Here is a 52,056-nt window from a genome sequence, read left to right on the forward strand (position 1 = left end):
ACGCCATGATGTTGAGTAAGAAAAACAGCGAGGCGCTGGAAAACTTCAGTGAAAAACTGGAAGTAGAAGGTCGTAGCCTCTGGCAGGACGCGCGCCGTCGCTTTATGCATAACCGTGCGGCGGTCGCCAGCCTGGTTGTGCTGGTGATCATCGCGCTGTTTGTCACCCTGGCGCCGATGCTGTCGCAATTTACCTATTTCGATACGGACTGGGGCATGATGTCCAGCGCGCCTGATATGGAGTCCGGCCACTATTTCGGTACCGATTCATCCGGCCGTGATTTGCTGGTGCGCGTGGCGATTGGTGGCCGTATTTCTCTGATGGTCGGTATCGCCGCCGCCCTGGTGGCGGTGATCGTGGGGACGCTTTACGGCGCGCTTTCCGGCTACCTTGGCGGCAAAGTAGACTCGGTGATGATGCGTCTCCTGGAAATCCTGAACTCCTTCCCGTTTATGTTCTTCGTGATTTTGCTGGTGACCTTCTTCGGCCAGAACATCCTGTTGATCTTCGTGGCCATCGGGATGGTTTCCTGGCTGGATATGGCGCGTATCGTGCGTGGCCAGACGCTGAGCCTCAAACGCAAAGAGTTTATCGAAGCGGCGCAGGTAGGGGGGGTATCAACCAGTAATATCGTGGTTCGTCATATCGTGCCTAACGTGCTGGGCGTGGTGGTGGTCTATGCTTCACTGCTGGTGCCAAGCATGATTCTGTTTGAATCCTTCCTCAGCTTCCTGGGGCTGGGCACGCAGGAGCCACTGAGCAGCTGGGGCGCGCTGCTGAGCGACGGCGCAAACTCGATGGAAGTTTCACCGTGGCTGCTGCTTTATCCGGCGGGTTTCCTGGTCGTTACCCTGTTTTGTTTTAACTTTATCGGCGATGGCCTGCGTGATGCCCTCGACCCGAAAGACCGTTAAGGAGCGCCGTCATGACAATTATTGAAACGGCCACCGCGCCACAGGCGCAGCAGCAGAGCAATCTACTGCTGGATGTGAAAGACCTCCGCGTGACCTTTAAAACCCCGGACGGCGATGTTACTGCGGTCAACGATCTCAACTTTAACCTGAGCAAAGGGGAAACGCTGGGGATCGTGGGTGAATCCGGCTCTGGAAAATCCCAGACGGCTTTTGCGTTAATGGGCCTGCTGGCCGCTAACGGCGTTATTGGCGGTTCGGCGAAATTCAACGGTCGCGAAATTCTTAACCTGCCGGAGCTCGAGCTGAACAAGCTTCGCGCCGAACAGATCTCAATGATTTTCCAGGATCCGATGACCTCCCTGAACCCGTATATGCGCGTCGGTGAGCAGCTGATGGAAGTCCTGATGCTGCACAAAGGTCTGGGCAAAGCGGAAGCTTTTGAGGAATCCGTTAAAATGCTGGATGCGGTAAAAATGCCGGAAGCGCGCAAGCGCATGCGCATGTTCCCGCACGAGTTCTCTGGCGGTATGCGTCAGCGCGTGATGATTGCCATGGCGCTGCTGTGCCGGCCAAAACTGCTGATTGCCGATGAACCGACTACCGCGCTGGACGTCACCGTGCAGGCGCAAATCATGACCCTGCTGAACGAGCTTAAGCGTGAGTTCAACACGGCGATTATCATGATCACCCACGATCTAGGCGTGGTTGCCGGTATCTGTGACAAAGTGCTGGTGATGTACGCCGGGCGCACCATGGAATACGGCAAAGCGCGCGACGTGTTCTATCAGCCAGCCCATCCGTACTCGATTGGCCTGCTGAACGCGGTACCGCGTCTTGATGCGGAAGGGGAGTCCCTGCTCACCATTCCGGGCAACCCGCCAAACCTGCTGCGACTGCCGAAAGGCTGTCCGTTCCAGCCGCGCTGCCCGCACGCGATGGAAATCTGTAACAGCGCGCCGCCGCTGGAAGAATTTGCCCCAGGCCGTCTGCGCGCCTGCTTTAAGCCGCAGGAGGAGCTGGTATGAACGCAGTAGATGAAAAACGCAACGTGCTGCTCGAAATCGCCGACCTCAAGGTGCATTTCGACATCAAAGACGGCAAGCAGTGGTTCTGGCAGCCGCCGAAGACCCTGAAAGCGGTAGATGGCGTCACCTTGCGTCTGTATGAGGGGGAAACCCTGGGCGTGGTGGGCGAATCCGGCTGCGGTAAATCCACCTTTGCGCGTGCAATTATCGGTCTGGTGAAAGCCACCGGCGGCAAAGTGGCCTGGCTGGGTAAAGATCTGCTGGGCATGAAACCTGACGAGTGGCGCGACGTGCGCAGCGATATCCAGATGATTTTCCAGGATCCGCTGGCGTCATTAAACCCGCGTATGACCATCGGTGAGATTATCGCCGAACCGCTGCGCACCTATCATCCAAAGATGCCGCGTCAGGAAGTCCGCGATCGCGTGAAGGCGATGATGCTCAAAGTCGGGCTGTTGCCTAACCTCATTAACCGTTACCCGCATGAATTTTCAGGCGGCCAGTGTCAGCGTATTGGCATTGCGCGTGCGCTTATCCTTGAGCCGAAACTGATTATCTGTGATGAACCGGTCTCTGCGCTGGACGTGTCGATTCAGGCGCAGGTGGTTAACCTGCTTCAGAAACTACAGCGCGAAATGGGGCTGTCGCTGATCTTCATTGCACACGACCTGGCGGTGGTAAAACACATCTCCGACCGCGTGCTGGTGATGTATCTGGGCCATGCCGTGGAACTGGGAACCTATGACGAGGTGTACCATAACCCGCTGCACCCTTATACCAAAGCGCTGATGTCGGCGGTGCCGATCCCCGATCCGGATCTGGAAAAGAATAAAACGATTCAGCTTCTGGAAGGGGAATTGCCGTCGCCGATCAATCCGCCGTCGGGCTGCGTGTTCCGCACGCGATGCCCGATGGCCGGGCCGGAATGCGCGAAAACGCGACCGGTGCTGGAGGGCAGTTTCCGACATGCGGTTTCCTGCCTGAAAGTAGACCCGCTATAATCGCAAGGGCTGACATGATGTCAGCCCTTATTTTTTTGCGAGGTTACCGTGTCGCGTTTATTCACTTCAGCCCGTCGGCGGCTCTATCATCTTTTATTCGATCCTGAAACGGTATCGGGACGCCGTTTTGAAGGTCTGTGTGCGCTGTTTGCGCTATTGAGCGTAGTGGTCATCTTTATTGAATCGGGTGTGGGGACGCAATATCACCTGACATTTGAGGAATGGCATGCGTTTGTCTGGCTGGAACTTATTATTACCCTGGTCTTTACCGCAGAGTATATTCTGCGTGTTGTTTGCTGGCCCAACCCGGCAAAGTACGTCTTTAGCTTCTGGGGTTTTATTGATTTAGCGACGATCCTGCCGCTCTATGTGATGTGGCTGTGGCCGGAGATCAGCCTCAACTATGTTTTCGCCTGGCGAGCGATGCGCGTTATTCGGGTCTTGCGTATTCTGAAGTTACTGCGCTTTATGCCGTCGCTGCGCGTATTCTGGAGCGCGATCGTCAGCGCACGCCATCAGCTTATTCTGTTCTATTCGTTCATTGCCATCGTGATGATTGTTTTTGGCGCGCTGATGTATTTGATCGAAGGGCCGAAATATGGCTTCACGACGCTCAACGCGTCCGTCTACTGGGCGATAGTGACCGTTACGACCGTGGGGTATGGCGATATCACGCCCCATACGCCGCTGGGACGTATTGTGGCATCCGTGCTGATTCTGATTGGGTATTCGGTAATTGCCATTCCGACGGGGCTTATTACCACGCATATGAGCAGCGCGTTTCAGAACCACAAACAGCGGCGCAAATGTCCGAACTGCCACCAGGCCGATCATGAACACAGCGCGCGGTTTTGCAACCGCTGCGGAAGCGCGTTACCGGATTAAATAAAAAAGGCTGCTATCGCAGCCTTTTTTATTATTCGCGCCAGAGTATGTGGCACAGCTTGTGGTCTTTCTCACGACACAGCAGGACGCGCGCAAAAATGTCGTTAATTTCACCGCCGTCTTCATCAGCCAGCCCAATAACCACTTCGGCAAAGAAGTCAGGGTTCAGGTCGAAATCTACATGTTCGGCCCAGTCCTCTGAAGGGTCGAACAATTCGGCACCGCCGCGCTCTTCGAACTGCAGATTAAAGAGGATCACGTCTGCGGGATCGAGGTTATCAACCGCCAGTTCGAGAAAAATGTCATAGGCCTGCTCGAGCGTTTCGTCTTCGGTCAGGCGATTGTTCAGATCCATTTCCATGATGACTACCTGTTTAACATCGTTGGGCACGTTTTACAGCAACGGACTAAAGAAGTAAAACAGTCGTTCAGCTATTCGCTGCCATAACGGACGTTTTACCCACAGCCTGGCATCCAGCAGCCGCGAGCGGGAGATATAGTCATCCTGAACCGCCGCCAGGTCACCGCCAAAGCCGGCGTCATCAATCACCAGGGTGATTTCAAAGTTTAGCCACAGGCTGCGCATATCAAGGTTAACCGTGCCCACCAGGCTTAATTCGCCGTCGACCAGCACGCTCTTGGTGTGCAGGAGCCCGCCTTCAAACTGGTAAATTTTCACCCCGGCGGCAAGCAGTTCGCTAAAGAAGGCACGGCTGGCCCAGCCCACCAGAAGGGAGTCATTTTTGCGTGGCAGAATGATACTGACATCGACGCCGCGCTGCGCTGCGGTACAAATCGCGTGCAGCAGATCATCGCTGGGGACAAAGTAGGGCGTCGTCATGATCAGATATTCACGCGCAGAGTAGGTTGCCGTCAGCAGCGCCTGGTGAATCAAGTCCTCCGGGAAGCCCGGTCCGGAGGCGATAGTATGAATTGTATGACCGCTGGCCTCTTCAAACGGCATAATATTGCCATCCGGCGGTGGCGGCAGGATACGCTTGCCGGTCTCTATCTCCCAGTCGCAGGAGTAAACGATGCCCATCGAGGTGGCAATCGGCCCCTCCATTCGCGCCATCAGATCCACCCATTGCCCGACGCCGGAGTCCTGTTTAAAGAAGCGCGGGTCAACCATGTTCATACTGCCGGTGTAGGCAATATAGTTATCGATCATGACCATTTTACGGTGCTGGCGAAGGTCCATCCGGCGCAGAAACACGCGCAGGAGATTCACCTTCAGTGCCTCAACCACCTCGATACCGGCGTTACGCATCATGCCCGCCCAGGGGCTACGGAAAAATGCCACGCTGCCCGCGGAGTCCAGCATCAGACGGCAGTGGATCCCCCTGCGTGCGGCCGCCATCAGGGATTCAGCGACCTGGTCAGCCATGCCGCCGGGCTGCCAGATATAAAACACCATCTCAATATTATGGCGAGCCAGCTGAATATCGCGGATTAACGCCTGCATCACATCATCGGACGACGTCAGAAGCTGGAGCTGATTGCCCTTAACGCCGCCAATCCCCTGGCGGCGCTCGCAGAGCTTAAACAGCGAGGAGGCGACGCTGCTGTTCTCCTCGGCAAAGATATGCTTGCAGGCTTTGAGATCGTTAAGCCACTTCGCGGTGGAAGGCCACATTGCGCGCGCCCGCTCGGCACGGCGTTTACCAAGGTGAAGCTCACCGAAAGAGAGATAGGCAATAATTCCCACCAGTGGGAGGATATAAATGATCAGAAGCCAGGCCATGGCAGAGGGTACGGCTCTGCGCTTCATCAGGATGCGTAACGTCACACCCGCGATTAACAGCCAGTATCCCAGAATGACCAGCCAACTCACCACGGTGTAGAAGGTTGTCATAGATAAAAAAATCCTTTTGAAAGCGTATTGTTATGAGTGTACGCATCAGGATTCATCTGGCAAATAAAAACGCCAGGTAAAAGCGCTGGTTTGCTGTCGGGTTGGGTTTATAATGGCGGCTCTGTTTGAGAAAGAGTTGTAGACATGAAGCGCAGTAGAACAGAAGTAGGGCGCTGGCGTATGTTGCGACAGGTGAGTCGTCGCAAGGCTCGTTGGCTGGAAGCACAATCCCGCCGCAATATGCGTATCCACGCCATCAGAAAATGTGGATTGACCCGGCACCGCAATGCGTTGCTGTTCGCAGTCCAGGATATCTGAAACCCATGAGGGCACCGCAAGGTGCCCGCTGATTATATTGTGTCTTATTTTGCGAATATCGTTATTGCGGCGATATTCCGGTTATTTTTAGCAAAAGGAGGGAGAGGTGTTTGCGGAGTTTGGTGTACTGAATTTCTGGACGTATGTTGTTGGCGCATTTTTTATCGTGCTGGTTCCCGGGCCAAACACCCTGTTTGTGCTGAAAACGGGGATTGGTCACGGTGTTAAAAAAGGGTATCTTGCCGCGACCGGCGTGTTTATCGGTGATGCGGTATTGATGTTCCTGGCCTGGGCGGGTGTTGCGGCATTGATCCAGACGACCCCCGTACTCTTTAATATCGTGCGCTATCTCGGGGCTTTCTATCTGCTGTGGTTGGGCGGAAAAATGCTCTGGTCGGTGATCACACGTCAGAATAATGCTCAAGAGAGCGGAACCGAGCCTGCCAGCACGATCATGAAACGCTCCCTCGTCCTGAGCCTGACCAATCCAAAAGCGATTCTGTTCTACGTTTCGTTCTTTGTGCAGTTTATCGACGTGAATGCGCAAAATACCGGGACCTCTTTCCTGATCCTCGCTACCACGCTTGAGCTGATTAGCTTTATGTACATGAGCTTCCTGATCTTCTCTGGGGCGTTTGTTACGCGTTATCTGAAAACCAAAAAGAAACTGGCAAAGCTGGGGAACGGGCTGATAGGGCTGCTGTTTGTCGGGTTTGCGGCGCGGTTAGCGTCACTGCATTGATGTGAAGAAAGGCTCCTGCGGGAGCCTTTTTACCTCAGAACACTTTCTTATACGGTCGCACCGTCACTTTTGCATACACACCCGCCGCAACGTATGGGTCTGCGTCAGCCCAGGCCTGCGCCGCTTCAAGAGACTCAAACTCAGCAATAACCGTGGATCCAGAAAAACCGGCGGCTCCCGGGTCATTGCTGTCAACAGCAGGCATTGGACCCGCGGTCAGCAAACGGCCTTCGTCCTGGAGCAGCTGCAGGCGAGCCAGATGGGCAGTGCGAACAGAGAGACGTTTTTCGAGGGAATCAGCGACATCTTCAGAGTAAATCACGTAAAGCACGGTGAAGCTCCTTAAGCGTTATAAAGTGTCAGTTACGTTATGTGAAAGGGCAATTGACTGCAATGTAAAGATAAAAACAACGTTAATACCCCGATCTGGATGTCCTTTTTTTGACCACTCCTGCGCTTAAATTGCGCCAGAACAAAGTGTCTTATTGAATATGATTGCTATTTGCATTTAAAATCAGGGTCCGGTTTTTTAACGTTGATGATTATGACTTCGATGACCCTTGATTTACCTCGCCGCTTTCCCTGGCCGACGCTGTTGTCCGTCGTGATTCACGGTGCCGTCGTGGCGGGTTTGCTCTACACCTCGGTTCATCAGGTTATTGAAATGCCCGCACCCGCCCAGCCGATCTCGGTAACCATGGTCTCGCCAGCGGATCTCGAACCGCCGCAGGTTGCGCCACCACCGCCACAGTCGGTTGCTGAGCCTGAACCGGAACCCGAGCCTGTACCGGAGCCACCGAAGGAGGCACCGGTGGTGATCCACAAACCTGAACCGAAGCCAAAACCTAAGCCGAAACCGAAGCCGGTGAAGAAAGTTGAGGAGCGTCCGAAACGTGAAGAACGCCCGGTTGAACCGCGCGCGTCCCAGCCGGTCGAGAATGCAGCGCCTTCGCGTCCGGTCATGAATAACAGCGCACCGGCGGCGAAGCCGACGGTTGCCGCACCAGCGGGCCCACGTGCGTTGAGCCGTAATCAGCCTCAGTATCCGGCGCGAGCTCAGGCCTTGCGTATTGAAGGTCGCGTACGGGTGAAATTTGACGTCACTGCGGATGGCCGCGTGGATAACGTTGAAATCCTGTCTGCGCAACCTTCAAATATGTTTGAGCGCGAAGTGAAGTCGGCGATGCGCAGATGGCGCTACGAACCCGGTAAACCGGGAAGCGGACTGATCGTGAACATTGTTTTCCGCCTGAATGGCGGGGCGCAGATGGAATAAGAAAAGCCTCCGAAAGGAGGCTTTTTTTTGCCTGCCAATCAGGCTGGCGGAAGCTGACGAGGTTTACCGTCGCTATCGACAGCGACATAAATAAACAGCGCTTCAGTTGCTTTATAGCGCTGTCCAATCGGTTCAGAAGAGACTTTCTTCACCCAGACTTCAATGTTGATGGAGATGGATGTATTGCCGCGCTTTACGCAGCGGGCGTAACAGCAAACCACATCACCTACTGCAACCGGGCGCAGGAAGGTCATTCCATCCACCCGCACGGTCACCACGCGTCCGTGAGCAATCTCTTTTGCCAGAATTGCGCCGCCCATATCCATCTGCGACATCAGCCAGCCGCCAAAAATATCGCCATTGGCATTGGTGTCAGCGGGCATTGCCAGTGTGCGTAAAACCAGTTCGCCCTGAGGGGCGTTATTTGTTGTCATTGTTTTAACTCATAACGGAAGACTTCAGGCGGGATGCTACTATGATTTCACAGCGGAGAGAATAGACCAGAACGCCTGTCGAACACGTTCTGGTCAGTCAGCAATCAGTGCTTGTCGTCCTGCGGCATGTGGCGATAGATATAAATGCCGCTTAGCAGGGTGAATATCAGCGTCAGGGCCGTCAGGCCGAAGACCTTGAAGTTGACCCAGATATTCTGTGGCAGCCAGAAAGCGATATAGATATTGGCAAGACCGCAAAGGATAAAGAACACCGCCCAGGCGATATTCAGGCGCGACCAGACCTCCTGAGGCAGCGTCAGCTCTTTGCCGAGCATGCGCTGGATCAGCGGCTTTTTCATCACCCACTGGCTGATGAGCAGCGCACCCGCAAACAGCGCGTAGATCACCGTCACTTTCCACTTGATAAATTCATCATTGTGGAAGAAGAGGGTTAGCCCACCGAATACGGCGACCAGGACGAACGTTACCAGCGCCATTTTCTCAACTTTACGGTAGCGCACCCAGCTGTAGATCAGCACAACCGCTGTCGCAATAATCAGCGCTGTGGTGGCAGCATAAATGTCATACAGTTTGTAAAACGCGAAAAAGACCACCAGCGGTAAAAAATCAAGAAACTGCTTCATTCTGTGATTCCATCTTCTTTGTTGAGCCGGGCCCTGTCATGCACCCGGCATCAGGGTTACTGACGAATTAACATATACAGGCGGAACAGATAGACAAGCAGCACCGCTGAAATCAGGTTGCTCAGTGTATTCGCGACCACCGCGCCGACGTTCGGGGTTAATACCGCAAAATTCGGAGCAAACAGGAGCAGGAGCGTTTTTGCCAGCAGCCAGCCCATCACGGCAGGAGCAACCAGACGCATGTTCGCCCATGCCAGCCTGATGCTGCTGCGCATCGCGGTAAAAATTCCCATTTTATCCTGCACGACCATTACTGGGGCAAAAGCGAGCACAATAGCCAGTAACACGCCCGGCACCACAACCAGCATAATTCCCATCTGCACCAGCATGGTGGTTAAAAAGATCAGAATAAACAGCTTAGGTAAGACCGGCGCGCTGGCGCCAATTGCCCGCAAGGCGCTGACCCGGTGGCCCGCCGACACCAGTTGGATCATCAGCAAAACGCCGCCCGCCAGAATGGCGTTACCAATCAGGCCAGAAAACGTGGATGCGGCAGACGCCCGGAGCAGAATTTGTTGCTGCTCTGGCGTCATGTTTTGCACCAGTTCAAATAGCCCCACGCTTCCTGCAAGATGGTCGCCCTGGCTCAGGCTGGCAATCTGTTCTTCACTCGGTGAGAACGCATGACCCAGCACCACAGTGATAAAGGCGCAAAGCAACGCGATCAGTAAAAAGGTAATGAACTGATTGCGGAAAAAATTTCCCGTGTCACGGTAGACAGACTTCGCCGTGATAGACATGCACTCTCCTTGCGTATTGCAGGTGTTAATTAGCCGGCAATTGTACACCGGATGAACCTGCTGTGGCAGCATCAAGGCTTGTATGGAAAAGCATATCTTTGTAAAGCGGCGGTAATCCAAAGCGCGTGCGGGCGCGATTACAGGCTTCGTTGACCTGCCCATCTTCCCCCGACATGGCAAATTCCCGGCACGGGCTGGGGCGATCCTCATAGATCGCGCACCGGGTCGAAACCCCGGGCTCCCCTTGTAAGGCCGCGCAGCGGGCCTGCTTTTGATTGGTGCCGCTCATGCAGCGCAGAAAGGGGGTTAACGGCTCAGTAAGATGAACCGGAACGGTACCGCCGCCATCGCTGGCTTCAGCCCAGTAGAAAGAGACTCGAAAATACGCACAACAGGCTCCGCACGTCATGCACGGGTTAACTTCACTCATAGCACACCTGCAAAAAAGAACGCATCAAATCAACTTGTGAGAGCGATAAATTATCCAGCCGACAGAGGAAGAGCAAGAGGGGGAAAAGAGAAAATTTTGTAACTGTGAAATGCCAAAAATTGACATAGAAACAACTTATTGCTTTTCAAAGCGACACAAAAAATTAACCCAGATCAATGAATGTTAACTTACTGGTTTTAATGTGATCTGTGGCAGATCACTTATTACTCTTTTGTGAGTATATTCTCATCCGCGATTAAAACCACAACGATGGAGCGGATATGAAAAAATTAGCGTTGGCAGCCCTTGTATTAAGCAGTCTCTCTGGCGGCGCGTATGCGCATGAAGCAGGCGAATTCTTTATTCGTGCCGGTTCGGCTACGGTTCGCCCAACTGAAGGATCGGATAACGTGCTGGGGATGGGCGGTTTTAACGTCAGTAACAACACCCAGTTAGGTTTAACATTCACCTGGATGGCGACGGATAACGTTGGGGTTGAGCTTCTGGCGGCAACACCGTTCCGTCACCGTGTCGGTCTTGGTGCGACCGGTGATATCGCCACGGTTCACCATTTACCGCCAACGCTGATGGCGCAATGGTACTTTGGCGATGCCAGCAGCAAGGTGCGTCCATATATTGGCGCGGGTGTGAACTACACCACCTTCTTCGATGAGAAATTCAACGATACCGGTAAAGAGGCAGGACTCTCCGATCTCAGTCTGAAAGACTCGTGGGGTATGGCTGGGCAGGTTGGTCTGGATTATCTGATTAACCGCGACTGGCTGATCAACGCCTCGGTCTGGTATATGGATATTGATACGGACGTACGCTTCAAGGCGGGCGGCGAGCAGCAAAGCATCAATACGCGTCTGGATCCGTGGGTGTTCATGTTCTCTGCGGGTTATCGTTTCTAATTCTGTATGTTTAATGCGCCCCCGAGGGGGCGCATTTCGTCTATTACTTCTGAATCAAATAGCGAATGGTTGGCCCGTCCTGCTGGATATCCAGCACCGTATAACCGTGGTTTTTTGCATCCAGCGGAATGTTGTTGATGGATTGCGGACAATCGCTCACCACCTCCAGAATTTCACCTTTTTCCAGCTGCGGCAGTGCCTCAAGCGTGGCAACCGCCGGATACGGGCAGGGTTCACCGATCATATCCAGACGATAGTCGGGGACGATCTCTTTCATGCAGCGTTCTCCTGCGTTTCAGTTTTGACGACGGCACGGCGGAAGAAGCGTTTCTCCTGCGCGACAACCAGTAAAAAAGCGACCAGCAGCAGGGCATAAGTCACCAGCAGGCCGCCGAGAGGGCCGAAAGCGCTCAGCAGGTTAACCTTGTCCCAGTTTGTGGCAAGCACCGGGGACACGTCGTCCCAGAAGTATGCGAGAAGTGTGGATCCAAGGACATTCCCAAGCCCGACCCACCAGTAGTGCACCTGTCCTTCAACCGCACGGTACATCCAGCCGGTTTCACACCCGCCCGCCAGCACAATCCCGAAGCCAAACAGCAGACCGCCAATCACCGCGTTCGGGCCAGCCCACATGATCTTCGGTTCAACACCGAGCTGAACATAGCTGAAAATGCCGATAGCGCTCACCGCCATGCCGGCAATGATTGCCTTCGCCATCATCGTCCTTCCGGTGATCCACATATCGCGAAACGCAGAGGTAAAGCAGATCTGCGCGCGTTCGATCAGCAGGCCAAAGCCGACGCCGAACAACATCGCCAGGCCAAGCTTCGGCTGATTCATCGCCGTGCAAATGGCCCATGCGATCATAGCAAAAAAGACCAGCATACCCAGGCGGAAACGGCGCTTTGCCTGCTCCGGTTTTTGGGTTAGCGGGGACGCCGCGCTGACTTTTGTCATTTTCACCGGAATGCGGAACAGCGGCAGAAGGGTGAATTTTGCTCCGAAGTAAGAGCCAATCGCCGTGGCCACGGCAAAAAACCAGGCATGAAGGGAGAACTGCGGAATCCCCGTAAAGAACGCGGCCAGATTACAGCCCATCGCCAGGCGGGCGCCAAACCCGGCAATCATACCCCCGACTACCGCCTGCATGATGCGAACGCGGCTTTTGGGCATGCGCAGCTTAACGTTGTTTGCCCACAGCGCCGCAGCGAAACAGCCGCCGAACATGCCGATAATCATCATTCCGTCGATGCGGGTAAGCGGGGTGCCGTCCAGGTGAATAAGTTTGAAGTAACCCCACTCTTCAGTGTGTACGCCTGCGAGCTGCAGCAGTTGCCCACCCCAGCGGGTGAATTCACCGGTGACGGCCCAGAAGGTGCCGGTAATGCCGAAATAATAAGTAGAGAGAATGCCTGCCGCGATGACGGCCGGAACAGGTGACCAGAACTTAACCAGGTAAGTCTGTTTGAAGGATTGCCATGACATGAATAAGCCTCTGAACTCAGAAGGTGTAAGTGAATTAAGCGGACTGGAATATATATCTTTTTCTAAATATCTAAAAGTTCTCAACAGAGATTTTCCAATTACTTACACCTTTTATGACCTCCGTCATCGAAACTTGCAACTCACTGTAAACCGTATATTCTCAACATTTACTTTCAAGCTTGCTCCAGAAGATAACCGTTGGATGGCGTGGTGTAACAAAGTGAGTCTAACGCCTGAGAGGGGGGCTTAAATCTCAGGGGGTAGAAACACCTGCCATGGTATATCATAAAAATAAAACCAATGAATCATATAACAATGACTTTAATTTCCGGCGCCTGCGCGCCGGAGATGATTATTTCTCGTATACTTTCTTTATGCTACTAATGCTCATTTTCTTTATGAAAGGTCTTTCAATAAGGTGGTAAGTAATGGAAGATAGAAGGCATATTGCCGCGTAGCATAAGACTAAGATCACAAAAGTATGAACATTTAACTCTGGTTCATTGTTTGTTTTGAAGTGAAGGATTAAAGGGAATAAAATCAACCCTTGCGTCAAATATAAACTGTAGCTTATTGCACCGAGGCGAATGGCTGCTTTGGTAATTAAAAATCCAAAAAGATTCGCGCCTGAAACTACTGAAAAGAATATCGCGCAGAGGAATAGTTTCTCGGAAGGACCGTAAAGTGTTGGTTGCGCTAACAGGGTTATAAGAATCGTGCAAATCAAAGCGGCATTGGCCAGTTTTTTTGTTATGACTATTCTGTCTTTGATTTCCCGGCATAACATTCCGGTGAAAAAATAAGACCACAAAGATGAATCGTTCGTAAAGCCTGGAAGAAAATATACGGAGAAGGCAAAAAGAAAAATGGTTAATTCAAAGGACCATTTTTTGAACATATATAACAACGGAAGAGAGAAATAGAAAATCCATTCCCAGCGCAGTGTCCACGTCACCCCAGCCAGAGCCATAAAAGGATACTGGAAAGTAGTGACCGGCGGTTTGTCATTCCAGAGTCCCAAATCAAACCAGGAAAGCGCGTTGTTTATTACACTAAGAGAAAATTCATTTCGTTCGGTTAATAAGAAAAGTAAAGATAGAGCCGCTATGGAGCAAAATACGGATAGCGGTGCAATTCTGTAAAGGCGTTTTTTATATAATTCAATCCAATCCACTTCATTTGCTTTTCTGATTTTCCCCCAAAACAAAAAAGCTGTAATCATAAAAAATAAAGCAACCCCGTATCGCCCAAAATAGAGCAACAAGTCTGATGTCGGAGCCCAATTGCCTTTTTTAATAAATGTGTAAGCACAATCCATATGATGAAATATGACAAATGAGGCAAGGACGTATCTCATACCATCTATACTGTTTGACCTTGTCGGTTCAGTATCTTCATCTATAAATTTGAATAGCGGTAGGCTAAAAATCACAATTGCCAAGGCTAAGCATGTGAAAACTAAGTAAATCGAAAAGTATAAATCCATCTTCAAACCTTACGGATATTTGTATAGATATAATTGGAAGGCTTTACCTGACCTCGATGCCATTCTAGCATTGCTTCTTATTATCGTCGAGATGATGTATCACATTTAATTCCTTGAAAATTGGTTGATTTCTATACCCCGCGGCACCGCATGACGCTATGTCGTCAGCTTTTTTCTCGCTAATCTGTTGATAAGTGCAATTCAGTATTTATGTTCCGTTTATTTCATTGGAGTGGAACGCTGTAAAACAAAAGGACGTGTAAAAAAGAGGGCAACCGTCTGGCAGGGTTGCCAGACGGTGGAGGGATTATGCTTTACGCGTCGCTGCTTTCATTGCGGTCACGAACGCTTTCAATTCGCTCAGCATCTGCTCGGGCTTGTCCACGTTCTTCTCGATGATCTTCACAATCGCAGAGCCGGAAATGGCACCCGCTGCCTTCGCGTCAATCGCCGCGGTGACCTGATCCGGAGAGGAGATCCCGAAGCCCTGCAGCGGCGGCGCGGCATGGTACTCGGCCAGCTTTTCCACCAGATGATGCAGCGGCAGGGCCGCTTTATTCTCGGCGCCAGTCACGCCCGCGCGGGAAAGCAGATAGGTATACCCGCGTCCGTAAGAGGCTATCTGGCGCAGCAGTTCATCATCGGCGTTAGGCGGGCAGATGAAAATCGGCGCGACGTTGTGACGCATCGCAGCCTGGCGAAACGGCGCGGACTCTTCCACGGGCACGTCTGCTACCAGGACCGAGTCGACACCCACGCGCGCGCATTCTGCATAGAACTCGTCAACACCACGGTTGAACACCAGGTTGGCGTACATCAGCAGACCAATCGGAATGGTCGGGTGCTTCTGGCGGATCGCCGCCAGCATTTCAAAGCACTGGGTTGGGGTCACGCCTGCCGCAAAGGCGCGCAGGGTGGCGTTCTGGATGGTCGGGCCATCCGCCAGCGGATCGGAGAACGGAATACCCAGCTCCAGCGCGTCGGCGCCGGCTTCAATCAGGGCGTCGATAATCTTCAGAGACTGCTCAGGGCCGGGGTCGCCCAGCGTAACGAAGGGGACGAACGCGCCTTCCTGGCGGGATTTCAGTTCAGCAAATACGTTATCGTAGCGTTCCATCAGATTTCCCCTCGTGCTTTCAAAATATCGTGAACGGTGAAGATATCTTTGTCACCGCGACCGGAAAGGTTCACCACCAGCAGTTGCTCTTTTTCCGGGTTCTCTTTCATCATTTTCAGCGCGTGCGCCAGCGCGTGAGAAGACTCCAGCGCCGGGATGATCCCTTCGCTGCGGCACAGCGTTTTGAAGGCTTCCAGCGCTTCGTCATCGGTAATGGAGACATAGTCCGCGCGCCCCGTGCTGTTCAGGAACGCGTGCTGTGGCCCAACGGACGGGAAGTCCAGTCCGGCAGAAATTGAGTAAGACTCTTCAATCTGCCCTTCATCGGTCTGCATCATCGGGGCTTTCATGCCGAAGTAGATCCCCACGCGGCCATGCTTCAGCGGCGCGCCGTGCTCGCCGGTTTCAATCCCATGACCGGCAGGCTCGACGCCAATCAGCCCTACGCGGGTTTCGTCGATAAAATCGGCAAACATGCCGATGGCGTTAGACCCGCCGCCGACGCAGGCAATGACTGCATCCGGCAGGCGACCCTCTTTTTCAAGGATCTGCGCTTTGGTCTCTTCACCAATCATGCGCTGGAATTCGCGCACGATGGTCGGGAACGGGTGAGGACCTGCCGCGGTGCCGAGCATATAGTGCGCGGTTTCATAGCTGCCGGACCAGTCGCGCAGCGCTTCGTTACAGGCATCTTTCAGCGTCGCAGAACCGCTGTGCACCGGGATCACTTCCGCACCCATCAGGCGCATACGGAACACGTTCGGCGACTGACGCTCAACGTCTTTAGCACCCATATAGATGCGGCACTTCAGGCCGAGCAGGGCGCTGGCGAGCGCAGAAGCCACGCCGTGCTGGCCCGCGCCGGTTTCGGCGATGATTTCGGTTTTACCCATACGCTTCGCGAGCAGCGCCTGGCCCAGCACCTGGTTAGTTTTATGCGCGCCGCCGTGCAGCAGATCTTCACGCTTAAGATACAGCGTGGTTTTGGTGCCTTCGGTCAGGTTGCGGCATTTGGTCAGCGCGGTTGGACGCCCGGCGTAGTTTTTCAGCAGGTCGGTAAACTCCGCCTGAAACGCAGGATCTTTCTGCGCGCTCACGAACGCTTCTTCCAGCTGGCGCAGCGCGGGCATCAGGATTTGCGGAACGTACATCCCGCCGAATTCACCAAAATACGGGTTAAGTAATGTCGTCATCTTCTCTTCCTTAATATGCACGCAGAGTTTTAAATACCGAGGCCAGCTTGCTGGCATCTTTGATACCCGGTTGCGACTCTACGCCTGAATTGAAATCGAGGCCTGCGCAGCCGGTTTTCGCGGCTTCCACACAGTTATCCGGGCTTAGTCCGCCCGCCAGCAGGACGTTGTCCAGCTTTTCGCCGTTCAGCAGCGACCAGTCAAAACGTTGTCCGGTGCCGCCCTGGCCGTTGTCGAGCACGTATTTGTCAACGTGGTGAAGATTACGTGCGGGCAGGGTGGTGCCCACGCTTTGTGCTTTCCAGATTTGAACCTGCGGTGCCAGCGCGTCGCGCAGGGCATTGATATACGCCTGATCTTCATCGCCATGGAGCTGAACGGCACTCAGGGATAACGCGTCGGCTTTTGCCACAACATCCGCGACATCCGCATTGCGGAACACGCCAACATAGCTCAGCGGGGCCGCCGCGATTACCTTGCGGGCCTGTTCCTCATTGACTGCTCGAGGAGATGTGTCGACGAAGATTAAACCGCCATATATTGCTCCTGCCTCATACGCGGCCTGCGCATCCTGTTCGCGGGTCAGGCCGCAGACTTTGTTTTCACCCAGCAGCACGCGACGCACCGCCGCATTGAGGTCGTCATGTTCCATCATGGCGGAGCCAATCAGGAAACCGTTGGCGAAGTGGCTCAGCTCGCGCACCTGGGCGTAGCTGTTAATGCCGGACTCGCTGATCACCGTGACGCCCGCACCCAGACGTGGCGCCAGCTGGCGGGTGCGGTTCAGGTCAATCGACAAGTCGCGAAGATCGCGGTTGTTGATGCCGACCACTTTGGCTTCCAGCGCGATGGCGCGCTCAAGCTCTTCTTCGTTACTCACTTCGGTCAGCACGCCCATTTTCAGGCTGTGCGCCACGGCAGCAAGCTGGCGATACTGTTCGTCATCCAGTACCGAGAGCATCAGCAGGCAGGCATCGGCCTGGTAGAAACGCGCCAGCCAGATCTGATACGGGTCGATAATAAAGTCTTTGCACAGGATCGGCTGCGGTGCGATGCCGCTGACGATCGGCAGAAAATCGAAGCTGCCCTGGAAATATTTCTCATCCGTCAGCACGGAGATTGCCGACGCATGATGCTTATAAATACCGGCGATACGCGCCGGGTCGAAATCGTCACGAATAACGCCTTTTGAGGGAGAGGCCTTTTTGCACTCCAGAATAAAGGCGGTACGTGCACCCTGCAGGGCGTCATAGAAACGACGGCTGCTTGGGACGACGTCATTCTGGAAACTGGCAAGCGGCTGCTCTGCTTTGCGTGCTTCCACCCAGATGGCCTTATCGGCAACGATTTTCGCTAAAACGGTCTGCATTCTTTACCCTCTTGCCGCAAGTGCGGTAACGCGATCGTAAGCTGCACCGGAGCGCAGTACATCCAGAACTTTTTGAGCATTGGCCTTCAGGTCTTCCTCACCGTGCAAACGCATCAGCATGGCGACGTTGGCAGCCACGGCGGCCTCATGAGCGGCCTCACCTTTACCTTGTAGTAAGCGCGTCAGAATGTCACGGTTTTCTTCCGGCGTACCGCCTGCCAGCGCTTCCTGATGGTACGGCGTTAAGCCGAAATCAGACGCCTCAAGCTGATAGCTGAGTACTTCACCATCGTTAAGCTCGGCCACCAGCGTCGGCGCATGCAGCGAAACTTCATCCATTCCGCCGCTGTGCACCACGGCGGCGCGTTTGTAACCCAGCACGCGCAGCGTCTCGGCAATCGGCAGGACCAGCTCAGGGCTGTAAACACCAATTAATGCCAGCGGCGGATGGGCCGGGTTGATCAGCGGGCCGAGCACGTTAAACAGCGTGCGGGTTTTAAGCTGCTGGCGAACCGGCATCGCGTGGCGGAAACCGGTGTGGTACTTCGGTGCAAACAGGAAGCAAACGCCCAAATCGTCCAGCGCTTCACGCGAACGTTCGGCATTCATCTCCAGATTGATGCCAAACGCGGCCAGCAGATCGGACGAGCCTGAACGGCTGGAGACGCTGCGGTTACCGTGCTTGGCCACCTTCAGGCCGCAGGCCGCCGCCACAAAGGCGCTGGCGGTCGAAATATTGATGCTGTTGCTGCCGTCGCCACCGGTCCCGACGATATCCGCAAACTGATAGTCCGGACGCGGGAACGGGGCGGCATTTTCCAGCAGCGCGGTGGCCGCACCGGCGATCTCCTGCGGGCTTTCGCCGCGCACTTTCATGCTCACCAGCGCCGCCGCCAGTTGCTCAGGCTTCAGCTCGCCGCGCACGACGGCGGAAAAAAGCTGGTGGCTCTCCTGCTGGCTCAGGGTCTGGGCCTGATACAGTTTTTCCAGAATCGGCTGCAGGGTGTTGGTCTGCTCCAGCTTCTGTAACGCCCAGTCAAGGGTCTGTTCCAGCAGGCGGGCGCCATTGGAGGTCAAAATAGATTCCGGGTGGAACTGCATCCCGCAGACGCGATCCGCATCGTGGCGTACCGCCATCACCATCCCTTCAAACGAGGCGTTGATGGTCAGCCCGGCCGGAATGTTGCTGCCGACCAGCGAATGATAGCGCGCGACCGGGAGCGGATTCGGCAGCCCGGCAAACATTGCCTGGCCGTCATGTTCAATACTGGAGGCTTTACCGTGCAGGATCTCGCCCGCCTGGCCGACGTAACCGCCGTAAGCTTCCACGATTGCCTGGTGACCAAGGCAGATACCGATAATCGGCAGCTTGCCGCGCATGCGGGTCAGCAGTTCGGGCATACAGCCCGCTTCGCTCGGCGCGCCCGGCCCCGGGGAGAGCATCAGCACCGGGTTTTGCATGGTCGCCAGACGGTCAATCAGGGTCTGAGCAGGAACGTGGTTGCGGTAGATAACGACGTTGTGACCATTCGCACGCAGCTGATCTGCCAGGTTATAGGTAAAGGAGTCGATATTATCGAGCAGCAGAATGTCAGCCATCAGAAAATCTCCTGTGCGTGGTGTGCGGTAGCGATGGCGCGCAATACCGCGCGTGCTTTACTGCGGGTTTCGTCAGCTTCAGACTGCGGAACAGAGTCAAGAACAATCCCGGCGCCGGCCTGAACGGTGGCAATACCGTCTTCGACGTAGGCGGAGCGGATCACGATGCAGGTATCAAGGTCGCCGTGTGCGGTGAAGTAACCTACCGCGCCGCCGTAGCTCCCGCGACGACGTCCTTCCGCTTCGGCGATAAGCTGCATGGCACGCACCTTCGGCGCGCCGCTCAGGGTGCCCATATTCATGCAGGCACGGTAGGCGTGCAGCACGTCGAGGTCGCTGCGCAGTTCACCCACCACGCGGGAGACCAGGTGCATCACGAAGGAGTAACGGTCAACTTTGGTCAGGTCTGCCACGTAGCGGCTGCCCGGGGTGCAAATGCGCGCCAGGTCGTTACGCGCCAGGTCAACCAGCATCAGGTGTTCGGAGAGCTCCTTGTGGTCGGTTCGCATTTCCAGTTCGATGCGGCTGTCCAGATCGCGGTCCAGCGAGCCATCGGCACGACGGCCACGCGGACGGGTGCCTGCAATCGGGTAGATCTCAATCTGGCGGCTGGTGGCGTCGTACTTCAGCGAGCTTTCCGGCGAGGCGCCGAACAGCGTGAAATCATTGTCCTGCATAAAGAACATATATGGGCTCGGGTTGCTCTTCTTCAGCACGTCGTAAGCCGCCAGCGGTGACGGGCAGGGCAGCGAGAAACGGCGGGACGGCACAACCTGGAAAATCTCCCCGGCGCGAATAGCCTTTTGCATCTGGCGAACCACGGCCCCGTATTGATCGTCGGTCTGGTTAACGTCGCATGTCATTTTTTCCACGTGCTGTACCGGCAGTGCAGGCGGCGCTTCCGTCATCTGCTGCTGGAGCTGAGCGATGCGATGCTCAAGGCGGTTTTTCTCAGACGCAGACGGCGTGAACAGGCTTGCCTGGATGCGGGTATATTTTTTCTGATGGTCGATCACCAGCAGGGTTTCGGCCAGGTAGAAACAGTAGTCCGGACAGCGGTTGCCCTGCTCGGTTTCCGGCAAATCTTCAAAACCGGCGACCAGGTCGTAAGCAAACAGCCCGCCGAAGAACATTGCTTCGCGCTCATCTTCCGGCACGGTGACAAGATTTTGCAGCAGGCGGAAGGCATCGAACACGGACAGCGAGCAGAGGCGCGCGTCTTCGTCCAGCAGCTGGCTTACCGGCGGGAAATGCAGAATTCGCAGGTCCGGGTGACGTTCATTGTCGATGCCCGCGGGCAGAGCCGCATCCAGCAGCGGCAGCAGCGATGCGCCATTATCAGAGAGCGCCTTAATGGTGACGGTGTCACCTAACGCGGTAATGCGCAGCGCGCTGTCGACCAGCAGCAGGCTTTTCAGATCGTCCTTGCTGTCGATATCCGCAGACTCCAGCAGCAGCGTCGCCGGACGCGCGCCGCACACCTGATGAAACAGCGCGGTCGGGTTGTGGCGATAGACCGCCTCGCAGGTCAACAGTTCGAGATGAGGTTTGGCTGTTTGCATGTTGTGATTCTCATTTATTCTGTTCAAAAAAAAGCCCGCTGGGTAGCGGGCGGGTATCTGTTTGCATTTCGCAGATGCGTGACACTGCCCGAAGATCAGGAAGTGCGCCACCAACCGTGCAGAGTGAAATGTGCTGTCATTTTCAGATACCTTTCTCGTGTGAACTTGCGTACTAGTTAACTAGTTCGATGGCGTATTGTCAACCCTTGATTTCAGAATTTCACGTTAAGTCGGTATCATGGCGTTTTCGGATGTCTCCAACCTGTTATGGGAAGTGCTTTGAGCGATACCACCTACGCGATTATTTATGATTTACACAGCCATACTCAGGCCTCTGATGGCCTGCTGACACCCGAAGCCCTGGTTCATCGCGCGGTTGAAATGCGTGTCGGCACGCTGGCGATAACCGATCACGATACCACCGACGCCATTCCGGCAGCGCGCGCCGAGATTGCCCGCAGCGGGCTGGCGCTGAATCTGGTGCCCGGCGTCGAGATCTCGACCGTCTGGGAAAACCATGAGATTCATATCGTTGGCCTGAACATTGATATAGAACATCCGGCACTTCTTGCCTTTTTGCAAGAACAAAAAACGCGCCGCAACCAGCGCGCGGAGATGATCGGCGAGCGTCTGGAGAAGGCGCATATTCCGGGCGCGCTGGAAGGTGCGCAAAAGCTGGCGAACGGCGGGGCGGTCACCCGCGGTCATTTCGCCCGCTTTCTGGTTGAAGCGGGCAAAGCGACGACCATGGCGGATGTCTTTAAAAAGTATCTGGCGCGCGGGAAAACCGGATACGTTCCGCCACAGTGGTGTACAATAAAACAAGCTATTGATGTCATTCATCATTCTGGCGGTAGGGCCGTGCTGGCCCATCCGGGACGGTATAATCTTTCTGCTAAATGGCTGAAACGGCTGCTGGCGCACTTTGCCGAATGCGGTGGCGAGGCGATGGAAGTCGCCCAGTGTCAGCAGGCGCCCAACGAGCGCGCGCAGCTCGCGACTTACGCCCGCCAGTTTGGCCTGCTAGGGTCACAGGGCTCTGATTTCCACCAGCCCTGCGCGTGGATCGAGCTGGGACGCAAGCTCTGGCTACCCGCTGGCGTTGAGCCGGTCTGGCAGCTCTGGGAGCAGCCGCAGCAAATTGAAGAGAGGGAAGTATGAGTCAGTTTTTCTATATCCATCCGGACAACCCGCAGCCACGTCTGATTAATCAGGCTGTGGAAATCGTCCGCAAAGGCGGCGTAATTGTCTACCCAACCGATTCCGGCTATGCGCTGGGCTGTAAAATCGAAGACAAAGGGGCGATGGAGCGTATCTGTCGCATCCGCCAGCTGCCGGACGGCCACAACTTTACCCTGATGTGTCGCGACCTCTCCGAGCTGTCGACCTATGCGTATGTTGATAACGTGGCGTTTCGCCTGATTAAGAACAATACGCCGGGCAACTATACGTTCATCCTGAAAGGGACGAAGGAGGTGCCGCGCCGCCTGCTGCAGGAAAAGCGTAAAACCATCGGGATGCGCGTGCCGTCGAACTCGATTGCCCAGGCGCTGCTGGAAACCCTCGGCGAGCCGATGCTCTCCACCTCGCTGATGCTGCCGGGCAGCGAGTTTACCGAGTCCGATCCGGAAGAGATCAAGGATCGTCTGGAGAAGGTGGTCGAGCTGATTATTCACGGCGGTTATCTCGGCCAGCAGCCGACTACGGTTGTGGATCTGACCGAAGACGCGCCTGAAGTGATTCGTGAAGGCGTGGGTGATGTTAAGCCTTTCTTGTAAAGGTGTAAGCAGATATACTACGCGGCCATCAAAGCAGGGCTCGGCTCTGCTTTTGACCTGATTCGACGCCTGTGAAGGCGACACCTGAGGAAGCTCAATGAGCGAGAAGTTACAGAAAGTGCTGGCGCGCGCCGGCCACGGTTCGCGCCGTGAAATCGAAGCCATTATTGAAGCGGGCCGCGTGAGTGTGGACGGTAAAATCGCCACGCTGGGTGACCGCGTAGAAATCGTACCGGGGCTGAAGATCCGCATTGACGGTCATCTTATCTCCGTGAAAGAGTCCGCGGAACAGATCTGCCGCGTGCTGGCGTATTACAAGCCGGAAGGCGAGCTGTGTACGCGCAACGACCCGGAAGGTCGTCCAACGGTGTTTGACCGTCTGCCAAAACTGCGCGGCGCCCGCTGGATTGCGGTGGGGCGTCTGGACGTGAACACCTGCGGTCTGCTGCTGTTCACCACCGATGGTGAACTGGCAAACCGTCTGATGCACCCAAGCCGTGAAGTTGAGCGTGAATACGCGGTTCGCGTCTTCGGCCAGGTCGACGAAAATAAACTGCGCGATCTGTCGCGTGGCGTGCAGCTGGAAGACGGCCCTGCGGCGTTCAAAACCATCAAATTTACCGGTGGTGAAGGGATTAACCAGTGGTACAACGTGACCCTGACCGAAGGACGTAACCGCGAGGTGCGTCGTCTGTGGGAAGCGGTAGGCGTGCAGGTTAGCCGCCTGATCCGCGTTCGCTACGGCGACATTCTGCTGCCGAAAGGTCTGCCACGCGGTGGTTATACCGAGCTGGATCTTACCCAGACTAACTACCTGCGCGAGCTGGTTGGCCTGACGCCGGAAACCACTTCTAAAGTGGCGGTGGAGAAGGATCGTCGTCGTATGAAGGCGAATCAGATCCGTCGTGCGGTGAAACGCCACAGCCAGGTGAACAGCAATCGTCGCTCTGGCAGCCGGAATAACAACGGTTAATCGAAAAAGCCCGGTGAACTCACCGGGCTTTTTCTTTAGTAATCAATGCCAATTTGTGCTTTGATGCCTGCATCAAACGCATGCTTGACCGGACGCAGCTCGCTGACGGTATCTGCCAGCTCCAGAATCTCACGATGACACCCGCGACCTGTAACGATAACCGTCTGGTGCGCAGGGCGGTTCTTCAGTGCATCCAGCACCTCCTCCAGCGGCAGGTAGTCGTAGGCGACCATATAGGTGATCTCATCCAGCAGAACCATATTCAGCGAAGGATCGGCAAGCATTCTTTTAGCGTGCTCCCAGACGGCCAGACAGGCTGCGGTATCGGTTTCCCGGTTCTGCGTATCCCACGTAAACCCGGTCGCCATCACCTGAAACTCAACGCCGTGAGGCTCAAGCAAATTACGTTCGCCGTTGGGCCATTCCCCTTTGATAAACTGGATGACCCCCACTTTTTGCCCGTGGCCGACGGCGCGCGTAGCGGTGCCAAACGCGGCAGTAGTTTTGCCTTTACCATTGCCGGTAAAAACGATGACGATCCCTCGCTCGTCCTGGGCTGCCGCGACGCGCGCGTCAACCTGTTCCTTCAAACGCTGCTGTCGCTGCTGATGACGTTCTTCACTCATTGCGAAATTCCCGGTTTGCGGCCCGGCTGGGCATCAAAGGTCATTCCGGTTTTGCGGCGGCTGTCGTCGCCCATCAGCCAGAGATAGAGCGGCATAATGTCTGCCGGGGTTTTCAGCTTCAGCGGATCTTCCGTCGGGAACGCGCTGGCGCGCATGCTGGTGCGCGTACCCCCCGGATTAATGCAGTTTACGCGCAGATGGCGGCTCTGATACTCATCCGCCAACACCTGCATCATGCCCTCGGTCGCGAATTTTGAGACAGCATAAGCCCCCCAGTTTGCGCGTCCCTCGCGGCCTACGCTGGAAGAGGTGAAGACCAGAGATCCAGACTCGGATTTGAGTAATAAAGGAAGCAAGGCCTGCGTGAGGAAAAAAGTACCGTTAACGTTAACCTGCATCACCTGCTGCCAGATTTCAGGATCCTGTTCATCCATCGGACGCACTTCACCTAACAAACCGGCGTTGTGCAGTACGCCGTCAAGACGTGGGTAGTGGGTACTGATACGGTGAGCAAGCTCCTGGCAGAGCGCTGGGGTGCAGGTCAGCAAATCGAGCGTGTACCAGGGGGCAGGTGTGCCGCCTGCGGCCTCAATTTCCTGAGCGACCCCTTTGAGCTTTTCTTCGTTGCGCCCAATCAGAATTACGCTTGCGCCATATTCAGCGTACGTCAGGGCCGCTTCGCGACCAATACCATCGCTGGCGCCGGTGACAAGAATGATTCGGTTCTGCAGCAGGTTTTTTTGCGGTTGATAATGCACGATGACTCCTCAGGCGCACGGGGTCTCAATCACGCCTTCATAATGACTTTTCGGCTTTATGCCCGAATTAGCGTGAGAATTCAATCAGTCTACAGGACGCATTGCTGCAAAATTAACAATTTGCAAATATTTAAACCGCAGCGCGGGGATTCCTGAAGACGGCTCGCAGAGGTAATGTCACGGGCGAGACGCAGGGGCAGGGCTGTTGTACACTGCCGTGAAAGATTCGTGGTTAAATCAAGGTGGAACGCGTGGAATTACTTTCTCAATATGGGTTGTTTTTGGCCAAAATCGCGACGGTGGTGATTGCCATTGCCGTGGTTGCCGTTCTGATTGTCAACCTGACGCAGCGCAAGCGTCAGCGTGGGGAGTTACGCATCACCCGCCTGAGCGAGCAGTATAAAGAGATGCAGGAAGAGATGTCCCTCTCGCTGCTCGATAGCCATCAGCAGAAGCTGTGGCTGAAAGCCCAGAAGAAAAAACACAAGCAGGAAGCCAAAGCCGCGAAGGCGAAGGCAAAGCTCGCGACGCCGCAGGGCGACGCAAAACCCCGCGTCTATGTGCTCGATTTTAAAGGCAGCATGGATGCGCATGAAGTCGCTTCGCTGCGCGAAGAGGTGACTGCGGTTCTGGCCGTGGCAACGCCGCAGGATCAGGTGGTGGTGCGTCTTGAGAGCCCGGGCGGGGTGGTACACGGTTACGGGCTAGCCGCCTCACAGCTGCAGCGTCTGCGCGAGAAGCAGATCCCACTTACCGTGGCGGTAGATAAAGTCGCGGCGAGCGGCGGCTATATGATGGCCTGCGTGGCGGACAAAATCGTTGCGGCGCCGTTTTCCATCATAGGTTCGATTGGCGTGGTCGCACAGATCCCTAACTTTAACCGATTCCTAAAAAATAAAGAGATTGATATCGAACTTCACACGGCGGGTCAGTACAAACGCACCCTGACGCTGCTGGGGGAAAACACGGAAGAGGGGCGCCAAAAATTCCGTGAAGATCTGAATGAAACTCACCATCTCTTTAAAGACTTCGTACATCGCATGCGCCCAACGCTGGATATTGAACAGGTGGCGACCGGTGAGCACTGGTACGGCATCCAGGCGCAGGAAAAAGGGCTGGTGGATGAAGTAGGTACCAGTGATGACCTGCTGCTCAACCTGATGGAAGGCCGGGAGCTGGTAGGCGTGCGCTTTACACCGCGCAAACGGCTGATGGACCGCTTTACCAACAGTGCGGCGGAAAGCGCGGACCGCCTGCTGCTTCGCTGGTTACAGCGCGGACAAAAACCGCTGCTGTAAACAAAAACGCGAGGCATATGCCTCGCGTTTTGCATTAATCGACCAGGTGATATTTCTCTGAAAGCGTATGCGCCAGGTATTTAAACATATTAAACACGGCAGTGCTTTTCGGGGTCGGTAGCCCCTGCTCGTCAAGGAAGTATTCGCCGCTGAAAACCAGCACGCCATTACGTTGCTCAACGCCGGTGGCTTCAATGCCTGCCAGCGTATCTTCATGGTCACGAATAAGCTTGTTTGCTTCGATAAGCAGAGAGGCTCGGTCAATGGGTTGGGTCGTATTCTGCATAATCCACTCCTTAAACAGTGACAATAGTCTACGCTGGGGGCGCTTTGGGGGCAAATTTTCCCTGTAATGTGAGGGGATAAGATACAGAGGGCAGGTTGGCGGGATTTGCTTTTGCATGCTAATAAAGTTGCGTAACGAATTTTATCAGGTAGAGTGTGCGCTTTCGTCATTCTGGCAACAGAATTGCTTGACATTCGACCGGGAATTCGTCACGAATTATACGAGATGTGAGAAAAATACCCGAAAACTCAATGACCTGGATGTCACCATTCTGACGTTCGGTAAGACATAGGGGTTGATATCCCCTGACGCAGTCGCAATATCATTGGCTCGTCGTCAGCGGAAGGGAAATCAACGTGCGGCGTATTCCTGGAAGAATTAAATTAGGTAAAGGTGAATATGGGTAAAGCTCTCGTCATCGTTGAGTCCCCGGCAAAAGCCAAAACGATCAATAAGTATCTGGGTAATGACTACGTGGTTAAGTCCAGCGTTGGTCACATCCGCGATTTGCCGACCAGTGGCTCAGCCAGCAAAAAGAGCGCAGACTCTACCTCCACCAAAGGGGCTAAAAAGCCTAAAAAGGATGAACGTAGCGCGCTTGTCAACCGCATGGGTGTTAACCCATGGCACAACTGGGATGCACAATATGAAGTGCTGCCCGGGAAAGAAAAAGTCGTTAACGAGCTGAAGCAGCTTGCTGAAAAAGCAGACCATATCTATCTCGCAACCGACCTTGACCGCGAAGGGGAAGCCATTGCGTGGCACCTGCGGGAAGTGATCGGGGGTGATGACAAACGCTACAGCCGTGTAGTGTTTAACGAAATTACGAAGAATGCGATTCGTCAGGCGTTTGAGAAGCCGGGCGAGCTGAATATCGACCGTGTGAACGCCCAGCAGGCGCGTCGCTTTATGGACCGCGTTGTGGGCTACATGGTTTCTCCACTGCTGTGGAAAAAGATTGCCCGCGGCCTGTCTGCAGGACGCGTGCAGTCTGTAGCCGTGCGTCTTGTCGTTGAGCGTGAACGCGAAATTAAAGCCTTCGTGCCGGAAGAGTTCTGGGAAGTTGACGCCAATGTCACCACCCCGGGCGGTGATGCGCTGCCGCTGCAGGTAAGCCATCACAACGATAAGCCTTTCCGTCCTGAAAACCGCGATCAGACCATGGCCGCCGTGGCGCTGCTGGAAAAAGCGCGCTATCAGGTACTGGAACGCGAAGATAAGCCGACCAGCAGCAAGCCTGGCGCGCCGTTTATCACGTCCACACTGCAACAGGCGGCGAGCACCCGTCTGGGTTACGGCGTGAAGAAAACCATGATGATGGCCCAGCGCTTGTATGAAGCGGGTTACATCACCTACATGCGTACTGACTCAACGAACCTGAGTCAGGACGCGGTGAACATGGTGCGCGGCTACATCAGCGATAACTTCGGTAAAAAATACCTGCCGGAAAGCGCCAACCAGTTCGCCAGCAAAGAGAATTCTCAGGAAGCGCACGAAGCAATTCGTCCCTCTGATGTCTCTGTTTTAGCCGAGTCGCTGAAGGATATGGAAGCCGACGCCCAGAAGCTGTATCAGCTGATCTGGCGTCAGTTTGTCGCGTGTCAGATGACGCCAGCGAAATATGATTCCACTACGCTGACCGTCGGTGCGGGCGATTTCCGTTTGAAAGCACGCGGTCGTATCCTGCGCTTCGACGGCTGGACGAAAGTGATGCCTGCACTGCGTAAAGGTGATGAAGACCGTACGCTGCCTGCGGTAAACAAAGGCGACGAGTTGTCGCTTGTCGACCTGGTTCCGGCCCAGCACTTCACCAAGCCGCCTGCGCGCTTTAGTGAAGCGTCGTTGGTTAAAGAGCTGGAAAAACGCGGGATTGGTCGTCCGTCAACCTACGCGTCAATCATCTCGACCATTCAGGACCGCGGTTACGTTCGCGTAGAGAACCGCCGTTTCTATGCCGAAAAAATGGGTGAGATTGTCACTGACCGTCTGGAAGCTAACTTCCGCGAATTGATGAACTACGACTTCACCGCGCAGATGGAAGACAGCCTCGACGAAGTGGCCAGTCACAAGGCGGAGTGGAAGAAGGTTCTCGATAGCTTCTTCAGCGACTTTACCAACCAGCTTGAGAAAGCGGAGAAAGATCCTGAAGAGGGCGGCATGCTGCCTAACCAGATGGTTCTGACCAGCATCGACTGCCCGACCTGCGGCCGCAAGATGGGGATCCGTACTGCGACAACGGGCGTGTTCCTTGGCTGTTCAGGCTATGCGCTGCCACCAAAAGAGCGCTGCAAAACAACCATCAACCTGGTGCCGGAGAACGAAGTTCTCAACGTGCTGGAAGGTGATGATGCGGAAACCAACGCCCTGCGCGCGAAACGCCGCTGCAAAAAATGCGGCACGGCGATGGACAGCTATCTGATCGATCCTAAACGTAAGCTGCACGTGTGTGGTAACAACCCGACCTGCGACGGGTATGAGATCGAAGAGGGTGAGTTCCGCATTAAAGGCTATGACGGCCCGATTGTGGAGTGCGAGAAGTGTGGCTCTGAGATGCACCTGAAAATGGGGCGTTTTGGTAAGTACATGGCCTGCACCAACGACGAGTGTAAGAACACGCGCAAAATTCTGCGCAATGGTGAGGTTGCTCCGCCGAAGGAAGATCCGGTTCCGCTGCCAGAATTGCCGTGTGAAAAATCCGACGCGTACTTCGTGCTGCGTGATGGTGCCGCAGGTGTCTTCCTGGCCGCCAACACCTTCCCGAAATCGCGTGAAACGCGCGCCCCGCTGGTGGAAGAGCTGCATCGCTTCCGCGATCGTCTGCCTGAGAAGCTGCGTTATCTGGCCGATGCGCCACAGCAGGATCCTGAAGGCAATAAGACGGTGGTCCGTTTTAGCCGTAAAACGAAGCAGCAGTACGTTGCGGCAGAGAAAGAGGGTAAAGCGACCGGATGGTCCGCCTTCTTTGTCGATGGCAAATGGGTTGAAGGCAAGAAATAATCTTTCTTAACCGTAGCTTACCCGTGAAAGGGCCGGACTTCCGGCCCTTTTTTATTACCTTATTATTATTTTTTGTTCCGTACTATACAGTCAGGCTATAAGTGATATAGTGGTTATAGTTAACACTTTTTTTATTATCAAATCGTCTTAAGCGATTGACCGCGTGCGCTAAATCGGATGGTCTGGCATGAAATTACAACAGCTTCGTTATATCGTTGAGGTGGTGAATCACAACCTTAATGTCTCTTCCACCGCCGAGGGGCTATATACCTCGCAACCGGGCATCAGCAAGCAGGTTCGCATGCTGGAGGATGAATTAGGTATTCAGATTTTCGCCCGCAGTGGTAAGCACCTTACCCAGGTGACGCCAGCGGGGCAGGAAATCATCCGTATTGCGCGGGAAGTCCTTTCCAAAGTCGATGCGATTAAGTCTGTGGCGGGGGAACATACCTGGCCGGATAAAGGCTCGCTGTATATTGCCACGACGCACACCCAGGCGCGCTATGCGCTACCGGGCGTTATCAAGGGCTTTATCGAGCGTTATCCGCGCGTCTCCCTGCATATGCACCAGGGATCGCCGACGCAAATTGCGGAGGCGGTGTCGAAGGGCAATGCAGATTTTGCCATTGCAACGGAAGCGCTCCATCTCTATGACGATCTGGTCATGCTGCCGTGCTATCACTGGAACCGCTCCATTGTGGTGACCCCTGATCATCCGCTGGCGGGCAAAGGGTCGGTGTCAATCGAAGAGCTGGCGCAATATCCTCTGGTCACCTACACGTTTGGCTTCACCGGACGATCTGAGCTTGATACCGCCTTCAACCGGGCCGGGTTAACGCCGCGGATTGTCTTTACCGCCACCGATGCCGACGTCATAAAGACCTATGTACGGCTTGGCCTGGGGGTAGGGGTGATCGCCAGCATGGCGGTCGACCCGGTGTCAGACCCTGACCTGGTGCGTCTTGATGCGCATGATATTTTCAGCCACAGCACGACAAAAATTGGCTTCCGCCGCAGTACCTTCCTGCGAAGCTATATGTATGATTTTATTCAGCGCTTTGCTCCGCATTTAACGCGTGACGTGGTGGATACCGCCGTGGCATTACGATCAAATGAAGATATCGAAGAGATGTTTAAAGATATCAAACTCCCCGAAAAATAATCACACCCGGTATCTTTCCCTGAGGGAAAGATACCGAAATATCGGCTTAAAGCTAAATTAGAATTATCATCATCTGCACTTCCCCTGCCATATATTGTCATTATCCTTTTAATTTGTGTGGCTTTAATGTCGTGAATTGGCGACAAAAATAGAAACTAATTAACGGCTACGCAAATTTTTCTTTTCAAATATTTATTTCTGGTCAAAAGATTGAATATTTCATGCCTCTTGATGCGTAAATTCACTGGCTTTTCGGCTAAAGTTTCTTTAGGATTTATCTCAACAGATGATTAATTGTACCAATTGTTTGGTCCTAAATGATAAGCGATATCGATTGTATGAGGTTAGCAATGCCTTCAGGAAGTGAAGAACCGCAAAGGGATCCTGCGCTCAAGCGTAAAGCCTGGCTGGCGGTCTTTCTCGTTTCCGCCCTGTTCTGGGTGATTGTTGCTCTCCTGGCCTGGAAATATTGGGGTTGAATATGGCAGTGACGGTACGTACAGAAACGGCAAAGCGGATGTGTCAGCATCATGACACTGTTCACAAGGGACGCAAAGCGCCTGCAACAGCAGTGCCAGCATCCTGGAAACTGACGCCGCAGCAGCAGGCTTTTATTGATGTGTTCGCGGAAGACGAACCCAAAAAACAATAATTTAGTTTATTGCGTAATGATGCAGTTAGTCTGAATAATGACTATGCGCCTTTGTACTCTTTAATAAATACACATCAGCAATATAGCACGAGGACCTGCCTCGGAATGTTTAATAAATAATGCCTGGTGTCCCTATGATGAATAACATGATGTCTCAAAAATACTGGTCATGGATCGGCGTTTTTACCCTGTCGATTCTGTTCTGGAGTCAGCTCATCTGGCTGGCCGTCCACTAAATCGTAAAACCTCGCTGCGGCGGGGTTTTTTGTTTTACCCTCCTCTGGACCATTCCTAAATTTATCAATTTGGGTTGTTATCAAAACGTTACGACATCTTTGTGTTATCTTTAATTACGGCCCTGATGATTGTCAGGACATCTCTGTAATTAAGGAGGAGCTTATGTCGTTAACCCTACGCGAAGCCAGTAAGGACACGTTACAGGCAGAAAATAAAACCTGGCACTACTATAGCCTGCCGCTGGCTGCCAGAACGCTTGGGGACATTTCGCGTTTACCCAAGTCCCTGAAAGTTTTGCTGGAAAATCTCTTGCGCTGGCAGGACGGTGACTCCGTGACCCTCGACGATATTCAGGCGCTGGCAGGGTGGCTTAAGAATGCCCATGCCGACAGAGAAATTGCCTACCGCCCGGCAAGGGTTCTGATGCAGGACTTCACCGGCGTTCCTGCCGTGGTGGATCTCGCCGCCATGCGTGAGGCGGTTAAACGCCTCGGCGGCGATACGGCTAAAGTGAACCCGCTTTCACCCGTCGACCTCGTGATTGACCACTCCGTAACCGTTGACCACTTCGGTGATGACGATGCCTTTGGCGAGAACGTGCGTCTCGAGATGGAGCGAAATCACGAGCGTTACGTCTTCCTGAAGTGGGGTCAGCAGGCGTTCAGCCGCTTTAGCGTGGTTCCACCCGGCACCGGTATTTGTCACCAGGTTAACCTTGAATATCTCGGTAAAGCCGTCTGGAGTGAATTGCAGGACAAAGAGTGGGTGGCTTATCCGGACACGCTGGTGGGTACAGATTCCCACACCACCATGATTAACGGCCTCGGCGTGCTGGGCTGGGGTGTCGGCGGTATCGAAGCGGAAGCCGCCATGCTCGGTCAGCCGGTCTCCATGCTTATCCCTGATGTTGTGGGCTTTAAGCTCACCGGGAAGCTGTCTGAAGGCATTACCGCCACCGATCTGGTGCTCACCGTAACCCAGATGCTGCGTAAGCATGGTGTGGTGGGAAAATTTGTTGAATTTTACGGTGACGGGCTGGATTCGCTGCCGCTGGCTGACCGCGCGACCATCGCCAACATGGCGCCAGAATATGGTGCAACCTGCGGATTTTTCCCCATTGATGACGTCACGCTGGAGTACATGCGCCTGAGCGGACGCAGCGAAGAGCAGGTGGCGCTGGTGGAGGCGTATACCAAAGCGCAGGGCATGTGGCGCAATCCGGGGGATGAGCCGGTATTTACCAGCACGCTTGCGCTTGACATGGGAAGCGTTGAGGCGAGCCTCGCCGGTCCGAAACGTCCGCAGGATCGCGTAGCGTTAAGCGACGTGCCAAAAGCGTTTGCCGCAAGCAACGAGCTGGAAGTTAACGTGGCGAAGAAGGACCATCGCCCAATCGACTATGTTCTGAACGGACATCAGTATCAGCTCCCGGACGGCGCGGTTGTCATAGCCGCCATTACCTCCTGCACCAACACCTCAAACCCCAGCGTATTAATGGCTGCCGGCCTGCTGGCTAAAAAAGCGGTTGAGCTGGGACTGAAACCACAGCCCTGGGTCAAAGCCTCCCTGGCACCGGGCTCCAAAGTGGTCTCGGATTACCTGGCGCAGGCCAGGCTAACGCCGTATCTTGATGAGCTGGGCTTTAACCTCGTGGGCTATGGCTGTACCACCTGCATCGGTAACTCCGGCCCGCTGCCTGAACCTATTGAAACGGCGATCAAGCAGGGCGATCTGACGGTTGGCGCAGTCCTTTCCGGTAACCGTAACTTTGAAGGACGTATTCATCCGCTGGTGAAAACCAACTGGCTCGCTTCGCCGCCGCTGGTGGTGGCCTACGCGCTCGCCGGGAACATGAATATCAACCTGGCTACCGATCCTATTGGTCACGACCGCAAGAATGAGCCGGTCTATCTGAAAGATATCTGGCCGTCCTCACGTGAAATTGCGATGGCCGTTGAAAAGGTCTCCACCGAGATGTTCCGCAAAGAGTATGCGGAAGTGTTTGAAGGCACGCCGGAATGGAAAGCCATCAACGTTGTGGGCTCGGACACCTATGACTGGCAGGACGATTCCACCTATATCCGCCTGTCGCCGTTCTTTGATGAAATGCTGGCCGAGCCTGCACCGCTTCAGGATATTCACGGGGCGCGCATACTGGCGATGCTGGGGGATTCCGTCACCACTGACCATATCTCTCCGGCGGGGAGCATCAAAGCCGACAGCCCGGCGGGCCGTTATCTGCAAAGCCGGGGCGTGGAGCGCCGCGATTTTAACTCCTACGGATCGCGCCGCGGTAACCATGAAGTAATGATGCGCGGGACGTTTGCCAACATCCGCATTCGTAACGAAATGGTTCCGGGCGTGGAAGGGGGGATGACGCGCCATCTTCCGGGGACGGAAGTCGTGTCGATTTATGACGCAGCCGTCAAATATCAGCAGGAAGGTACGCCGCTGGCGGTGATCGCCGGGAAAGAGTACGGTTCCGGCTCCAGTCGTGACTGGGCGGCGAAAGGTCCGCGACTGCTTGGCGTTCGCGTGGTCATCGCCGAGTCGTTTGAACGTATTCACCGCTCGAACCTGATTGGCATGGGGATCCTGCCGCTTGAGTTCCCGCAGGGCGTCACGCGCAAAACGCTGGGCCTGACGGGGGAAGAGCAGATTGATATTAGCGGCCTGCAAAACCTGCAGCCGGGCAAAACGGTGCCGGTGAAGCTTACGCGAGCAGACGGGAAAAGCGAGGTACTGGAATGCCGGTGTCGTATTGATACGGCAACCGAACTGACCTACTACCAGAACGACGGCATTTTACATTATGTGATTCGTAAAATGCTGGATTGATAAAAAAAGCCCGGCATCTGTGCCGGGCTTTTTACTTTCACTCTTTCAGAAGATGGCCCATTTTGGCCGCCTTGGTATCAAGATAGTGGGCATTTTTCGGGTTGCGGCCGACAATCAGCGGTACACGCTCGACGATGTTGATCCCGGCTTCGGTGAGGATTTCCACCTTTTTGGGATTATTGGTCAGCAGGCGAACTTCGTCCACGCCCAGCAGCTTGAACATATCGGCGCAGAGGGTGAAATCACGTTCATCGGCGGCAAAACCGAGCTGGTGGTTGGCTTCCACCGTATCGTAGCCCTGGTCCTGCAGCGCGTAAGCGCGGATTTTATTCAGCAGACCAATGTTACGACCTTCCTGACGGTGATAGAGCAGCACGCCGCGGCCTTCTTCGGCAATATGGGTAAGGGCAGCTTCGAGCTGGAAACCGCAATCACAGCGCAGGCTGAACAACGCGTCGCCGGTCAGACACTCCGAATGGACGCGGGACAGCACCGGCGTCTGCCCTGAAATGTCGCCGTAGACCAGCGCGACATGATCCTGTCCGGTTGCCAGTTCTTCAAACCCCACCATCAGGAAATCGCCCCATGGGGTTGGCAGTTTGGCTTCTGCCACACGTTTAAGCTGCATGTGATTCTCCAGAGTAGGCTGACACGTTTCGTGCCTTGCGCCTGTTTTGCTTTCTGTATTTGTCCATTTTGCCACAAGCTCAGCACGTTCGCCTAATGGGCGCCATGCTATATGAACGTTAAACGCACGATCCGACATATCCACCCATCGAATGAATTTCAGTTATGATTGTGAGGCTTAGCGAAAAAGGAGAAGACATGCTTTCAATCGCCAGACGTACGGCAGCAGGCGCGGCCATTTTACTGATTATGCCTTTGGCCGTGTGGGTCTCCGGCTGGATGTGGCAGCCGGGGCAGAATGCCACGTGGCTGAAAACGTTATACTGGGTAACGGAGACGGTCACGCAGCCGTGGGGAATTATTACCCACGTTATCCTCTGCGGCTGGTTCTTGTGGTGCCTGCGCTTTCGACTGCGCGCGGCGTTGATGCTCTTTGCTATCCTCGGTGGCGCGATCGTTATTGGACAGGGCGTGAAGTCCTGGGTGAAGGATCACGTTCAGGAGCCAAGACCTTTTGTCGTCTGGCTGGAAAAAGCGCACCATGTTCCGGTGGATGAGTTCTACAATTTAAAGCGTAAAGATCGCGGCGCGCTGGTGAAAGAACAGCTTGCGGAACAGGAAGATATTCCAAAGTTCCTGCGTAAGCACTGGCAAAAAGAGACGGGATTCGCGTTTCCTTCCGGCCATACGATGTTTGCAGCCAGCTGGGCGTTGCTGGGCGTTGGGCTGCTTTGGCCTCGACGTCGCACCATGACCATCGCGATTTTACTGGTTTGGGCGACAGGGGTGATGGGCAGCCGCTTGCTGCTGGGAATGCACTGGCCGCGGGATCTGGTGGTCGCTACGCTGATCTCCTGGATGCTGGTGACGCTGGCAACCTGGCTTGCAGAAAGGTTCTGCGGCCCGCTCACGCCACCACCTGAAGAGAAAGAAGAGATCGCCGAAAGGGAGCAAAGCGACGCCTGACGGTTGATATTGTGCATTTTGCCCATAAATCCATGACGTGCGCGTTACTTTTTCCGTTTCGCGCCCGTCGCTAAAATGGTAGTTTATAAGGCTGATTGCGGTGAGTTGAACACACTTTATTCGCTTGAACCACATAACGGGAAGTAATGTGAAATATTTACTCATTTTCTTACTGGTATTGGCGATTTTTGTCATTTCAGTCACATTGGGTGCACAAAACGATCAACAGGTGACGTTTAACTATCTGCTGGCGCAGGGTGAGTATCGGGTCTCCAGCCTGCTGGCGGTCTTATTTGCTGCAGGCTTTGCCATCGGCTGGCTGGTTTGCGGTCTTTTCTGGTTGAAAGTTCGTGTTTCTCTTGCGCGCGCTGAACGTAAAATTAAACGACTTGAACAGCACATTGCGCCTGCGTCCGACATGCCGGAAAGTTCAGGTGTGCCGGTCGTGAAGGAATAATCGACTATGCTGGAGTTGTTGTTTCTGCTTTTGCCTGTAGCCGCAGCCTATGGCTGGTATATGGGCCGCAGAAGTGCGCAACAAACGAAACAGGATGAGGCTAACCGACTCTCCCGCGACTACGTTGCGGGGGTGAACTTCCTCCTGAGCAATCAGCAGGACAAAGCGGTAGACCTGTTCCTCGATATGCTGAAAGAGGATACGGGGACCGTCGAAGCCCACCTCACTCTCGGTAACCTGTTCCGCTCGCGCGGCGAGGTTGACCGTGCTATCCGTATCCACCAGACCCTGATGGAAAGCGCCTCCCTGACCTACGAACAACGTCTCCTGGCGGTACAACAGCTGGGCCGAGACTATATGGCCGCGGGGCTGTACGATCGCGCTGAAGATATGTTCACACAGCTGGTGGATGAAACGGATTTCCGTATCGGCGCGTTGCAGCAGTTACTGCAGATTTACCAGGCCACCAGCGACTGGCAGAAAGCCATTGATACGGCCGAGCGTCTGGTGAAGCTGGGCAAAGACAAGCAGCGCGTTGAAATTGCGCATTTCTACTGCGAGCTTGCCCTTCAGCAGATGGGCAACGACGACATGGATAAAGCCATGGCGTTGCTCAAGAAAGGCGCCGCCGCGGACCGCAATAGCGCGCGTATCTCTATCATGATGGGGCGCGTTTTTATGGCCAGCGGCGACTACGCTAAAGCCGTTGAAAGCCTGATGCGGGTGATTGACCAGGACAAAGAGCTGGTCAGCGAAACGCTTGAAATGCTGCAAACCTGCTATCAACAGCTGGACAAGCAGGAAGAGTGGGTGGCATTTCTGCGCCGTTGCGTGGAAGAGAATACCGGCGCGACCGCTGAGCTGATGCTCTCTGACGTGGTTGAGCAGTATGAGGGGAGCGACACCGCACAGGTTTATATTACCCGTCAGTTGCAACGTCATCCCACGATGCGCGTATTCCACAAGCTGATGGACTACCATCTGAACGATGCGGAAGAAGGGCGCGCGAAAGAGAGCCTGATGGTGCTGCGCGACATGGTTGGCGAGCAGGTGCGCAGCAAGCCGCGCTACCGTTGCCAGAAGTGTGGTTTTACCGCCTACACGCTCTACTGGCATTGTCCGTCCTGCCGGGCCTGGTCCACCATCAAGCCCATTCGCGGCCTGGATGGGCAGTAATTTTTTAAAAAGCCTTCATTTTAGTTACAACATACCGATGGCTTTTACCGCTTTCTCAACACCGTGCGGCTTGCTGGCCTGGCAGGGGCATAAATGGATTCTGTCAATTTGCGGCGACGGCAGGTAGAATGCAGGCCGTTTATCTGTTCCGCGCCGCTGCGCGCCCATAGACGAAAAGGGCTGGTCATGACGTCTGTTACTTCCTCCACTTCCCGCGTTATTACGGATTCTCCTGTTGTTGTTGCGCTTGATTACAATAAGCGTGACGCAGCGCTGGCCTTTGTCGACGGTATCGATCCTCGCGATTGTCGTCTGAAAGTTGGTAAAGAGATGTTCACGCTGTTTGGACCGCAAATTGTCCGCGATCTGCAGCAGCGCGGTTTCGATGTCTTCCTCGATCTCAAATTCCATGATATCCCGAACACCACGGCGCACGCGGTTGCCGCCGCTGCGGAACTGGGTGTATGGATGGTCAACGTCCACGCGTCGGGCGGGGCGAGAATGATGACAGCCGCTCGCGAAGCACTCCTGCCGTTCGGCAACGATGCGCCATTACTGATTGCGGTTACCGTGCTGACCAGCATGGACGACAGCGACTTGCGCGACCTTGGCGTGACGTTGTCACCTGCCGGGCACGCCGAGCGTCTCGCGCGTCTGACGCAGAGCTGTGGTCTCGATGGCGTCGTTTGCTCCGCGCAGGAAGCGGTACGCTTTAAGTCAGAGTTGGGCAAAGATTTTAAACTGGTCACGCCAGGCATTCGTCCTGCTGGCAGCGACGTGGGCGATCAGCGACGCATTATGACGCCTGAGCAGGCGTTGGCAGCAGGCGTTGACTACATGGTTATCGGCCGGCCTGTGACGCAGTCTGCGAACCCGGCAGAGACGCTTAAGTCTATCAACGCATCACTGAAAAAGGGGGCGCAATGACTGATTCCAACAGTCGGCTGGTCTACTCGACGGAAAGCGGGCGCATAGACGAACCGAAAACGAAAGCAGAACGTCCGAAAGGTGACGGTATTGTTCGTATCCAGCGTCAGACCAGCGGGCGAAAAGGAAAGGGGGTCTGCCTGATCTCCGGGATTGATCTGGATGATGCGGAGCTGAACAAGCTGGCAGCAGAGTTGAAGAAAAAATGTGGCTGCGGCGGCGCCGTGAAGGACGGCATTATCGAAATTCAGGGTGATAAACGCGATTTAATTAAATCGCTCCTTGAAGCCAAAGGCATGAAAGTTAAACTGGCAGGCGGCTAAAATAAATAAGCCACGGCAAATGCCGTGGCTCGTGTTATATACGTGCGTTAGTCAGACCTGAAATGCGATGCTAAATCGCCTTAACGGGAAGGCTGATAGAATAATTATTTGCCAACCTGGTGACCGATAATACCACCGACAGCAGCGCCGCCTAATGTACCCAGCGTACTACCATCCGTTAATACTGCACCACCGAGCGCACCAGCACCGGCGCCAATTGCGGTGTTACGGTCACGTTTAGACCAGTTAGAGCACGCGCTCAGGGACATTGCTACAGTGATTGCCAGAACAGCGGCGGCTAATTTTTTGCTGGTTAAGGTCATAATACTTTCTCCTGAATTATCGATTCACGGAAAGATGTACACATTAAGTATAGTCAAAATGAATACTCAATTCTTTTTTCCGTGAAAGCTGGTCGCGCAGGCGTTACGTAATCACGCAGGTGATAGTCACTTCCTGTTATATCGCTAACATTAATTTTACGACTTTACGGCAGGTTAAACAGGTAAAAACTCTTAAAGGATGGATAGGAATCCTCTCAGACGAAGGGGGCATATGCGCCCGGAATACGGGCGCAAATGGACTCAGGCGGGCGTTTTAATAATATCGACAATGAGACCGTCATCTTCCAGTTTATTACGATGTTCGTCGCTTAACCTTTCGTCGGTAATTACGCGGCTAAAGCGTGAGGCTGGACCCATGGTGTAAGGATGGACGGCACCAAATTTAGAGCTGTCGGTCAGCACAATGGCTTCACACTCTTTTTCCAGAACGGCATTCACAACGTCAGATCGCATCATATCCCGGCCGGTGAAGCCTGTCTCCGGCTGCCAGCCGTCAATACCGATAAACGCCTTACTGAAATAAACCTGCTGGACATACTGCCGGGTTAGCGGGCCTACCATGCTCTCACTTTTTTTCTGGTAAATGCCGCCCAGCAAAATCACCTCACAGCGCGTCTCTTTGAGCAAATGGGCGATATAGCTGCTGACGGTGATGATGGTAACGTCTTTTTGTTCGGCGAGCGTACGTGCCAGAAGAGCGTTGCTGCTGCCGTTTTCAATAAAGACCGTCTCGCCAGGGTTTACCAGCGATGCGGCAAATTCTGCCAGTTCTCGTTTAAGCGCGTAGTTATTCATCATGCGCGTCTCAACGTCGTCGCTGTCCAGCGGCACGGCATAGCCATGCGCACGGCGCAGGTAGCTCTGTTTTTCCAGCAGATTAAGATCCTGACGGATGGTCACTTCTGAAACGCCGGTGGTTTTAGCCAGCTCAACGACGCTTACGCGCCCCTGATCGATGACCATCTGCAAAATGAGTTGTTGTCGGGAATTCATAGCATCCAATTAATAAAGCGAAACGAGGTCTGAGACAGTGGGATTAGACTTCCCACGGCGCTTTAGGCTGTCGGTTTTCGGGGGCATTGTCAGCGCCATCCTGAGCGAGAAGTTCAGACTTCAGGATCTCGAGATTACGGATTGCAGAGTGATAATCACCCGCCACCAGGATATCCAGCACGGTATCAATACGTTGTGCTACAGCTTGTGGATCAATAGTAGACATCATCTCTCCCCAGGAGCGAAAAGTTAATAATTTCAATGATGCAGAAAATAGGTTCAAAAGAGAAGGGAAAAAACGCCATAACGAAATTACCTATACGAAAGTGAACCTCTGTATGACGTCAACGTTGTTGTCGCGCTTGATATCGTTTTAGCCAGCGCTCGAATGCGGCAGCGGGCATCGGCTTAGCGAAAAGAAAACCCTGCCGTTCGTTGACGCCGTTTTTGGTCAGAAAGGCATCTTCTTTTGCGTTCTCCACCCCTTCGGCAATCACCTGCAGGTTTAACGCCTGCGCCACTGCGACAATGGCGCGTACCAGAGACTGGGAGACAGAGTGCTTATGAATATCTCTGACAAAAGCCTGATCGAGTTTAATGGCATCAATAGGAAAACGCGCCAGCTGGGAAAGGGAGGAGTAGCCGGTACCGAAATCGTCCAGATGAATTTGTGCCCCGAGCCGACTGAATTGCTGGATCACCGAGAGCGCCAGCTCTTCGTTTTCGATAAGGCAGCTTTCGGTTAACTCAACGTCGATAGGGCAGTACTCAAAATGCAGATCCTTAAGCGCCTGCTTTAGCTCACTGAAAATCGTCTGGTCGGCCAACTGACGTGCAGAGACGTTCACGGCCACGCGCAGGTTAATTCCCTTGTCACGCCATTTTGCCACCTGGCGAACCACATCAAGCATCACCCAGCGACCCAGCGGCACAATCAAACCGGACTCCTCGGCATAAGAGATAAATTCCAGAGGGGGGATCAGCCCGCGCTCGGGCGACTGCCAGCGGACCAGCGCTTCAAGGCTTCGGACTTCGCCGCGCCAGGTCATTTTCGGCTGGTAGTGGATCAGGAGCTGATCGTTATCCAGCGCTTTACGCAGGTTGGTGTCCAGCCACAGGTACTCAAACACGCGCTGGTTCATCTCGGGGGAGAAGACACAGAATTTGCCACGGCCATTCTCCTTGGCGGTGTACATGGCGATGTCGGCATTGCGAATCACGCTTTCCCGATCGTTCCCGTGCTGCGGCGCGAGGGCGATGCCCAGTGAGCAACCGGTGTAAACCTCAATGAGACCGATTCTGAACGGCTGGCGCAGGCGGGTCAGAATACGCGACGCCATCGCTTCCAGCGAGCCCTGAGAGGTATTGGTGGCCATAACGATAAACTCATCGCCGCCGAGCCGCGCTAAAACCTGCCCCTCATCCAGACAACTCAGAAGGGCAAGTGCAACCGCCTGCAGGAGCTGATCGCCGAACATATGCCCGTAGGCATCGTTAACCTTCTTGAAGTTATCGAGGTCGAGGTACACCACGCCTACCTGCGTGTCGCCGCGGCTATTGATGGCGTCTGAAATCAGCTCATGGATCGCATTGCGGTTGGGCAGGCCGGTGATGGTATCGGTATTGGCCAGCACGCGCAGGCGCTCCTGTGCCCGTCGTTCTTCGGTAATGTCGGTCCCGGAGCAGATAAGGAAAATTTCATTTTTACCGCTGCCGCTGTGAACGAATTTATTTCTGAACAGAAACAAGCGTTGCCCTTTTCGCGTTTTAATCCAGCGTTCGACTTCGTAGGAGCTGCCGTTGCGAAAGAAACCCGCAATGTTGCGCTTCGAGGCTGCCGCTTCGCTGCGGCTCATGAACAGTTCAAACACGTTTTGACCAATGACTTCATGTTCTTTCAGACCGGTATACTCTTCGCTCAGGCGGTTAAAGCGCTGGATATTGCCGTTTTGATCGAGAATGACAATGACGGAATTCGCTTCAGAAACTACCTGTTCCGCAAAGGAGAGTCCCTGAGCCAGATCGCGTGCCACGGAGGGCGTATCGTTCCAGGCGGAAGCCGTTCCGGCCCACTCGTTTCGGGTGATTTTGCGTCCGACAAGATGGACGGGAACTTGCTCGCCGTAAAGAGAGAGGTTCAGGGAAATGCTGGTGGTCATTACCGTTAGCTGACGGATCTGTGCGGCCTGTTCATCATCCAGTACGATCTCCTGAGTCACGTCAGCATTTTCGCTGGCGGCAAGGTGCAGAGCGTTGCTGTCAGCCGACAATCGCCACCACGGGCTGTGAGTACCCATGTAACGAAACAGCAAATTTTGCTCAAGTTCGTCGATCATGATTTCTCCCGCCGCGACGCATTAGCGAACAAATTATTCATTAGTCGTCGACTTTTCCGTTGAAAATAGCGGCAAAGCCGCAGTGAAAGTATTGTTTTTCTGAGCTTTTTTATAATAAAACGCATCAGGCAGATAAAAATGCTGAGCGTATAAAATCCACGTGCCCGAACAGGGCAGCACTCTTTAACTGTAGATAATTATGGCTGTTTTGGGCGGGCTGGGGCCGAAAAAGTAAGAAAAATGATGCTTTTGCGAGGGGAAAGACAGGGAGAAAATTGTCGGCCTTTCTGAACGGAAATGACCGACAATTGAGCAGGTTATCAGGCGACAGGGCGCGCAATAATACTGCGGGTTTCCATGCGAACTTCAGCGATAGTTACATCAATCACGTCAGTGACTTTGTAAACCGTCTCGCCTTTAATTTGCACGGTGCCGCTTTCCTGACTGCAGACCAGTTCGTCACGAACGGCGTGCAGGAACGGGGCAGGGATAAAGGCGACCGCGCCGTTATCCACCAGACGTACGCGCATTCCCCCGCGGCTGATATCAATAATTTCTGCCGCGAAGCGGGTATCGGTACCGGCTTTATCCTGCAGGAAGCGCGCGTATAGCCAGTCTCCAACGTCACGTTCCGCCATGCGGTTCAGACGGCGACGCTCGGCCATCTGTAGGGTCGTGTCGTCCTGTGGACGGGCAATGGTTTCGCCCTTGATAATCGCTTTCAGCAGGCGGTGGTTAACCATATCGCCATACTTACGGATCGGGGAGGTCCAGGTGGCGTAGGCTTCCAGACCGAGGCCAAAGTGCGGGCCTGGCTCGGTGCTGATTTCCGCGAAGGACTGGAAGCGGCGAATACGGCTATCCAGGAAACCGGACGGCTGAGCGTCCAGCTCGCGGCGAAGCTTGCAGAAGCCCGGCAGTGTCAGCACTTCTTCCGGATCAACATGCACATCGTGATTCTTCAGCAGGGCCGCGAGCGCTTCGGTATTGGCCGGATCGAATCCGGTATGAACGTTGTAAATACCGAAGCCCAGCCTGTCGCGCAGCACGCGCGCGGCACAGATGTTGGCGGAAATCATCGCTTCTTCGACGATGCGGTTAGCAATGCGTCGCGGCTCGGCCACGATATCCAGCACTTCGCCTTTTTCACCGAGAACAAAACGATAATCCGGGCGATCCTTGAAGACCAGGGCGTGAGTCTTGCGCCACTCGCCGCGGTTCAGGCAGATGCGGTGCAGCAGACGAATCTGTGCTGCGATAGCATCGGATTCAGGTTTCCAGCTGCCGGTGTTTTCCAGCCAGTCGGAGACATTGTCATAGGCCAGCTTGGCTTTGGATTCGATGGTGGCGGCAAAGAATTCGATATCGTCTTCAATCGTGCCATCTGCGGCAATGGTCATGCGGCAGGCGAGAACCGGGCGCACCTCATTTGGGCGCAGCGAGCAGAGGTCGTCAGACAGTTCGCGCGGCAGCATCGGGATGTTAAAGCCCGGCAGGTAGTTGGTGAACGCGCGGATTTTCGCCGTTTCGTCCAGCTTGCTGCCTTCCACAATCCAGGCGGTTGGATCGGCAATGGCGACGGTCAAATGCAGTTTGCCATCGGCGCTCTCTTCAGCGTAGAGCGCATCGTCCATATCTTCTGTGCTGGCGCTGTCGATGGTGACAAACTCCAGCGCGGTAAGATCGCGGCGCGCCAGGCCTTCATCCTGCATCTCAGTTGCCACGCCGTTCGGCGCTTCTTTTTCAAGATTATGGCGCGCCAGCGTGACCCACCACGGGACGAAATGGTCGTCGCCAAAGGTGATGAACTGGGTCAGTTCAGCATAGAAACCGCGGTCGCCTTTCAGAGGATGACGGCGCATTTCTGCCACGGCCCAGTCACCTTCTTTAAAATCATGCTCAACGCCGCGGGCGGCGCGGCAGGGAATGGCATCTTTCAGCAGGGGGTGATCCGGCACGACAGAAAGACGATCGTCCTTTCTCTGCACTTTGCCCACAAAGCGGGTCAGGAACGGCTCGATCAGTTCTTCCGGCTCGGCGGATTCACGTTCCTTCTCGGTATGGATGACGGCCATGACGCGATCGCCATGCATCACTTTCTTCATCTGCGGTGGCGGAATGAAGTAGCTTTTCTGCGCGTCAACTTCAAGGAAGCCAAAGCCCTTTTCCGTGGCTTTCACGACCCCTTCTGCACGCGGCGTCTGGGAATGCAGTTGCTGTTTAAGCTGCGCTAGCAGCGGGTTGTCCTGAAACATAATGTTCTATTTTCGTAGCCATTGAGCGGCTGACAGTTTTACGCGATTCTCACTGCTACAGCAAGCGCTCTTTGGGGAAAGAGTGTGGTTATTCCGCTTTGCCGGATGCGACTTTTAGTCGATTGAGCCAGCCCTCCAGCGCGCATTGGCTGAGCAGGTTGATCGCCTGAACGGCAGTAAGTCCTTCTTCCGTGAGCGGGGTAAATTGTGCGGCGCTGAAGCGGTCCGGCGAGCGTGTCAGCAATTCGGCTGCTGCCGAAAGCGCCGGAGGAGGCAGCGAAATCGTTTCCCGGCTGTTTATCAGGATCTCCCCCATCAGGTCGAGCAAGGTCGGTTCATGGCACAGGACCGGCGTCAGCGCCTCAAGCGTGGGATCTGCCTGCCAGCGGGAGAGGGACTCAAGCTGATGCGCACTGGCATAGCGAAGCTCGACCACGGGCAGAAGCGAGATCCACGCGTCGGAGGACGTTGGCAGGGTGTGCGGCTGGATATGATGGCCCGGCAGCCAGCGGACGGGATGGCCGAGCAGCGCCTGAAAGACGGCGACCACGCGCGCCTGAAAACCGATAAAGCCGATTATCTGGTTAATCACCACAACGTCATAGATAGACAGACCTACCTCATCAAGCTGGTTTCGCGCCTTATCATCAATGACGTCAGGTGAGCTGGCGAGCTGGCGGGCGTACTGCGTGATTTGCGCCAGCCGTCGGTTACTTTCGCGGGAGGAGTCAGGGCCCGGCAGCGGGGCGAGGAGGGCGGCGTAGTGGTTGCACAGCCGCTGAACGCCGCAGGCCTGCGCCACCGTCAGCGCGGTACTTAACCGATCGTAGGCGCTAAGCGTTCGCAGCCGGTTTACGGGAAGTGAGAGCGGGAATAGCTGGTGACATAAGGATCTGGCAGGAGCGAGCCAGCCGGTACAGGCGGCGACAATCTCATCTGGCAGGGCTAAATCGAGCAAAAAACGATCGTCGACGTTAGCGGCTTCGGGCACCAGGGGCAGCACATCCGGCTGCGCGTGGTTAGACTGGGTTTCGTGATACCAGTGGCCTTTGCCGGAAAAACGGCGTTGTTCCATGGGCGTTCCTTGATCTCAAAATGGCGATCAATATCCTGGCGTAAGGCAGATAAAGGGAAAAATATTGTTAGGTGATAACAAATAGCAGAACGGAATAACGAAGGGGAGTGCGGAGGGGGAAAGCTCTCTTCCCGTGCGGGAAGAGAGCCACAGCTTATTTAATTTCCAGCTCGTTCATTGCAGCGATGTTGAAGCCGCCGTCAACGTGAACCACTTCGCCGGAGATACCTGCGGAAAGGTCAGAGCACAGGAATGCAGCAGAGTTACCCACATCTTCAATGGTAACGGTACGACGAATCGGGGTAACCGCTTCGCAGTGTGCCAGCATTTTACGGAAATCTTTGATGCCGGACGCCGCCAGGGTGCGGATAGGGCCAGCAGAGATGGCGTTAACGCGCACGCCTTCTGGACCCATTGCGTTCGCCATGTAGCGGACGTTGGCTTCCAGAGAGGCTTTCGCCAGGCCCATAACGTTGTAGTTAGGGATAGCACGCTCTGCGCCCAGGTAGGACAGGGTCAGCAGCGCTGCGCCCGGGTTCAGCATTGCGCGGCAAGATTTCGCCATTGCAACGAAGCTGTAGGAGCTGATGTCGTGCGCGATTTTAAAGCCATCACGGGTTACCGCGTTCACGTAGTCGCCGTCCAGCTGGTCGCCAGGAGCGAAGCCGATGGAGTGAACGAAACCGTCGAATTTCGGCCATGCTTTTGCCAGTTCAGCAAACATGCCGTCGATGCTTTCGTCTTGTGCAACGTCACATTCCAGAACAATGCTGGAACCCAGCTGCGCGGCAAACTCTTCAACACGGCCTTTCAGCTTGTCGTTCTGGTAGGTGAACGCCAGCTCAGCGCCTTCGCGATGCATTGCCTGTGCGATGCCGTATGCGATGGACAGTTTGCTGGCAACGCCAGTCACCAGAATGCGCTTACCGGAAAGAAAACCCATAGCTTTAATCCTTATATTCATTGCTTATTTTGCCTTGTAATTCATAGCGTTACAGGCAGTATTTCAAAATCATTCGAAATTAGCTCGAAATTATAGCCCACTCACGGCCCCTTGTGTCACGATATTTCTCGTCGATCTCCGAAGAGGAATGCCCCAAAAGGTGAGGCGCGGGCTGGCGGGGGCTGAAAATTTCAGCATTCGTCCAGTATATCACCCGGCAGCAGCTTCGCCTCATCCAACCAGCAAGGTTCCGCGATCCATCAGCGGTATTCACACTTTCCTGGCGTTTTCAACGAAACGCGCAACGACAATAAAGAATACCGGGACGAAAAAGATCGCGAGAAGCGTGCCGCTGATCATGCCGCCAAACACCCCGGTGCCGATAGCGTGCTGCGTGCTGTCACTCGCGCCACGCGCCAGCATCAGTGGCACCACGCCTAACGTAAAGGCTAACGATGTCATCAGAATAGGGCGCAGACGCTGGCTTGCGGCCTGTATCGTGGCCGCAAGCAGGGGTTGTCCTTCCCGGTGGAGCTGCCTTGCAAACTCGACAATCAGAATGGCGTTCTTGGCGGACAGGCCTATCAGGGTGATAAGACCGACCTTAAAGAAAACATCATTCGTCATGCCCGCAACGGAGACGGCAACCACCGCACCGATAAGCCCCAGGGGAACGACCAGCATGACCGCAAAGGGAATTGACCAGCTCTCATACAGGGCGGCGAGCACCATGAACACGACCAGTATCGACAGAACGATCAGACCCGGGAGCTGAGATTCGGATTTTCTCTCCTGCAATGAGCTACCGGCCCACTCGCCGGCCATCCCCTGCGGTAAATCCCGTGACAACGTCTCCATGGCCTTCATTGCAGTGCCGCTGGATTTGCCCGGGGCCGCACTGCCGGTAATGCGGATAGCAGAATATCCCTGATAACGCGTCAACTGCTGCGGCGCAACGTTCCAGGAAAGCGTCGCAAACGTAGATACTGGCACCATCTGCCCCATACGGTTTTTTACCGATAATTTCAGGATCTGCTCAGGCTGCATGCGGTAAGGGGCGTCGGCCTGAATAATGACCTGTTGAACGCGGCCCTTGTTCGTGTAGTCATTAACGTAGTTCGACCCCATGGTGACCGAGAGCGTCTGGTTGATTTCATCAAATGAAACGCCCAGCGCTTCCGCTTTTTCCCGGTCAATCTGAAGGGCCAGGCTTGTTCCTTCCGGCAGACCGTCTATATACACGTCACTCAGTTCAGGACGTTGATTAGCTTTCATAACCAGCGCATCGGCCGCTCTCTTTAACGCCTCGTAGCCCAGTCCCGCCCTGTCCTGCACGTACCAGGTGAAGCCCGAGGAGGTGCCCATATCCGAAATGGCCGGCGGGAGAAGGCTCATCGTGACGGCATCAGAGACGTTAGCCATGCTGGCCTGTATATGGTCGGCTTCATTCTGTGCGGTCGTACCCTGCCGATCTTTCCAGTCCTTCAGCGTGGTGAAGGCCATGGCCGAATTCGGTCCCGAGCCTGAAAACCCAAATCCCAGAATCATAATGTTGCTTTCAATATCCGGCCGGGCCGCAATTTCCTCTTCAAATTTTTTAACCACTCTCAGGGTGCGCTGCATTGTGGCATCGGAAGGCAGCTGAATTGAGGACATAAAATAGCCCTGATCTTCATCCGGAAGAAAGGACGAGGGCAGCGAAGAAAGCCCCAAACATAGCGCAGCACATAGCGCAACGTACAACAGCAGCATCCGCCCGGTACGTCTCAGCACCGCGCCCAGCCCGGATTCGTACCACGTCGTGAGGGTACGAAAGCGGGCGTTAAACCCTGCTGCGAACCTGCCACCAACGTGCTTTGCTGCGCTGTGAGGCTTAAGTAGCGTCGCGCATAGCGCGGGGGTAAGCGTGAGGGCAAGAAATGCCGACAACAGTATGGAGACCGCCATGGAAATACAAAATTGTCGATAAATAATCCCGACGGAGCCTTCGGCGAAACCCATGGGAATAAAGACGGCGGTAAGCACCAGCGTGATCCCGATAATTGCCGGCGTGATTTCATTCATGGCCTCCCGGGTCGCGTCGCGCGGAGAGAGTTGTTTTTCTTCCATCAGGCGCTCGACGTTCTCCACGACCACAATAGCGTCATCTACGATAATCCCTATCGCCAGAACCATGCCGAACATGGTCAGAATATTGATGGAGTATCCACTCAATAGCATCACCGTGAAGGTGCCAAGCAGTGCGACGGGGGCAACAATCGCCGGGATAAGCGTACAGCGTATCTTATGCAGAAACAGCAGCATTACGAGGAAGACCAGAACCATCGCTTCCACAAAGGTCTGCACCACCTTCATGATGGAGAGCTTCACAAAAGGCGCGGTATCGAAGGGAACCGTAAACGTCATTCCTTCCGGCAACACCTGAGAAAGTTCGTCGATGCGTGCGCGTACGCCTGCAGCCGTACTCATCGCATTGGCGCCAGGCGATAGCTGGACCGCCGCAGCCGTTGCGGGAACTCCATTTTCGCGGATACCGAAAGCGTAGCTTTGCAGGCCGGACTCAATGCGCGCGACGTCGGACAGCTTCAGCCTTGCGCCGGACGCCTCTGATTTCAGAGTAATATTCCTGAAAGCCTCTACGGAAGTGAGTTGCCCCTTCACGGTGATCGGATACGTTACGCCTTGCCCTTCAGATGCCGGTTCATCTCCCGTTTTGCCGGGCGAAACCAGGGCATTTTGCTGGCCAACAGCGGTAAGCACATCGCTCACCGAAAGTCCGTAGCTATGAAGCTTCATCGGGTCCAGCCAGATGCGCAGCGCTTTTTCGCCACCAAACAGCTGAATTTTCCCTACTCCAGGTACGCGGCGAAGCTCGTCGCTGACATGCCGGGCAAAGTAATCGCTTAAATCGGCTTCCTCAAATTTACCGGTGGCGGACTTGAGCCCCACCATCATTAAAAAACCGGAATTGGCCGCCTCGACGTTGATGCCATTTTGCCTTACCGCCTGTGGCAAACGCGGCTCCACAATTTTAATCTGGTTCTGAAGGTCCATCTGCGCCAGCTTGATGTCCGTGCCGGGCTTAAACGTCACGGTAATAGACGCAGAACCGGTTGTGTCACTGGATGATTCGAAGTAAAGCAAATTATCGACGCCAGATATTTCGCGCTCAAGTAACGACACCACCGACGTATTCATAATATCGGGGCTGGCGCCCGGGTAGGTGACAGAAATAATAATCCCAGGCGGTGCCACCGCCGGATACTGCGCAACCGGCAGCCGGGGGATAGACAATACACCCGCCAGGACGATAAAAAGCGCCACGACCCAGGCGAAAATGGGACGTTCAATAAAGAAATGAGGCATTAATTTAACTTCCAGATACGTGACTATTTCAGTGAGTTATTTTGTTCAAGATGGTGTGATGGAGAGTCTACAACTCGCCTGTTTAGCGGACATGGGCGGTTTATGGAGAGAGTGTGGAGCGAAACAACGCGGTTGTTTAAATCATTCTCACGATGAGGTACAACGGTGAACCGCCAAAAAAGAGAATTAAATAACACTCATAGTAAAACACCAAATCGTTGAAATCTGGCGTAACGTTCAGCAGCACAGTGAACGTAATAATGAGATAAACAAAAATCACCATTAGCCAGAAGGCGATGAGAAGTAATTCAGTGAACGCGCCTGCTTTGTTTTGTATTACCAGAGAGACAACCGACAAGGCAATGCAGCCATAGATCATGGGGGAAGAGAGTAGCGTTGCGGCGACTTTCTCATCCATTATATGCATCAATACTAGCCAGGTATAAAGTAATCCCCACGATAGCAGCAGGAAGAGAGAAAATATGCCGATTTTTTTAGGAGAGAAGTATTTCGAAAGTTCCATGCTCATTATCTCAGCCAAATTCAGAAAGCCTTTAAGCGACAGGGGTATTTACCACGTTAAACGAAAGACGGTTTAACTCCGAATAACTATTGTGGACTGACATTGTCGAGTCTTTATTGACTGAATGTGTAGGCTGTATGGAGAAATTGCCGGGAACTTAAATTAATCCAGGAAATTTTCGCGGCCACGGCACTTTTTCCCGGAGCCTGTGTCTTATTGTGCTAAAGATATCTGATAGCGTGCTCAAAGGGATTTTACCCGCGGAGATAAAATGAACAAAAATACTCTAATCCTTGTTGTTGAAGATGAAAACGAAATTGCCGATATACTGATGAGTTACTTAGAGCGTTCTGGGATGAAAACGCTGAGAGCCCGGCAGGGCGAACAGGCGATAGCGCTTAATCGGCTCCATAAACCCGATCTTATCTTGCTGGATATCCATCTGCCCGTATGCGATGGCTGGAGCGTACTCACGACGCTCCGTCAGGAAAGTTCTGTGCCCGTCATTATGGTGTCCGCACTCGATCAGGACGTGGATAAGCTGATGGGGCTGAGGCTTGGCGCGGATGATTACGTCATCAAACCTTTCAACCCTTCCGAAGTGGTCGCGCGGGTTGAAGCCGTGCTGCGCAGAACCAGACCCGCTCTTCAGCAGGCGGGTGCCGTGCCTCTCAGGACGCCTTTTATTACGGTCTACCCGGACGATTTCTACGTTGAGGTCACCGTGGGCGAAGAGGTAGTCTCCCCAGTATTAACGACGACGGAATTTAAACTTCTTACTTACCTGGTGAGATACCCGCGAAAGGTCTGTTCCCGGGAAGAGTTACTTAACGCGTGTCTGCCTGAAGGCGATACGCTCGACAGAACGGTAGACAGCCATATGAGCAAGCTGCGTAAAAAGCTGGAGCTTGCAGGCCTTTATGGCGTCCCTGAGAGCATCAGGGGGATGGGCTATCGACTCGGGGAGAAAAAATGAACAGAGATTCTGTCCTGAGTCGGCAGATCTTAACGTATATGCTGCTGCTGACGTTTATGATCATTGCCATTGCGGTACCTGTCTCTTATACACATCTGACGCTGCCGACGACGGA

General features: G+C 54.3%; 53 protein-coding genes and 1 other annotated feature. Of the genes, 25 read left to right on the forward strand and 28 right to left on the reverse strand.

The window, feature by feature from the left end:
- The first annotated feature begins 5 nt into the window (after nucleotides 1–5).
- From oppC to HBA26_RS05660, 4 genes are read left to right on the forward strand one after another with little or no spacing between them, the layout of a single operon-like run.
- Nucleotides 6–914 carry an oligopeptide ABC transporter permease OppC gene (oppC, locus tag HBA26_RS05645; RefSeq protein WP_028013428.1) on the forward strand — a complete coding sequence of 303 codons (909 nt, stop codon included), beginning with the start codon at nucleotides 6–8 and terminating at the stop codon, nucleotides 912–914.
- Between the two features lie 11 nt (nucleotides 915–925).
- Nucleotides 926–1,939, forward strand: coding sequence for an ABC transporter ATP-binding protein (locus HBA26_RS05650; RefSeq protein WP_028013427.1), 1,014 nt, complete (start codon nucleotides 926–928; stop codon nucleotides 1,937–1,939).
- Nucleotides 1,936–2,940: a murein tripeptide/oligopeptide ABC transporter ATP-binding protein OppF gene (gene oppF, locus HBA26_RS05655; RefSeq protein WP_041909608.1), complete on the forward strand. Its 1,005-nt coding sequence runs from the start codon at nucleotides 1,936–1,938 to the stop codon at nucleotides 2,938–2,940. The genes HBA26_RS05650 and oppF overlap by 4 nt, the downstream gene beginning before the upstream one ends.
- A gap of 48 nt (nucleotides 2,941–2,988) precedes the next feature.
- Nucleotides 2,989–3,825, forward strand: coding sequence for an ion transporter (locus HBA26_RS05660; RefSeq protein ID WP_045260682.1), 837 nt, complete (start codon nucleotides 2,989–2,991; stop codon nucleotides 3,823–3,825).
- Between the two features lie 31 nt (nucleotides 3,826–3,856).
- Here the strand turns inward: HBA26_RS05660 and HBA26_RS05665 are convergent, their stop codons facing one another.
- Complete coding sequence (locus HBA26_RS05665; RefSeq protein WP_006810881.1) at nucleotides 3,857–4,186, reverse strand: HI1450 family dsDNA-mimic protein; 330 nt, start codon at nucleotides 4,184–4,186, stop codon at nucleotides 3,857–3,859.
- A 33-nt stretch (nucleotides 4,187–4,219) separates the two neighbouring features.
- On the reverse strand, nucleotides 4,220–5,680 hold the full coding sequence (gene cls, locus HBA26_RS05670; RefSeq protein WP_028013424.1) for a cardiolipin synthase: 1,461 nt from the start codon (nucleotides 5,678–5,680) through the stop codon (nucleotides 4,220–4,222).
- Nucleotides 5,681–5,824: 144 nt separating this feature from the next.
- On the opposite strand from cls, the gene HBA26_RS05675 reads away from it, so the two are divergent.
- Complete coding sequence (locus tag HBA26_RS05675) at nucleotides 5,825–5,998, forward strand: YciY family protein (RefSeq protein WP_086379783.1); 174 nt, start codon at nucleotides 5,825–5,827, stop codon at nucleotides 5,996–5,998.
- 106 nt (nucleotides 5,999–6,104) lie between these two features.
- The gene (gene leuE, locus HBA26_RS05680; RefSeq protein WP_028013423.1) at nucleotides 6,105–6,740 is read left to right on the forward strand and encodes a leucine efflux protein LeuE; all 636 of its coding nucleotides are present in this window, start codon (nucleotides 6,105–6,107) and stop codon (nucleotides 6,738–6,740) included.
- A 34-nt stretch (nucleotides 6,741–6,774) separates the two neighbouring features.
- Here the strand turns inward: leuE and HBA26_RS05685 are convergent, their stop codons facing one another.
- Complete coding sequence (locus HBA26_RS05685) at nucleotides 6,775–7,071, reverse strand: YciI family protein (RefSeq protein WP_126345831.1); 297 nt, start codon at nucleotides 7,069–7,071, stop codon at nucleotides 6,775–6,777.
- 222 nt (nucleotides 7,072–7,293) lie between these two features.
- On the opposite strand from HBA26_RS05685, the gene tonB reads away from it, so the two are divergent.
- Complete coding sequence (gene tonB / locus HBA26_RS05690; RefSeq protein ID WP_126345879.1) at nucleotides 7,294–8,016, forward strand: TonB system transport protein TonB; 723 nt, start codon at nucleotides 7,294–7,296, stop codon at nucleotides 8,014–8,016.
- A 38-nt stretch (nucleotides 8,017–8,054) separates the two neighbouring features.
- Here the strand turns inward: tonB and yciA are convergent, their stop codons facing one another.
- The 4 genes from yciA to HBA26_RS05710 form a co-directional block, all read right to left on the reverse strand.
- A complete protein-coding gene (yciA, locus tag HBA26_RS05695; protein ID WP_041909616.1) occupies nucleotides 8,055–8,450 on the reverse strand; it encodes an acyl-CoA thioester hydrolase YciA in 396 nt (131 codons plus the stop codon).
- A gap of 104 nt (nucleotides 8,451–8,554) precedes the next feature.
- Nucleotides 8,555–9,094, reverse strand: coding sequence for a septation protein A (locus HBA26_RS05700; protein WP_028013419.1), 540 nt, complete (start codon nucleotides 9,092–9,094; stop codon nucleotides 8,555–8,557).
- A gap of 56 nt (nucleotides 9,095–9,150) precedes the next feature.
- Nucleotides 9,151–9,894, reverse strand: coding sequence for a YciC family protein (locus tag HBA26_RS05705; protein WP_088205591.1), 744 nt, complete (start codon nucleotides 9,892–9,894; stop codon nucleotides 9,151–9,153).
- Nucleotides 9,895–9,919: 25 nt separating this feature from the next.
- Nucleotides 9,920–10,324 (reverse strand): YkgJ family cysteine cluster protein, encoded by a 405-nt coding sequence (locus HBA26_RS05710; RefSeq protein ID WP_126345832.1) that lies wholly within the window; start codon nucleotides 10,322–10,324, stop codon nucleotides 9,920–9,922.
- Nucleotides 10,325–10,605: 281 nt separating this feature from the next.
- Between HBA26_RS05710 and ompW the strand changes: the two genes are divergently transcribed.
- Entirely contained in the window at nucleotides 10,606–11,238 is a 633-nt protein-coding gene (gene ompW / locus HBA26_RS05715; protein WP_126345833.1) for an outer membrane protein OmpW, read from the forward strand.
- Nucleotides 11,239–11,281: 43 nt separating this feature from the next.
- Here the strand turns inward: ompW and yedF are convergent, their stop codons facing one another.
- The 8 genes from yedF to HBA26_RS05755 all read right to left on the reverse strand — a co-directional run bounded on the left by yedF (nucleotide 11,282) and on the right by HBA26_RS05755 (nucleotide 21,049).
- Nucleotides 11,282–11,515, reverse strand: coding sequence for a sulfurtransferase-like selenium metabolism protein YedF (yedF, locus tag HBA26_RS05720; RefSeq protein WP_088205590.1), 234 nt, complete (start codon nucleotides 11,513–11,515; stop codon nucleotides 11,282–11,284).
- Nucleotides 11,512–12,723 (reverse strand): selenium metabolism membrane protein YedE/FdhT, encoded by a 1,212-nt coding sequence (gene yedE, locus HBA26_RS05725; RefSeq protein WP_048960531.1) that lies wholly within the window; start codon nucleotides 12,721–12,723, stop codon nucleotides 11,512–11,514. Before yedE ends, yedF begins: the two co-directional genes overlap by 4 nt.
- 352 nt (nucleotides 12,724–13,075) lie before the next feature.
- Complete coding sequence (locus tag HBA26_RS05730) at nucleotides 13,076–14,209, reverse strand: acyltransferase (protein ID WP_126345834.1); 1,134 nt, start codon at nucleotides 14,207–14,209, stop codon at nucleotides 13,076–13,078.
- A 307-nt stretch (nucleotides 14,210–14,516) separates the two neighbouring features.
- Entirely contained in the window at nucleotides 14,517–15,326 is an 810-nt protein-coding gene (trpA, locus tag HBA26_RS05735; protein WP_063437440.1) for a tryptophan synthase subunit alpha, read from the reverse strand.
- Nucleotides 15,326–16,519, reverse strand: a complete 1,194-nt coding sequence (gene trpB, locus HBA26_RS05740; RefSeq protein ID WP_028013413.1) for a tryptophan synthase subunit beta — start codon at nucleotides 16,517–16,519, stop codon at nucleotides 15,326–15,328. The genes trpA and trpB overlap by 1 nt, the downstream gene beginning before the upstream one ends.
- A gap of 10 nt (nucleotides 16,520–16,529) precedes the next feature.
- On the reverse strand, nucleotides 16,530–17,888 hold the full coding sequence (trpCF, locus tag HBA26_RS05745; RefSeq protein ID WP_126345835.1) for a bifunctional indole-3-glycerol-phosphate synthase TrpC/phosphoribosylanthranilate isomerase TrpF: 1,359 nt from the start codon (nucleotides 17,886–17,888) through the stop codon (nucleotides 16,530–16,532).
- Between the two features lie 3 nt (nucleotides 17,889–17,891).
- Nucleotides 17,892–19,487, reverse strand: coding sequence for a bifunctional anthranilate synthase glutamate amidotransferase component TrpG/anthranilate phosphoribosyltransferase TrpD (gene trpD / locus HBA26_RS05750; protein ID WP_028013411.1), 1,596 nt, complete (start codon nucleotides 19,485–19,487; stop codon nucleotides 17,892–17,894).
- Entirely contained in the window at nucleotides 19,487–21,049 is a 1,563-nt protein-coding gene (locus HBA26_RS05755; protein WP_049138277.1) for an anthranilate synthase component 1, read from the reverse strand. The genes trpD and HBA26_RS05755 overlap by 1 nt, the downstream gene beginning before the upstream one ends.
- Nucleotides 21,050–21,074: 25 nt before the next feature.
- Nucleotides 21,075–21,168: a sequence feature (Trp leader region), on the reverse strand.
- A 160-nt stretch (nucleotides 21,169–21,328) separates the two neighbouring features.
- Here HBA26_RS05755 and rnm point away from each other — a divergent pair.
- From rnm to rluB, 3 genes are all read left to right on the forward strand, one after another.
- Nucleotides 21,329–22,210, forward strand: a complete 882-nt coding sequence (gene rnm / locus HBA26_RS05765) for an RNase AM (RefSeq protein ID WP_166720820.1) — start codon at nucleotides 21,329–21,331, stop codon at nucleotides 22,208–22,210.
- Entirely contained in the window at nucleotides 22,207–22,827 is a 621-nt protein-coding gene (locus HBA26_RS05770; RefSeq protein WP_126345836.1) for an L-threonylcarbamoyladenylate synthase, read from the forward strand. Before rnm ends, HBA26_RS05770 begins: the two co-directional genes overlap by 4 nt.
- 97 nt (nucleotides 22,828–22,924) lie before the next feature.
- A complete protein-coding gene (rluB, locus tag HBA26_RS05775; RefSeq protein ID WP_028013408.1) occupies nucleotides 22,925–23,800 on the forward strand; it encodes a 23S rRNA pseudouridine(2605) synthase RluB in 876 nt (291 codons plus the stop codon).
- A 35-nt stretch (nucleotides 23,801–23,835) separates the two neighbouring features.
- On the opposite strand, the gene cobO is transcribed toward rluB, so the two are convergent.
- Nucleotides 23,836–24,426, reverse strand: a complete 591-nt coding sequence (gene cobO, locus HBA26_RS05780; protein ID WP_126345837.1) for a cob(I)yrinic acid a,c-diamide adenosyltransferase — start codon at nucleotides 24,424–24,426, stop codon at nucleotides 23,836–23,838.
- A complete protein-coding gene (locus HBA26_RS05785) occupies nucleotides 24,423–25,184 on the reverse strand; it encodes a YciK family oxidoreductase (protein WP_028013406.1) in 762 nt (253 codons plus the stop codon). Before HBA26_RS05785 ends, cobO begins: the two co-directional genes overlap by 4 nt.
- Before the next feature lie 251 nt (nucleotides 25,185–25,435).
- On the opposite strand from HBA26_RS05785, the gene sohB reads away from it, so the two are divergent.
- The gene (gene sohB / locus HBA26_RS05790) at nucleotides 25,436–26,482 is read left to right on the forward strand and encodes a protease SohB (protein WP_126345838.1); all 1,047 of its coding nucleotides are present in this window, start codon (nucleotides 25,436–25,438) and stop codon (nucleotides 26,480–26,482) included.
- 34 nt (nucleotides 26,483–26,516) lie between these two features.
- Here sohB and HBA26_RS05795 read toward each other — a convergent pair whose 3' ends face one another.
- Entirely contained in the window at nucleotides 26,517–26,768 is a 252-nt protein-coding gene (locus HBA26_RS05795; protein ID WP_003856804.1) for a YciN family protein, read from the reverse strand.
- Between the two features lie 399 nt (nucleotides 26,769–27,167).
- Here HBA26_RS05795 and topA point away from each other — a divergent pair, with 399 nt between their 5' ends.
- From topA to acnA, 6 genes are all read left to right on the forward strand, one after another.
- A complete protein-coding gene (gene topA / locus HBA26_RS05800; protein WP_041909639.1) occupies nucleotides 27,168–29,765 on the forward strand; it encodes a type I DNA topoisomerase in 2,598 nt (865 codons plus the stop codon).
- Nucleotides 29,766–29,952: 187 nt separating this feature from the next.
- A complete protein-coding gene (cysB, locus tag HBA26_RS05805; RefSeq protein WP_028013403.1) occupies nucleotides 29,953–30,927 on the forward strand; it encodes an HTH-type transcriptional regulator CysB in 975 nt (324 codons plus the stop codon).
- Nucleotides 30,928–31,265: 338 nt separating this feature from the next.
- Complete coding sequence (locus HBA26_RS05810) at nucleotides 31,266–31,406, forward strand: YmiA family putative membrane protein (protein WP_243854827.1); 141 nt, start codon at nucleotides 31,266–31,268, stop codon at nucleotides 31,404–31,406.
- Between the two features lie 2 nt (nucleotides 31,407–31,408).
- Entirely contained in the window at nucleotides 31,409–31,579 is a 171-nt protein-coding gene (locus HBA26_RS05815) for a hypothetical protein (protein ID WP_032644881.1), read from the forward strand.
- Nucleotides 31,580–31,716: 137 nt separating this feature from the next.
- Nucleotides 31,717–31,815 (forward strand): small membrane protein YmiC, encoded by a 99-nt coding sequence (ymiC, locus tag HBA26_RS22870; RefSeq protein ID WP_032644994.1) that lies wholly within the window; start codon nucleotides 31,717–31,719, stop codon nucleotides 31,813–31,815.
- Between the two features lie 163 nt (nucleotides 31,816–31,978).
- Nucleotides 31,979–34,654, forward strand: coding sequence for an aconitate hydratase AcnA (gene acnA, locus HBA26_RS05820; RefSeq protein WP_028013402.1), 2,676 nt, complete (start codon nucleotides 31,979–31,981; stop codon nucleotides 34,652–34,654).
- Nucleotides 34,655–34,691: 37 nt separating this feature from the next.
- Here acnA and ribA read toward each other — a convergent pair whose 3' ends face one another.
- Complete coding sequence (ribA, locus tag HBA26_RS05825) at nucleotides 34,692–35,282, reverse strand: GTP cyclohydrolase II (RefSeq protein ID WP_028013401.1); 591 nt, start codon at nucleotides 35,280–35,282, stop codon at nucleotides 34,692–34,694.
- A gap of 197 nt (nucleotides 35,283–35,479) precedes the next feature.
- Between ribA and pgpB the strand changes: the two genes are divergently transcribed.
- The 5 genes from pgpB to yciH all read left to right on the forward strand — a co-directional run bounded on the left by pgpB (nucleotide 35,480) and on the right by yciH (nucleotide 39,130).
- Entirely contained in the window at nucleotides 35,480–36,247 is a 768-nt protein-coding gene (gene pgpB, locus HBA26_RS05830) for a phosphatidylglycerophosphatase B (RefSeq protein ID WP_116339495.1), read from the forward strand.
- Nucleotides 36,248–36,395: 148 nt separating this feature from the next.
- Nucleotides 36,396–36,704 (forward strand): LapA family protein, encoded by a 309-nt coding sequence (locus HBA26_RS05835; RefSeq protein WP_028013399.1) that lies wholly within the window; start codon nucleotides 36,396–36,398, stop codon nucleotides 36,702–36,704.
- Between the two features lie 6 nt (nucleotides 36,705–36,710).
- Nucleotides 36,711–37,880 carry a lipopolysaccharide assembly protein LapB gene (gene lapB, locus HBA26_RS05840; protein WP_041909646.1) on the forward strand — a complete coding sequence of 390 codons (1,170 nt, stop codon included), beginning with the start codon at nucleotides 36,711–36,713 and terminating at the stop codon, nucleotides 37,878–37,880.
- Between the two features lie 186 nt (nucleotides 37,881–38,066).
- The gene (gene pyrF / locus HBA26_RS05845; RefSeq protein WP_126345839.1) at nucleotides 38,067–38,807 is read left to right on the forward strand and encodes an orotidine-5'-phosphate decarboxylase; all 741 of its coding nucleotides are present in this window, start codon (nucleotides 38,067–38,069) and stop codon (nucleotides 38,805–38,807) included.
- Nucleotides 38,804–39,130, forward strand: a complete 327-nt coding sequence (gene yciH / locus HBA26_RS05850; protein WP_045630534.1) for a stress response translation initiation inhibitor YciH — start codon at nucleotides 38,804–38,806, stop codon at nucleotides 39,128–39,130. The genes pyrF and yciH overlap by 4 nt, the downstream gene beginning before the upstream one ends.
- A 104-nt stretch (nucleotides 39,131–39,234) precedes the next feature.
- Here the strand turns inward: yciH and osmB are convergent, their stop codons facing one another.
- From osmB to HBA26_RS05895, 9 genes are all read right to left on the reverse strand, one after another.
- Nucleotides 39,235–39,453 (reverse strand): osmotically-inducible lipoprotein OsmB, encoded by a 219-nt coding sequence (gene osmB / locus HBA26_RS05855; RefSeq protein WP_008501216.1) that lies wholly within the window; start codon nucleotides 39,451–39,453, stop codon nucleotides 39,235–39,237.
- Nucleotides 39,454–39,714: 261 nt separating this feature from the next.
- Complete coding sequence (locus HBA26_RS05860) at nucleotides 39,715–40,467, reverse strand: DNA-binding transcriptional regulator YciT (protein ID WP_166720822.1); 753 nt, start codon at nucleotides 40,465–40,467, stop codon at nucleotides 39,715–39,717.
- A 43-nt stretch (nucleotides 40,468–40,510) separates the two neighbouring features.
- On the reverse strand, nucleotides 40,511–40,693 hold the full coding sequence (locus HBA26_RS05865; RefSeq protein WP_041909652.1) for a hypothetical protein: 183 nt from the start codon (nucleotides 40,691–40,693) through the stop codon (nucleotides 40,511–40,513).
- A gap of 118 nt (nucleotides 40,694–40,811) precedes the next feature.
- The gene (pdeR, locus tag HBA26_RS05870) at nucleotides 40,812–42,803 is read right to left on the reverse strand and encodes a cyclic di-GMP phosphodiesterase (protein ID WP_028013393.1); all 1,992 of its coding nucleotides are present in this window, start codon (nucleotides 42,801–42,803) and stop codon (nucleotides 40,812–40,814) included.
- 320 nt (nucleotides 42,804–43,123) lie between these two features.
- Entirely contained in the window at nucleotides 43,124–45,058 is a 1,935-nt protein-coding gene (locus HBA26_RS05875; protein WP_045260657.1) for an exoribonuclease II, read from the reverse strand.
- An 88-nt stretch (nucleotides 45,059–45,146) separates the two neighbouring features.
- A complete protein-coding gene (locus tag HBA26_RS05880) occupies nucleotides 45,147–46,133 on the reverse strand; it encodes a CMD domain-containing protein (RefSeq protein WP_126345840.1) in 987 nt (328 codons plus the stop codon).
- Between the two features lie 154 nt (nucleotides 46,134–46,287).
- Complete coding sequence (gene fabI, locus HBA26_RS05885; protein ID WP_003856831.1) at nucleotides 46,288–47,076, reverse strand: enoyl-ACP reductase FabI; 789 nt, start codon at nucleotides 47,074–47,076, stop codon at nucleotides 46,288–46,290.
- Between the two features lie 270 nt (nucleotides 47,077–47,346).
- Nucleotides 47,347–50,442: a multidrug efflux RND transporter permease subunit gene (locus HBA26_RS05890; protein WP_126345841.1), complete on the reverse strand. Its 3,096-nt coding sequence runs from the start codon at nucleotides 50,440–50,442 to the stop codon at nucleotides 47,347–47,349.
- A 136-nt stretch (nucleotides 50,443–50,578) separates the two neighbouring features.
- Nucleotides 50,579–50,965, reverse strand: a complete 387-nt coding sequence (locus tag HBA26_RS05895; protein WP_164558233.1) for a transporter — start codon at nucleotides 50,963–50,965, stop codon at nucleotides 50,579–50,581.
- Nucleotides 50,966–51,236: 271 nt separating this feature from the next.
- Here HBA26_RS05895 and HBA26_RS05900 point away from each other — a divergent pair, with 271 nt between their 5' ends.
- Both HBA26_RS05900 and HBA26_RS22875 read left to right on the forward strand, forming a co-directional pair.
- Complete coding sequence (locus HBA26_RS05900) at nucleotides 51,237–51,941, forward strand: response regulator (RefSeq protein WP_028013388.1); 705 nt, start codon at nucleotides 51,237–51,239, stop codon at nucleotides 51,939–51,941.
- Nucleotides 51,938–52,056: hypothetical protein (locus HBA26_RS22875; RefSeq protein ID WP_243854828.1), on the forward strand; the 119-nt coding region annotated here is incomplete at its 3' end. The genes HBA26_RS05900 and HBA26_RS22875, both read left to right, overlap by 4 nt.

This window comes from Enterobacter sp. 725m/11, from assembly GCF_011683705.1.
Classification (GTDB): Bacteria; Pseudomonadota; Gammaproteobacteria; order Enterobacterales; family Enterobacteriaceae; genus Enterobacter; species Enterobacter bugandensis.

What these genes read in the sequence shown, in the direction of transcription:
- ymiC (WP_032644994.1), top strand. Translation starts at nt 31,717, where the DNA reads ATGAATAACATGATGTCTCAAAAATACTGGTCATGGATCGGCGTTTTT.
- ompW (WP_126345833.1), top strand. Translation starts at nt 10,606, where the DNA reads ATGAAAAAATTAGCGTTGGCAGCCCTTGTATTAAGCAGTCTCTCTGGC.
- yciH (WP_045630534.1), top strand. Translation starts at nt 38,804, where the DNA reads ATGACTGATTCCAACAGTCGGCTGGTCTACTCGACGGAAAGCGGGCGC.
- HBA26_RS05815 (WP_032644881.1), top strand. Translation starts at nt 31,409, where the DNA reads ATGGCAGTGACGGTACGTACAGAAACGGCAAAGCGGATGTGTCAGCAT.
- HBA26_RS05865 (WP_041909652.1), bottom strand. Translation starts at nt 40,693, where the DNA reads ATGTCTACTATTGATCCACAAGCTGTAGCACAACGTATTGATACCGTG.
- yedE (WP_048960531.1), bottom strand. Translation starts at nt 12,723, where the DNA reads ATGTCATGGCAATCCTTCAAACAGACTTACCTGGTTAAGTTCTGGTCA.
- lapB (WP_041909646.1), top strand. Translation starts at nt 36,711, where the DNA reads ATGCTGGAGTTGTTGTTTCTGCTTTTGCCTGTAGCCGCAGCCTATGGC.
- acnA (WP_028013402.1), top strand. Translation starts at nt 31,979, where the DNA reads ATGTCGTTAACCCTACGCGAAGCCAGTAAGGACACGTTACAGGCAGAA.
- HBA26_RS05710 (WP_126345832.1), bottom strand. Translation starts at nt 10,324, where the DNA reads ATGAGTGAAGTTAACCCGTGCATGACGTGCGGAGCCTGTTGTGCGTAT.
- HBA26_RS05900 (WP_028013388.1), top strand. Translation starts at nt 51,237, where the DNA reads ATGAACAAAAATACTCTAATCCTTGTTGTTGAAGATGAAAACGAAATT.
- topA (WP_041909639.1), top strand. Translation starts at nt 27,168, where the DNA reads ATGGGTAAAGCTCTCGTCATCGTTGAGTCCCCGGCAAAAGCCAAAACG.
- HBA26_RS05860 (WP_166720822.1), bottom strand. Translation starts at nt 40,467, where the DNA reads ATGAATTCCCGACAACAACTCATTTTGCAGATGGTCATCGATCAGGGG.
- yciA (WP_041909616.1), bottom strand. Translation starts at nt 8,450, where the DNA reads ATGACAACAAATAACGCCCCTCAGGGCGAACTGGTTTTACGCACACTG.
- osmB (WP_008501216.1), bottom strand. Translation starts at nt 39,453, where the DNA reads ATGACCTTAACCAGCAAAAAATTAGCCGCCGCTGTTCTGGCAATCACT.
- fabI (WP_003856831.1), bottom strand. Translation starts at nt 47,076, where the DNA reads ATGGGTTTTCTTTCCGGTAAGCGCATTCTGGTGACTGGCGTTGCCAGC.
- yedF (WP_088205590.1), bottom strand. Translation starts at nt 11,515, where the DNA reads ATGAAAGAGATCGTCCCCGACTATCGTCTGGATATGATCGGTGAACCC.
- HBA26_RS05650 (WP_028013427.1), top strand. Translation starts at nt 926, where the DNA reads ATGACAATTATTGAAACGGCCACCGCGCCACAGGCGCAGCAGCAGAGC.
- cobO (WP_126345837.1), bottom strand. Translation starts at nt 24,426, where the DNA reads ATGAGTGAAGAACGTCATCAGCAGCGACAGCAGCGTTTGAAGGAACAG.
- HBA26_RS05700 (WP_028013419.1), bottom strand. Translation starts at nt 9,094, where the DNA reads ATGAAGCAGTTTCTTGATTTTTTACCGCTGGTGGTCTTTTTCGCGTTT.
- trpB (WP_028013413.1), bottom strand. Translation starts at nt 16,519, where the DNA reads ATGACGACATTACTTAACCCGTATTTTGGTGAATTCGGCGGGATGTAC.
- rluB (WP_028013408.1), top strand. Translation starts at nt 22,925, where the DNA reads ATGAGCGAGAAGTTACAGAAAGTGCTGGCGCGCGCCGGCCACGGTTCG.
- HBA26_RS05675 (WP_086379783.1), top strand. Translation starts at nt 5,825, where the DNA reads ATGAAGCGCAGTAGAACAGAAGTAGGGCGCTGGCGTATGTTGCGACAG.
- trpD (WP_028013411.1), bottom strand. Translation starts at nt 19,487, where the DNA reads ATGGCTGACATTCTGCTGCTCGATAATATCGACTCCTTTACCTATAAC.
- HBA26_RS05795 (WP_003856804.1), bottom strand. Translation starts at nt 26,768, where the DNA reads ATGCAGAATACGACCCAACCCATTGACCGAGCCTCTCTGCTTATCGAA.
- oppC (WP_028013428.1), top strand. Translation starts at nt 6, where the DNA reads ATGATGTTGAGTAAGAAAAACAGCGAGGCGCTGGAAAACTTCAGTGAA.
- HBA26_RS05770 (WP_126345836.1), top strand. Translation starts at nt 22,207, where the DNA reads ATGAGTCAGTTTTTCTATATCCATCCGGACAACCCGCAGCCACGTCTG.
- ribA (WP_028013401.1), bottom strand. Translation starts at nt 35,282, where the DNA reads ATGCAGCTTAAACGTGTGGCAGAAGCCAAACTGCCAACCCCATGGGGC.
- cysB (WP_028013403.1), top strand. Translation starts at nt 29,953, where the DNA reads ATGAAATTACAACAGCTTCGTTATATCGTTGAGGTGGTGAATCACAAC.
- HBA26_RS05730 (WP_126345834.1), bottom strand. Translation starts at nt 14,209, where the DNA reads ATGGATTTATACTTTTCGATTTACTTAGTTTTCACATGCTTAGCCTTG.
- HBA26_RS05875 (WP_045260657.1), bottom strand. Translation starts at nt 45,058, where the DNA reads ATGTTTCAGGACAACCCGCTGCTAGCGCAGCTTAAACAGCAACTGCAT.
- HBA26_RS05755 (WP_049138277.1), bottom strand. Translation starts at nt 21,049, where the DNA reads ATGCAAACAGCCAAACCTCATCTCGAACTGTTGACCTGCGAGGCGGTC.
- tonB (WP_126345879.1), top strand. Translation starts at nt 7,294, where the DNA reads ATGACCCTTGATTTACCTCGCCGCTTTCCCTGGCCGACGCTGTTGTCC.
- HBA26_RS05890 (WP_126345841.1), bottom strand. Translation starts at nt 50,442, where the DNA reads ATGCCTCATTTCTTTATTGAACGTCCCATTTTCGCCTGGGTCGTGGCG.
- cls (WP_028013424.1), bottom strand. Translation starts at nt 5,680, where the DNA reads ATGACAACCTTCTACACCGTGGTGAGTTGGCTGGTCATTCTGGGATAC.
- trpCF (WP_126345835.1), bottom strand. Translation starts at nt 17,888, where the DNA reads ATGCAGACCGTTTTAGCGAAAATCGTTGCCGATAAGGCCATCTGGGTG.
- HBA26_RS05895 (WP_164558233.1), bottom strand. Translation starts at nt 50,965, where the DNA reads ATGGAACTTTCGAAATACTTCTCTCCTAAAAAAATCGGCATATTTTCT.
- pdeR (WP_028013393.1), bottom strand. Translation starts at nt 42,803, where the DNA reads ATGATCGACGAACTTGAGCAAAATTTGCTGTTTCGTTACATGGGTACT.
- HBA26_RS05705 (WP_088205591.1), bottom strand. Translation starts at nt 9,894, where the DNA reads ATGTCTATCACGGCGAAGTCTGTCTACCGTGACACGGGAAATTTTTTC.
- oppF (WP_041909608.1), top strand. Translation starts at nt 1,936, where the DNA reads ATGAACGCAGTAGATGAAAAACGCAACGTGCTGCTCGAAATCGCCGAC.
- HBA26_RS05810 (WP_243854827.1), top strand. Translation starts at nt 31,266, where the DNA reads ATGAGGTTAGCAATGCCTTCAGGAAGTGAAGAACCGCAAAGGGATCCT.
- pgpB (WP_116339495.1), top strand. Translation starts at nt 35,480, where the DNA reads ATGCTTTCAATCGCCAGACGTACGGCAGCAGGCGCGGCCATTTTACTG.
- pyrF (WP_126345839.1), top strand. Translation starts at nt 38,067, where the DNA reads ATGACGTCTGTTACTTCCTCCACTTCCCGCGTTATTACGGATTCTCCT.
- HBA26_RS05880 (WP_126345840.1), bottom strand. Translation starts at nt 46,133, where the DNA reads ATGGAACAACGCCGTTTTTCCGGCAAAGGCCACTGGTATCACGAAACC.
- HBA26_RS05665 (WP_006810881.1), bottom strand. Translation starts at nt 4,186, where the DNA reads ATGGAAATGGATCTGAACAATCGCCTGACCGAAGACGAAACGCTCGAG.
- trpA (WP_063437440.1), bottom strand. Translation starts at nt 15,326, where the DNA reads ATGGAACGCTACGATAACGTATTTGCTGAACTGAAATCCCGCCAGGAA.